The organism is Streptomyces sp. NPDC090741, assembly GCF_044769045.1.
In the GTDB taxonomy this organism is placed as follows: domain Bacteria; phylum Actinomycetota; class Actinomycetes; order Streptomycetales; family Streptomycetaceae; genus Streptomyces.
Genome location: NZ_JBIVXF010000016.1, coordinates 171,948 through 228,757 on the forward strand (window position 1 = coordinate 171,948; position 56,810 = coordinate 228,757).

A 56,810-nucleotide genomic window follows, 5' to 3' on the forward strand; every position below is an offset into this window, starting at 1 on the left:
GCTTCGCCCAGTCGGTCAGCCGGACTGCCGGTGCCTGGGTGGCGCCGTCCGAGATCGCCTCGCTCACGGCTCCCGGCGCGGCCGGCGGCTACCAGATGCTCTACCGCTTCGCCGCGGCGGGCACCGCCGCTCAGATCGAGGCCGACCGTGCCGCGGTGATGGCCGCGACTCCTGCCGGAGCTTTGGCCGGCGTGCAGTCCTGGCTCAACACCAAGGAGGGCACCGACCGGAACACCGCGCTGTTCGTGCCCTTCCTCATTGCCTTCGGCCTGCTCGGCGTACTCATGTCGGTGCTCATCGTCGGCAACGTCGTCGCCGGCGCGGTCGGCACGGGGACACGACGGATCGGCATCCTCAAGGCCCTCGGGTTCACCCCGGCCCAGGTCGTGCGTTCGTACATGGGCCAGGCCCTGATCCCAGCGGCGGTCGGCACCGCGATCGGTGCTCTCGCGGGCAACGCCCTGGCCGTCCCGGTGCTGTCCACGACCGCGCAGGTCTACGGTACGACGACCGCGGGCGTCGCCCCATGGGTCGACCTCGCGGTGATCGCGGGCGCTCTGGGCATGGTGACCGTCACCGCGTGGGCGGCCGCGTTGCGGGCCGGACGGCTGCGCACCGTCGACGCGCTCACCGTCGGGCGCACCCCGCGGACCGGCCGCGGCCGGCGCGCTGCCCGGCTGACGGCGCGGCTCCCGCTGCCGCGGCCGGTCAGCCTCGGCCTGGCCCACCCCTTCGCCCGCCCCGCCCGCACGGCCGGGATGATCGCGGCGATCGTCTTCGGCGGCGCCGCCGCCACCTTCGCCGTCGGCATGGCGGCGTCACTGAGCTGGGTGCAGACCGCCAAGAACCACGACACCGCCGACGTCGTCATCCAAGCCTTCGGCCCTCCGCCTGCACCCGGCCCCGGACGTCCCGGACCTCCGGCCGTGACACCGGCCACGACCGACCCTGCGGCCATCACCGCGGCGGTCAACGCCCAATCCGGAACGCAGGAGTACTACGGCACCGCAAATACGGACGTGACCATCGCGGGGGTGTCCGGATCCACGACCGTCTTCACCTTCACCGGCGACTCCACCTGGGCCGGGTACAAGATGGTCTCGGGAAGCTGGTTCCACGGCCCCGGAGAGGCCGTCGCGCCGTCCACCTTCATGACCGCCACCGCCACCCGAATCGGGGACACCGTCACACTGCACGACCACGGCAAGGCGATCCCGGTCCGGATCGTCGGTGAGGTCTTCGACCCCCACACCCAGACCAATGAGGTCCTCACCGACGCCGCGACGCTCACCGTCGCTGAGACTGACCTGAACCCTGCGAGCTACCACATCAAGGTGAAACCCGGCACGAACGTGGCCGCCTACGTCGACACCCTCAACATCTCGCTGAAGCCGCTGGGTGTCTCGGCCGTGACCGACCAGGCCGAAGGGTCGAGCGACGTGATCCTTGCCCTCGACACGCTGACGGCCGTCCTCACACTGATGCTCGTGACCGTCGCAGGCCTGGGCGTACTCAACACCGTCGTCCTCGAAACCCGCGAACGGGTCCGCGACATCGGCGTCGCCAAGGCGCTGGGCATGACACCCAGCCAGACCATTTCCATGATCCTCGCGGCGGTCGTCGTTGTCGGCCTCGTCGGCGGCGCCATCGGTCTGCCGGCCGGCCTGGCTCTCCATGCGGTGACCGTGCCGGCCATGGGCCGCAGCGCCGGGCTCCACTTCCCCGCCTCGGCCATCAACGTCTACCCGGTGTCAGAACTCATCCTGCTCGGCCTCGGCGGTCTGCTCATCGCCGTCCTCGGCGCGCTCATGCCCGCCACCTGGGCTGCTCGGACCCGTACCGTCACGGCGCTGCGCACCGAGTAGGACAGGGGGCCAACACGCATTGCGCGCCGGTTGCCGTCGCAGAGTGCTTCGCGAGCGACACCCGGCCCGTGGCCTCTCGATCACCGCTTGCCAAGTCGATCGGCATGATGCCGCGCCGGGTGATCGCCATGGTGGTGACGTCCATGGCGGGGCTCGGAGCGGCCGACGGGATCCTCGGCGCCCCCTCGGGCTGCTCGCGCACCGGATCATCATCCCGATGACCGGGCACGGCACCGGGCTCGATCTGCCGGACTCGCTGTCGCAGGTGTGGAACTGGCCGACGGGGTGCTGCTGGCCTTCTCGGGCTCCGTGATTGCCGCTCTGTGTGGTGGCTGTGGCGGAGGGACCGGCTGATCGGGTTCACCCGGCAGGGGCCTGCAGCCTGGGATGGCGGATGGTCATGCAAAAGCACGTTGGCGCTCCAGATCGGCCACAACCGGTCGGCCCGGGGCCTGCAGGGCGTGATCTTCACGCGCGACGACCGCGCGGGCGAGGGCAAGCTCTCCTCGCGCCTCGGCCTGGTGACCGAGGCCGTCGAGGCGCGCCCGGGCATGGACCTGTACGGGTACCTGGTGGGCCAGATGTCGAAGGGCGCCAAGGTCGACTACGTCATCGTGGACGAGGCGCAGTTCCTCGACCCCGACCAGATCGACCAGCTGGCGCGCGTCGTGGACGACCTGGACCTGGACGTCTTCGCCTTCGGCATCACCACGGACTTCCGCACCAAGCTCTTCCCCGGCTCGCAGCGGCTGATCGAGCTGGCGGACCGGATCGAGACCCTCCAGGTGGAGGCGATGTGCTGGTGCGGGGCGCGCGCCACCCACAACGCCCGCACGGTGGGCGGCGAGATGGTCGTGGAGGGCGAGCAGGTCGTCGTCGGCGACGTCAACCGGTCGTCGGAGGAGGTCGGTTACGAGGTGCTGTGCCGCCGCCACCACCGCCGCCGCATGACGAGCGCCGCGGCCCACGCCGGCGTGCTCTCCCCGGACGTCCTCCCGGTCAACCACGCCTGAGCGCCCTGGCGGTCAGCGGCCGTTCGCGGGCCGCGACTCCACGAGCGTGAACACCGCGCCCTCCGGGTCGGTGACCGTGGACACCCTGCCGGTCAGCCCCTCGCGGGGCGGCTGGATGACGCGTCCGCCGAGCCGGTGGACCCGGGCCGCGGCCGTGTCGGCGTCCTCCACCTCGAAGTACGTCATCCAGTGCGGGCCCCGGTCGTGCGGGAGCGAGCGCCCGACCCCGTGCACGGCGGCGACCGGGCGTCCGTCCAGCAGAAGCGTCACGTAGTCGAAGTCGGAGGTGGCCGTGGCGTGCGTCTTCGCCTCGTGGCCGAAGACGTGCTCGTAGAACTTGCCGACGGTCGACGTGTCCTGCGTGACCAGCTCGGCCCAGACCGGGGTGCCGGGGACGCCGGACAGCCGGGTCCCGATGTGCTCCTCGGCCTGCCAGATCCCGAAGATCGCCCCCAGCGGGTCGGAGCAGATCGCCACCCGCCCCTCGCCGCCCGCGTCCAGCGGGCCCACCGCGACCGTGCCGCCGCAGGAGCGGATCGTCTCGGCCGTCGAGTCCGCGTCGTCGGTGGCGAAGTACGTGGTCCAGGCCACCGGAAGATGCCGGTCCGGCGGCATCTCGCCGATGCCGGCCACCTCCTGGCCGTCGAGCAGGGCGCGGACGTACGGGCCGAAGGGCTGGGGACCGGGCTCGTACTCCCAGCGGAACAGGTCGGTGTAGAAGGCCTCGGTGGTCCCGAGACCGTGCACCATCAGGCTCGACCAGCACGGCGTGCCGGGCGGGCGCCGCGTTTCTTCCGGTTCCTCGGTCATGTCAGCCGTCTCCTCCGTCGTCGCTCATCCCGGACCAGATGCTTCCACTACCGCGGGTCCGGCGCGCCTCGACCGGCCGGGTTTCGCCGACGCGGGGAGAGATGACCGAATCGATGCGGCCTGTCGATGTCGGGCTTGTTACACGGGCTGTGGAGCGGAGAGGAAGATGGGCCGCATGACTGCGAACTCTGCGCCCCCTGTGATCATTTCCGCCGCCGAACTGATGGACGAGCTGGCCGGTTCCCGGCCGCCGGCGCTGCTCGACATCCGCTGGCAGCTGGGCGGTCCGAACCTGCGCTCCGCTTACGAGGCGGGCCACCTGCCGGGGGCGGTGTACGTGGACCTCGACCGCGAACTGGCAGGTCCGCTGGGAGCGGGCGGGCGCCACCCGCTGCCGCAGCCCGAGGAGTTCGGGGCGGTGATGCGCCGCGCCGGGGTCTCGGCGGACGCGCCGGTGGTCGTGTACGACGGGGGTCTCGGCTGGGCCGCGGCACGCGCGTGGTGGCTGTTGCGCTGGACGGGTCACACGGACGTACGGGTGCTGGACGGGGGGCTGGCCGCGTGGACGGCGGCGGGCGGGCCGGTGACGGCCGACGCCGTCACCGTTACGGAGGGCGATTTCAAGCCAAACGCGGGGGCGGTGGGGCTGCTGGACGCGGACGCCGCGGCGGCGCTCGCGCGCAGCGGGATCCTGCTGGACGCACGGGCGGAGGAGCGGTACCGGGGAGAGGTCGAGCCGATCGACCCGGTCGCCGGGCACATCCCGGGAGCGGTGTCGGCGCCGACGACGGAGAACGTGGGCGCGGACGGGAAGTTCCTCGCGGCGCAGGCGCTGCGGGCGCGGTTCGCCGGACTGGGTGCCTCGGGCGGGGCGCCGGTCGGGGTGTACTGCGGTTCGGGGGTCTCGGGGGCGCACGAGGTGCTCGCGCTGGCGGTGGCGGGGATTCCGGCCGCCCTGTACGCGGGCAGCTGGTCGGAATGGTCCGCGGACCCGGCCCGGCCCGTGGCCACGGGCCCGGACCCGCAGTAGCGGGGGCTGCGCCCGGGCCGGCCCTGCGGCCCGGGCGGGAGCTGCCGCCCGGGTTACTCCTGTTTCTTGCGGCGGGTACCGAAGACGATCTCGTCCCAGCTCGGGACCGCCGCGCGGCGGCCCGGGCGGACGCCGTCGGCCTCCGCCTGGCGGTCCGTGGTGCCCGTCAGGCGGTCGCGGTGACCCGCCACCGTGCGCGGCATCAGGACGTCCGCGTAAGCGGAGCCGGCTCCGGCGCTCGCCGAGGCCGCCGGGGGCTCCTCCGCCTCCGGCTCCTCCTCCGCCGGGGGCTCGGGGCGTTCCGGAACCACCAGGTCGCCGCGGAAGCTCGGTACGGCCTCCAACAGGCTCGTCAGGGTGTCCCGTTCCTCCTCCGGCTCCGGCGCGGGCGCCGCGTTGTTGGCAGTTCGCTCCAACTGGCGGTCCAGCGCCCGGTCCAGCGGCCGGTCCCGCGGCAGCCGCGCGATCCTCGGCACGAACGGGAAGCTCGGCTCCGGCGTCGCCGGCAGGTCGTCCGCCTCGCCGATCAGCGAGCGGGCCTCGTCGTCCACGGCCACGACCAGCCGGCGCGGCGGGTCGTACGTCCAGCTGGCCGAGTGCGGTTCGCCGGCGACCCGGTAGACCAGCAGGACCTCCCAGGTGCCGTCGTCGCGGCGCCAGGAGTCCCACTGCACGGACTCCTTCTCGGCGCCGCGCAGCGTGAGCCGCTCCTGCACGGCCTCGCCGAGCTGGGGTCCGGTGTTCTCCCCGGGGCGGCGTACGGGAGTCTTGCGGGCGCGCTCCGCCATGAACGCGCGCTCGGCCAGCACCGGGCCCTCGAAGCGGCGTACGCGGTCGACGGGGATGCCGGCGAGTTGAGCGACCTCCTCGGCGGAGGCACCGGCCCGTATACGGGCCTGGATGTCACGGGGGCGGAGGTGGCTCTCCACCTCGATCTCGATCTGGTTCAGGCGCGCGCGGTCGTTGCGCACGGCAGCCCGCAGCCGCTCGTCGATCGGAAGCGTGTACTCCGTGCTGTCCGCAGCCTTGAGCACCAGTCGTGTGCCGTCATTTGAGACGGCCACGACACGCAGTTCGGGCATGGGGACCTCCCGGGTGGTGCCTGCCGACGTCACGTGCGTCGCTGCTTCCGCTAGTCGAGTGTGGCCTGCCCGGGTGCAGCCTGCCACAACCTTGCCGAGTTCAACCGGCGTGTCGGGCATACGCCCTTGATCGCCGTTATGGCACGGTTACCTGTTGGGCACGCACAGTGACCGGACGGTTACTGTGCGCATCAGGAAAGCGTGCAATGCCGCGGCATCACCGGTCTCGAGTGCCGTTTCTCCATCAGTCGGCCCCCTCTCCCGAGTCCGGACATCCGTAAGGAAGGACGGCCCCAGGGCTCGCCACAGTACTCCATTCGGGCCACCTGGGTGGACCGCCGCGCCGCCGAACTTGTCGTGGGCGGCGGGAGTTGGGCTGCCCCGGATCGGGCGGGACCTGTGCCCGCGCCCGATTTCGCGTGTCCTGCTTCACAGAATCCACAGAAACGGAACTATCCGTTTCGCTCAGCGGTCAGTAAGTGCTGAGAGCGGTGAAGCGCGAGAGGTCGCGAGAGGCAGAAACACACAGGGGATGAGGATGGGTCAGAAGACCACGCCAGAGTTCGAACCGGGGTTCCTCATGGACGGGGCGAACGGGGCGAACGGGGCGGAAGGCACGGAAGGCGCCGAGAAGAAGAAGCTCGATCTGAGCATGGCCCAGATCGCGGGCTCCTCCCTCGCCACCGTCGCCGCGGCCCTGCTCGCCTCGAAGCTGGGCGTCTACGGGACCATCCTCGGCGCCGGCGTGGTCAGCGTGGTCGCCACCGCGGGCGGCCCCGTCATCCAGCACCTCTTCAAGCGCACCGGCGACCAGCTGCGCGAGAGCGCCCGGCCCAGGGCCCGTCAGGTCCCGCTGCCCGGCGGGCAGAAGGCGCCCGACGGCACCCTGCTGCTCCGTGCGGTCCCGCCCCCCGAGGAGTTCGGCGCGGCCACCGTCCACGGCACCCGCGTACGGGGCTGGAAGCGGACCGCGGTGGCCTCCGGCGCGGCCTTCGCCATCGCGCTCGGCGGCCTCGGGGCGTACGAGGCCTTCTCCGGCACGGCGATCAGCCAGGGCGGCGGAACCATCTGGTCCGGCGGCACGCGCAAGGTGGGCGACGAGCAGCCGGCCGACCCGGGCAAGGCGCCCGGCACCGGCGGGAAGGGCGGGGCGACGCCGGAGTCCGGTACCTCCCCGAGCCCTTCGGCTCCGCACGGCGGCCGGGGCCCGAGCCCGGGTCCGAGCCCCGACCCGTCGTCCCCGGACCCCTCCGACTCCAGTGGCCCGGCGCCGAGTCCGAGCCCGCCGACGCCGAGCCGAAAGCCCACGCCCACCCCGCCCCCGACGCCCACACCCACGCCGACCCCGAGCGGCAGGGGGCAGCAGCAGGCTCCCTGAGCCGGGGTTACTCGCCCAGGACCCGGCGCAGGTAGTCGTTGCCGAACAGCCGGTCCGGGTCCAGCCGGTCCCGTAGCGCGGTGAATTCGCCGAAGCGGGGGTAGACGCCGGCGAAGTACTCCGCGTCCCGCGTGTGCACCTTGCCCCAGTGCGGCCGCCCGCCGTGCGCGGTGAAGATCCGCTCGGCGGCCGTGAAGTAGGCCTGGTACGGCGTGCCCTTGTACATGTGCACCGCGATGTACGCGGTCTCGCGCCCCGAGGCCGTCGACAGCGCGATGTCGTCCGCCGGAGCCGTCCGCACCTCCACCGGGAAGCTGATGCGCAGCCCGGAGCGGGCGACCATCGACTTGAGCTCCCGCAGCGCCTCGACCACCCGCTCGCGCGGGAGGGCGTACTCCATCTCCACGAACCGCACCCGGCGCGGGCTGGTGAACACCTTGTACGGGATGTCCGTGTAGCTGCGCGCGGACAGGGCGCGGCTGGCGATCCGGGCGATGGAGGGGATGGCCGCCGGGACGGCGCGGCCGAGGGAGTTGACGGCCTGGAAGACGCCGTTGGACAGCAGTTCGTCCTCGACCCAGGCGCTCACGGCTCCGGGCGGGGCGGCGGGGCCCTGGCTTCGGTTGTTGCGCTTGGTGTTGCAGTTGCCGGTGTGCGGGAACCAGTAGAACTCGAAGTGCTCGTTCTCCGCGAAGTGCTGCTCGAACTCGGCGGTCACCCGGTCGAAGCCCATGGGTTCCTCACGGGCGGTCAGGAAGAAGACCGGCTCCACGGCGAGGGTGATCGCGGTGACGATGCCCAGGGCGCCGATGCCGATCCGGGCGGCCGCGAAGACGTCCGGATTCTCCTTCTCGGAGCAGCTCAGCAGCCGGCCGTCCGCCGTGACCAGCTCCAGGCCGCGGATCTGGGCGGCGATGGAGGCCGAGTCCCGGCCGGTGCCGTGGGTTCCGGTGCTGGTGGCGCCGGAGACGGTCTGCTCCATGATGTCGCCCATGTTGGTGAGCGAGAGGCCCTCCCGGGCCAGGGCCACGTTCAGGTCCTTGAGCACCGTGCCCGCGGCCACCGTCACGGTGCCGGCGGTCCGGTCGATCTCCCGGATCCCGGCCAGCGCCTGCGGACGTACGAGCACTCCGTCGGTCGCGGCGGCCGCGGTGAAGGAGTGGCCGGTGCCGACCGCCTTCACCTTCAGCCCGTCCTCGGCGGCCCGGCGCACCGCCTCCTGAAGCTCCCCGACCGTGGCCGGGGTCACCACGCGGGCGGGCGTGGCCGTGACGTTGCCCGCCCAGTTATGCCACGCGGTCGCCCTGCTGTGCTGCCCTGCTGTCGCCGTCCCCATCGGTTGCTGGCTCCTCCCCTTGCGCCGGCCTCGACAGCCGGCGGTATCCCGCGAACGCAACCGCCGCCGCGGCCACTCCCGACGAGATGGAGACGACGTACCCGCTGCGCGCCCCGGACGCGTCGATGACCAGTCCGGTCACCGACGAGCCGACCGCGACGCCGACCGCGAGGCCGGTGCTGATCCAGGTCATGCCCTCGGTCAGCTTCGCGCGTGGTACGTGCGCCTCGATCAGGGCCATCGTGGTGATCATCGTGGGAGCGATGGCGAGGCCCGAGACGAAGAGCGCCACGGCCAGAAACGGAAGGTTCCCGGCCAGTAGGAGGGGGATCATACTCACGGCCATCGCACATACGCCCAGTACCCAACGGCGTTCGCTCTTGCCCTTGAGGTGGAGAAGGCCGAAGACGATGCCCGCGAGGCAGGATCCGAACGCCCAGACGGCCAGGACGAGGCTCGCCGCGGACTTGTGGCCCTGCTCCTCGGCGAAGGCCAGCGTGGACACGTCGATGGAGCCGAAGATCGCGCCGGTCGCCACGAAGGTCGCCGTCAGCACCTGGAGTCCGGGGGAGCGCAGGGCCGAGGTGCGGTCCCCGTGCTGCTCGCGCGGGTGCGGCTCGGGCTCGGTGGAGCGCTGCGCGGTGAGCAGCCAGACCCCGACGAGCAGACAGAGGGCGGCGATCAGCGGGCCGGCCTCGGGGAACCAGGTGGTGGACAGGCCGATGGCGATGATCGGGCCGAAGATGAAGCAGACCTCGTCCACGACGGACTCGAAGGAGTACGCGGTGTGCAGTTCGCGCGGGGAGTCCCGGTAGATCACGGTCCACCGGGCGCGGACCATCGAGCCGACGCTCGGAACGCAGCCCGCCACGGCCGCGCAGACGAAGAGGGTCCAGTCCGGCCACCCGTTGGCGGCGGCCGCCAGCAGGACGGCGACCGAGGCCACGCAGATGAGGGTGGCGGGACGCAGCACGCGCCGCTGCCCGTACTGGTCCACCAGGCGGGAGACCTGGGGACCGATGAACGCGGCGGCCAGGGCGAGGGTGCCGGTGAGGGCGCTCGCCATGGCGTAGCGGCCGGTGATCTCGGAGATCATCGTCAGGATGCCGACGCCGACCATGGATATGGGCAGGCGGCCTATGAGGCCTGCGGCGCTAAACCCCAGGGTGCCGGGGGCCGCGAATATCGCGCGGTAGGGACTGGGCAAGGTGCCCTCCGTAAGGGACGTCATTGGCCCATACAGGTTACGACCGCCGACAAGGCACCCGCACGGGGAGAATCCGGACCGGGACCCGGGCCGGGACCCGGGCCGGGGATCGGGAACTTAGGGTTACCTTACCCGGGTCGCGGCCCGGGCGCGCCGCCGGGCCGGTTCCCGGGCGCGGACGCCGGGTGGCAGGATTCGAACCATGTCAGACCAGCTCCGCGCCGCCGCCTCGTCCCCGGCCGAAGGCCTCGCCGCCCCGTACGACGCCCTCCTGCTGCTCTCCTTCGGCGGTCCCGAAGGACCCGACGACGTCGTGCCGTTCCTGGAGAACGTCACGCGCGGGCGCGGCATCCCGCGCGAGCGGCTCAAGGAGGTCGGGCAGCACTACTTCGGCTTCGGCGGGGTCAGCCCGATCAACGGGCAGAACCGCGAGCTGCTGGACGCCCTGCGCAAGGACTTCGCCGAGCACGGGCTGGACCTGCCCGTGTACTGGGGCAACCGGAACTGGGCCCCGTACCTCACCGACGTGATGCGGGAGATGGCCGCAGACGGGCGCCGCCGCATCGCGGTGCTCGCGACCAGCGCGTACGCCTCGTACTCGGGCTGCCGGCAGTACCGCGAGAACCTCGCGGACGCGCTGGCGGCGCTGGTGGAGGAGGGCGTCGCCGAGCTGCCGAAGGTCGACAAGCTGCGGCACTACTTCAACCACCCCGGATTCGTGCAGCCGATGATCGACGGGGTGCTCGCCGCGCTGGAGACGCTGCCGCAGGGGGTGCGCGCCGGCGCGCACCTGGCCTTCACCACCCATTCGATCCCCACCGCGGCCGCCGACACCTCCGGCCCGGTCGAGGAGCACACCGCCGGCGGCGCGGGCGGGGCGTACGTCAAGCAGCACCTGGACGTCGCGCAGGTGATCGCGGACGCGGTGCGGGCCGAGACGGGCACGGAGCTGCCCTGGGAGCTCGTCTACCAGTCGCGCAGCGGCGCCCCGCACATCCCGTGGCTGGAGCCGGACATCTGCGACCACCTGGAGGCGCTGCACGAAGCCGGGGCGCCGGCGGTGGTGATGGTTCCGATCGGGTTCGTCTCGGACCACATGGAGGTCCTGTACGACCTGGACACGGAGGCCACGGCGAAGGCCGCGGAGCTCGGGCTGCCGATCGCCCGGTCGGCCACCGTCGGGGCCGACCCGCGGTTCGCGGCCGCGGTCCGGGAGCTGGTGCTGGAGCGCGCCGCCGCGGAGCGGGGCGAGCCGGTCGAGCGGTGCGCGCTGGGGCTGCTCGGGCCCGGCCACGATCTGTGCGCGGTGGGCTGCTGCCCGGCGCGCGGGCCCCGGCCGGCGGCCGCGGGCGTCGACAGCCCGTACGCCTAGGAAAGGGCGAGCGTGATCTCCGAAGAGCTGAAGGCCGAACTGCTGGACGTGGGGCTGGACGCCGCCCGGCAGGCCGGGGAGCTGCTGCGCGACGGCCGGCCGGCCGATCTCGCGGTGGCGGCGACGAAGAGCAGCCCGATCGACGTGGTGACCGAGATGGACATCGCGGCGGAGAAGCTGATCACCGGGATCCTCGCGCGGCGGCGGCCCGAGGACGGGCTGCTGGGCGAGGAGGGCGCGGACGTCCCCGGGACCAGCGGGGTGCGGTGGGTCGTGGACCCGCTGGACGGCACCGTCAACTACCTGTACGGGCTGCCGAGCTGGAGCGTGTCGATCGCCGCCGAGTACGAGGGCCGGACCGTGGTCGGGGTCGTGGCGGCGCCGATGCGGCGCGAGACGTACCACGCGGTACGCGGGGGCGGGGCCTGGCTGGGCGGGGTCCGCCTCGCCTGCCGGGCGGCGGCGCCGCTGGACCAGGCGCTGATCGGGACCGGGTTCGCCTACCTCCAGGCGCGCAAGGAGCAGCAGGCGGAGGTGGTCCGGCGGGTGATCCCCCGGGTGCGGGACATCCGGCGGGGCGGCTCGGCGGCGCTGGACCTCAGCGACGTGGCCGCCGGGCGGCTGGACGCGTACTACGAGCGCGGGCTGAACCCCTGGGACCTGGCCGCGGGTGAGCTGATCGCCCGGGAGGCCGGGGCGATCACGGGCGGGCGGCCCGGGCAGCCGGCCTCGGGGGAGCTGGCGCTGGCCGCCACGCCGGCGGTGTTCGCCTCGCTCCAGCCGCTGCTGGAGGAGGCCGGGGCCTGGCACGACTGACGACTGCCCCCTGTACGAGGGAACCCCGGCATGAGGGAACCCCGGCGCCCGCACCGCGGCCGCCGGGGTTCTGGCTGGACTGGAGGTTGTCAGCAGGCGGAGACGGAGACCGGAACGCCGTGTTCGGCGGCGAGGCGCTGGAGATCTTCCAGTTCCGCCTGCTCCACTTCCACGAGGAAGTCGTCGCCCGTCTCACGGGCCTGCTCAAGGTCCGACTGCGTGGCCCGGATGCGCTGCAGGAGACCCGCGGTGAATGCGTCCATGGTGGGTTCGCCCCCTCTTCGTGGGTCGGCGGCGGCACGTGGCAGTCCGCCGTCAGGGAGTGGTTGGGGTGTGCTGTCGTCCTCCCCGGCACCCTGGGCCCAGAAACCTCGGGAGGCGAGGGAATCCTCACTTCCGGCCCTCGCAGGCCCCGGAGGGGCGCCTTACAGCCGGTTTACGGCTGAAACGGGCAGGATGGACGACGCAATACACGTGTGCCCTCAGGGCTCGATGGAAGGAAACGACGTGCGCGTACTCGTCGTCGAGGACGAGCAGCTGCTCGCCGATGCGGTGGCCACCGGGCTGCGCCGGGAGGCCATGGCCGTGGACGTCGTGTACGACGGCGCCGCGGCCCTGGAGCGCGTCGGGGTGAACGACTACGACGTGGTCGTGCTCGACCGGGACCTCCCCCTCGTGCACGGTGACGACGTCTGCCGGAAGATCGTCGAGCTCGGCATGCCCACCCGCGTGCTGATGCTGACGGCGTCCGGTGATGTGAGCGACCGGGTGGAAGGCCTGGAGCTGGGTGCGGACGACTACCTGCCCAAGCCCTTCGCGTTCAGCGAGCTGACCGCCCGCGTGCGCGCCCTGGGGCGGCGTACCACCGTCGCCCTGCCCCCCGTACTGGAGCGGGCCGGGATCAAGCTGGACCCGAACCGGCGCGAGGTGTTCCGTGAGGGCAGGGAGGTGCAGCTGGCGCCCAAGGAGTTCGCGGTGCTGGAGGTTCTCATGCGGAGCGAGGGGACCGTCGTCTCCGCCGAGCAACTGCTGGAGAAGGCATGGGACGAGAACACCGACCCGTTCACGAACGTGGTGCGGGTGACGGTCATGACCCTGCGGCGCAAGCTGGGGGAGCCGCCGGTCATCGTGACCGTGCCTGGCTCCGGCTACCGGATCTGACGCGGGTGGCGGCGACCCCGGCACCGCCAACGGTGCCGCCGAGACCGACCTGGGACCCCGGCCAGCCCGAGGGTCCCTTCCCTTGGCTGCGGCCGACCATCCGCATACGCCTCACGCTGCTGTACGGCGGGATGTTCCTGATCGCCGGCATCCTGTTGCTGTCGATCATCTACCTGCTGGCGGCCCAGGCCCTGCGCGAGGGCAACGGACTGCCGTTCAAGATCGTGGGCGGTACGGACATCCAGGTCACCAGCACCTGCCCGGGTGTGGTGGGCAAGGGGCAGATGTACGACCAGTTCAACAACGCGATCAACACCTGCATCCTGGAGCAGCGCCGGCACGCGCTGGACGACCTGCTCAGCCGGTCGCTGATGGCCCTGCTCGGCCTCAGCATCATCGCCTTCGCCTTCGGCTACGCGATGGCCGGCCGGGTGCTCTCGCCGCTGGGCAAGATCACCCGGACCGCCCGCCGGGTGGTCGGCTCCGACCTGACCCGGCGGATCGAGCTGGACGGGCCGGAGGACGAGCTCAAGGAGCTCGCCGACACCTTCGACGAGATGCTCGACCGGCTGGAGCGGGCCTTCACCGCCCAGCAGCGGTTCGTCGCGAACGCCTCGCACGAGCTGCGCACGCCGCTGGCGATCAACCGGACGCTGCTGGAGGTGCACCTGTCGGACCCGGGTGCTCCGGTGGAGCTCCAGCAGCTGGGCAAGACGCTGCTGGCCACCAACGAGCGCAGCGAGCAGCTGGTCGAAGGCCTGTTGCTGCTGGCCCGCAGCGACAACCAGATAGTCGAGCGCAAACCCGTGGACCTGGCGGAGGTCGCCTCGCGCGCCATCGACCAGGCGCGCGGGGAGGCCGCGGCGAAGGGCGTGGAGATCCGCGGTGGGCGGGCACCGGCCGTGGTCCAGGGCAACGGCGTCCTGCTGGAGCGGATCGCGCTCAACCTGGTGCAGAACGCCGTCCGGTACAACGTGCCGGAGGACGGCTGGGTGGAGGTCACCACCGAGTCCCAGCACGGCCAGGCGATCCTCGTCGTTTCGAACACGGGTCCCGTGGTTCCCGCGTACGAGGTGGACAACCTCTTCGAGCCCTTCAGGCGGCTGCGTACGGAGCGCACGGGCAGTGACAAGGGTGTGGGGCTCGGTCTGTCGATCGCGCGCTCTGTGGCCCGCGCACACGGCGGGCGGATCTCGGCGACGCCGCGCGAGGGCGGTGGCCTCGTGATGCGTGTCACTTTGCCCCTGTGAGTCCCCGACCGATTGTTCGCTCCTGGCTGAATGGTGAGGAGGTGGAGAGGGTGACGTCTGTGTGATCGATCACATTGTCGGGTGTTGGGTCATGTGCGTTCAGTGACCCCAAAGGGGGTCGGAAAGCCCGGGAAGTCCGGGTTTCCCGCCCCTCGAACGGCGGGAAATACACGGGGTGGCGTTTGTGCAAGACGGCCCCCGGACCGTGTACGGTCCCGGTCGTCATCCCAGCCAATCGCTCCTTCAGGTGTGCGGCTGGGTGTCGATTGAGTAACAGACCTTGATGTGAGGCAAAATCTCCGCCTCAGGTCGGGCACAAGTCCGGCCTCTCGCGCGTTACGTGCGCTGAGACACCGCTAAATCCCAGAGGGGGAGAGCGAACAATGGCAACGGACTACGACACCCCACGCAAGACCGACGATGACGTCGACAACGACAGCATTGAAGAGCTGAAGGCCCGGCGCAACGAGAAGTCGTCTTCGAGCGTCGACGTCGACGACTTCGACGCGGCGGAGGGCATGGAGCTCCCCGGCGCAGACCTCTCCAACGAGGAACTGGCCGTTCGGGTGCTGCCCAAGCAGGCCGATGAGTTCACCTGCATGAGCTGCTTCCTGGTGCACCACCGCAGCCAGCTGGCACGCGAGAAGAACGGTCAGCCGATCTGCCGCGACTGCGACTGAGAGGCGTCGGCCGTGACCGGCTCGACACCGTTTCGGAAGCGGCGCTTCCGAAAAGCTGGTGATCCGGCGGAGGCGCAAGAGGCGGCCACGGGCCCGGAAACGGGCCCAGCAGCCTCAGGCGTACCCGCCGTGTCGTCCGGCACCGCCGCGGCGGTGCCGTCGGCCGCAGAGTCCGGCGAGGGAGCCCGGCGCAGGTCCGGGGCTCGCCGGCTGCAAGCCGTCAAGAGCGGTGTGCGCAAGGGCGGCGAACATGTCAGGGCCGCCGTCCAGCACCTCGCGGACCGCATCATCGAGAACGCACCACGCGTTCCGGTTCGGGACCTCGCGACCCTGCGCGCGCAGTTCCCGGGCCTCGGTCCCGATCAGCTTGCCGACAAGCTGATCTCGGGCGCCGCGTACGGCACCTCCACGGTGGGCGCGGGCATCGGAGCCGCGGCCATGCTGCCGGTGCCGCCCGCGATGCCCGCCGAACTGGCCGCGGAGATCACCGGGGTCGCCGCCATCGAGCTGAAGCTCGTCGCGGAGCTCCACGAGGTGTACGGCCAGCGGCCGGCCGGGAACCTCAAGGAACGCAGCCTCGCCTACCTGACCGCGTGGACGGAGGAGCGCGGGGTGGACCTGACCAAGCCGACGACGCTGAACATCGCGCTCGGCGGTCAGATGAAGCGCGAACTGCGCCAACAGATCATGAAGCGGACGTTCCGCAACCTGCCGAACCTGCTGCCGTTCATGGTGGGCGCCACCGTCGGGGCGGTCATGAACCGCCGCGACACCCTCAAACTCGCCGAGAAGGTCCGTGCCGACCTGCGGAGCCGGGCCGTGGCCTGGGACTCGCTGCCGCAGCTCCCGCCCCTTGAGCAGCCCTCCGAGCCCCTTCCCGAGGCCATCAGGGACGCCCTCGAAGGCCAGGCCGGCGACTGGCCCCCTGCCTGACACCCGGCCTGACGCCCGCCGAGCGCGGATGATCAGCCCTTGGCCGCCCGGATCGCCGAGACCAGAGCCTGCGGCTCGCGGGTGGAGACGTACGCGTACGGAGTCGGGTCCTCGGGGTCGGTGATCGGGACGCGCACCGCCGTCGGGACGTAGCTGCGCAGCAGCATGAAGGCGCGCGCGTCCGCCTTGTACGTGCGCCAGGCGCGCGCCTCCTCCGCGTCCAGCACCTCGGGCTCGCCCAGCGCCGCCACCGGGATCCGTGCCTCACCGGCCGCCAGCGCACCGTTCACCACGCGCACGCGCGCGGAGCCGTACGAACTCACCAGCAGCCCCGCCAGCGCGGTGCCCCCGACCAGCCCGGCCAGCAGCGGCAGCGTGCCCAGCGGCAGCAGCATCAGCGCGCACGCCAGCCCGATGAGTACGGCGATGGCCCACCAGGAGCGGGGGGCGGTCAGACGTTCGTCGTGGTGCGCGGGGGAGAGCTGCATAGCGCCAAGCCTGCCACGAGGCGACCGGCGGGTAGCGGCGCGGGTAAGGTCTGCGCCTGTGAGTGGACGAAACACAGCGTTGACGCCCCCGGCCGATGCCGCCGCACCGGTCCGGCACCCCGAGGCCCCGGCACCCGGCGAGCTGCTCGGTGCGCACTACGGGCACTGCTTCGGCTGCGGCGAGGGCCAGCCCCACGGACTCCACCTGGAGGCCCGTGCCGGGGAGGGCGTCCGCGTCAGCGCCGAGTTCACCGTCAAGCCCGCGCACCAGGGTGCCCCCGGCCTCGCCCACGGCGGCGTGCTCGCCACCGCGCTCGACGAGACGCTGGGTTCCCTGAACTGGCTGCTGCGCGTCATCGCGGTGACGGGACGGCTGGAGACCGACTTCGTGCGGCCGGTGCCGGTGGGCACAGTGCTGTACCTGGAGGCCGAGGTGACCGCCGTCGCCGGGCGCAAGATCTACTCCACCGCGGTCGGCCGGATAGGCGGGCCCGAGGGCCCGGTCGCCGTGCGCGCGGACGCGCTCTTCATCGAGGTGAAGGTCGACCACTTCATCGACAACGGTCGGCCCGAGGAGATCCGGGCGGCGATGTCCGACCCGGACCAGGTCAGGCGCACACGCGCCTTCGAGGTGAACCCCTGATGTCTGAGAACAACCACGCCCCGGTCGACGTGCTCATCAAGCGTGTCGACCCCGAGGTGCCCCTGCCCGCGTACGGCCACCCCGGCGACGCCGGCTGCGACCTGGTGACCACCCAGGCGGCCGTGCTGGAGCCCGGCGAGCGCACCGTACTGCCCACGGGGGTGTCCATCGCCCTGCCCGACGGGTACGCGGCGTTCGTGCACCCGCGCTCTGGCCTGGCCGCCCGCTGCGGGCTCGCGCTCGTGAATGCCCCGGGGACGGTGGATGCCGGGTACCGTGGGGAGATCAAGGTGATCGTGGTCAATCTCGACCCGCGCGAGAGCGTCCGGTTCGAGCGCTTCGACCGCATTGCCCAGCTGGTTGTCCAGAGGGTCGAGAAGGTGCGCTTCCACGAGGTGGCGGAACTTCCCGGCTCGGCGCGGGCCGAGGGGGGTTTCGGCTCCACCGGTGGTCATGCGGCCGTGGCCGGATCCGGCGCTGGTCAGCAGGGTGGGAATGGCTACGCTTCGGTCGTATCCGACCGGGAAGGACAGTGACGTGTTCGGACGTCGCAAGAAGAACGACTCCGCCAAGGACGGCGGCGCGGCCGAGCAGGTCGTGGACGGCGCGGCTGCCGATGAGCAGGACGGCGGCGAGGAGCCCGGCTCCGCGCCCCGCAGGGTGAATCTGCCGCCGGCCCCGCGGCCCGACGGCCCCTGGGACGTCTCCGAGGTGCCCGGTGCGCCCGAGGAGGGTCGCGTCGACCTGGGCGGCATTCTCGTACCGGGTGTCGAGGGCATGGAGCTGCGCGTCGAGGTCGCCGGTGACGCGATCGTCGCCGCGACGGTCGTCCTCGGCGACAGCGCCGTACAGCTGCAGGCCTTCGCGGCACCCAAGAAGGAAGGCATCTGGGGCGAGGTCCGCGACGAGATCGCCACGGGCATCACCCAGCAGGGCGGCATCATCGACGAGGTCCAGGGTCCGCTGGGCTGGGAGCTGCGCGCCCAGGTGCCCGTACCGATGCCCGACGGCCAGACCGGCGCCCAGCTGGTGCGCTTCGTCGGCGTCGACGGCCCGCGCTGGTTCCTGCGCGGGGTCATCTCCGGCCAGGGCGCGGTGCGTCCCGAGTCGGCGGGCGTGCTGGAGCAGATCTTCCGCGAGACCGTCATCGTGCGCGGCGACGGCCCGATGGCTCCGCGCGACCCGATCGTGCTGAAGCTGCCGAACGACGCCCAGATGGTGCCGGACGGCGTGCAGACCGAGGACCAGGAGGGCTCCCGCTTCTCCGGTGGCATGGGCCAGCTGGAGCAGGGTCCGACGATCACCGAGGTCCGCTGACCCGGCGGATCCGCGGTTGATGGCCGACTGATCCCCGGCGATGCCTGTCAGGCGACTGTTTTCGGCCGCGGGCCGTACTCCTTCGGGGTACGGCCCGCTGTCGTTCCCGCGGGGTGCCGGTCCCGGGTGTCAGGGATCCGTCAGGGATGGGCGGACGGGCGCCGAAAGTGCGTGATCGGCGGAAACGTCCCGGAGAATGGGCGCATGGGACGCGGCAAGCTACGGATCTACCTCGGCGCGGCACCCGGTGTGGGCAAGACGTACGCGATGCTGTCCGAGGCCCACCGCCGGGTGGAGCGGGGTGCCGATTGCGTCGTCGGCTTCGTCGAACACCACGGGCGGCCGCGCACCGAGGTGATGCTGCACGGGCTGGAACAGGTCCCGCGCAAGGAGCTCTCGTACCGGGGCGCCGGCTTCACGGAGATGGACGTGGACGCCGTACTGGCGCGCCGGCCCGCGATCGCGCTCGTGGACGAGCTCGCGCACACCAACGTGCCGGGCTCGCGCAACGCGAAGCGCTGGCAGGACGTCGAGGAGCTGCTGCGGGCGGGCATCGACGTGGTGTCCACCGTGAACATCCAGCACCTGGAGTCGCTCGGCGACGTGGTGGAGTCGATCACCGGGGTGCGGCAGCGGGAGACCGTGCCGGACGAGGTGGTGCGGCGGGCCGAGCAGATCGAGCTCGTCGACATGTCCCCGCAGGCGCTGCGCCGGCGGATGGCGCACGGGAACATCTACCAGTCCGACAAGGTCGACGCGGCCCTGTCCAACTACTTCCGGCCCGGCAACCTCACCGCCCTGCGCGAGCTGGCGCTGCTGTGGGTGGCCGACCGGGCCGACGAGTACCTCCAGCAGTACCGCGGCGAGCACAACATCCGCTCCACCTGGCAGGCCCGCGAGCGGATCGTCGTCGGGCTCACGGGCGGGCCCGAGGGCCGTACGCTCATCCGCCGCGCGTCCCGGATGGCCGCGAAGGGCTCGGGCAGCGAGATCCTCGCCGTCTACATCGCCCGCAGCGACGGGCTGACCGCGGCCTCGCCGAAGGAGCTCGCGGTCCAGCGGACGCTGGTCGAAGACCTTGGCGGAACGTTTCACCATGTGATCGGCGACAACATCCCCGACGCGCTGCTCGAATTCGCCCGCGGGGTCAACGCCACCCAGATCGTGCTCGGCTCCAGCCGCCGCAAGGCCTGGCAGTACGTCTTCGGCCCCGGCGTCGGCGCCACCGTGGCCCGCGACTCGGGGCCCGACCTCGACGTGCACATCGTCACGCACGAGGAGGTCGCCCGGGGCCGCGGGCTGCCGGTGGTCCGCTCCGCGGCCCGGCTCGGCAGGCCCCGGATCATCGCCGGCTGGATCGTCGGCATCGTCTGCCCCGCCCTGCTGGCCGTCCTGCTCACGCACGTGAACGCCGACCCGGGCCTCGCCAACGAGATGCTGCTGTTCCTCTCGCTGACCGTGGCCGCCGCGCTGCTGGGCGGGCTCTGGCCGGCGCTGGCCTCGGCCGCCTTCGGCTCGCTGCTGCTGAACTACTTCTTCGCCCCGCCCGTCCACCGGTTCACCATCTCCGACCCGAAGAACATCGTGGCCATCGCCGTCTTCTTCGGGGTGGCGGTCTCCGTGGCCTCCGTGGTGGACCTGGCCGCCCGGCGCACCCACCAGGCCGCCCGGCTGCGCGCGGAGTCCGAGATCCTCTCCTTCCTGGCCGGCAGCGTGCTGCGCGGCGAGACGACGCTGGACGCGCTGCTGGAACGGGTGCGCGAAACCTTCGCCATGGAGTCCGTGGCCCTGCTGGAGCGCACGAGCGACGTCGAGCCCTGGAAGCGGGCCGGCAGCGTCGGCCCGCACCCGGTCGACCGCCCCGAGGAAGCCGATGTGGACATGCCCATCGGGGACGACATGGCGCTGGCCCTGTCCGGCCGGGTGCTGCCCGCCGAGGACCGCCGCGTGCTCGGCGCCTTCGCCGCCCAGGCCGCCGTGGTCCTGGACCGGCAGCGGCTGGTCGGGGAGGCCGAGGAGGCCCGCCGGCTGGCGGAGGGCAACCGGATCCGGACCGCGCTGCTGGCCGCCGTAAGCCATGACCTCCGTACGCCGCTGGCCTCCATCAAGGCCTCGGTGTCCTCCCTGCGCTCCGACGACGTGGACTGGTCCGAGGAGGACCGGGCCGAGCTCCTCGAAGGCATCGAGGACGGCGCCGACCGGCTCGACCACCTGGTGGGCAACCTGCTCGACATGTCCCGGCTGCAGACCGGCACCGTGACCCCGCTGATCCGGGAGATCGACCTCGACGAGGTGGTCCCGATGGCGCTGGGCGGCGTACCCGAGGACAGCGTGGTGCTGGACATCCCGGAGACGCTGCCGATGGTGGCGGTGGACCCCGGGCTGCTGGAGCGGACCGTGGCCAACGTGGTGGAGAACGCCGTCAAGTACAGCCCGGCCGACGAGCGGGTGCTGGTCCGGGCGAGCCACCTGGGCGACCGGGTCGAAGTACGCGTCGTGGACCGGGGGCCCGGGGTGCCCGACGAGGCCAAGGACCGGATCTTCGCCCCCTTCCAGCGGCACGGGGACGCCCCGCGCGGCGCCGGGGTGGGCCTCGGCCTCGCGGTGGCCCGGGGCTTCGCCGAGGCCATGGACGGCACCCTGGCGGCCGAGGACACTCCGGGCGGCGGGCTGACCATGGTGCTGACGCTGCGCGCCGCGACGGGCGACAGTGGACCGGAACACGCCACGGTGCACGGCGGCCTCGCCGCCGCCGACGGCACCGACCTCATCGATCTCGACCCCATACGACAGAAAGCAGGACCTCAATGACCCGGGTGCTCGTGGTGGACGACGAGCCGCAGATCGTCCGAGCCCTCGTGATCAACCTGAAGGCGCGCAAGTACGAGGTCGACGCCGCGGCGGACGGGGCCCAGGCCCTGGAGCTCGCTGCGGCCCGCCACCCCGACGTGGTCGTCCTGGACCTGGGCCTGCCCGACATGGACGGCGTCGAGGTGATCAAGGGCCTGCGCGGCTGGACCCGGGTGCCGATCCTGGTCCTCTCGGCCCGGCACAGCTCCGACGAGAAGGTCGAGGCGCTGGACGCCGGGGCCGACGACTACGTCACCAAGCCCTTCGGCATGGACGAGCTGCTCGCGCGGCTGCGCGCGGCCGTCCGCCGGGCCGAGCCGGGCACGGGCTCCGGCGAGGACGAGGTGATCGTGGAGACCGACGGCTTCACGGTGGACCTGGCCGCCAAGAAGGCCGTGCGCGAGGGGCGCGACGTACGGCTCACGCCCACCGAGTGGCACCTGCTGGAGGTGCTGGTCCGCAACGGGGGCAAGCTGGTGAGCCAGAAGCAGCTCCTGCAGGAGGTCTGGGGGCCCTCGTACGGCACCGAGACGAACTACCTGCGGGTCTACATGGCCCAGCTGCGGCGCAAGCTGGAGGCCGACCCTTCGCATCCGCGGCACTTCATCACGGAACCGGGCATGGGATACCGCTTCGAGAGGTAGCGCGGGCGCCGGTACGCTTCCTGTATGAGTGCTGAACCGCGTCCCGAGAAGTCCGCCAAGCCGGTCAGGCCGGCGGGCCGGTTCCGGCGGATGATAGAGCGGCTGTCCACCTCGCAGGAGGAGCTGCATTCGGCGGAACTGCAGGAGGCCGCAGAAGCCGCGGGGTGCACGCGGATCTGCGACTCCCACGACCGCCAGATAGTCAAGGTGACGGGAACCCTGCGTACCGTCACCCTCCGGCCGCGCGCCGGGGTGCCCGCCCTGGAGGCGGAGCTCTTCGACGGCTCGGCGGCGCTGGACGTGGTCTGGCTCGGGCGTCGCTCGATCGTGGGAATCGAACCGGGGCGGCGCATGATCGCCTCCGGGCGGGTCGCGATGAGCCACGGCCGCCGGGTCCTCTTCAATCCGAAGTACGAACTCCGACCGCTCGGACAGGAGCAGTAGCCGGTGACGTCACTCGACAAACCGATCACCCCGGATCCCGCGGGCGAACCGTCCGCGGACCAGAAGGCCGTCACGCAGGCGGCGCTCTTCGACGCCTTCGGAGGCGTGCGGGGCACCGTGGAGACGATGCTCCCCGGCCTGCTCTTCGTGATGATCTACACGATCAACAAGGACGTGAAGATGTCCGCCTTCGCGGCGGGCGCGGTCGCCGTCCTGCTCGTGATCGTGCGGCTGCTGCGCAAGGACACCGTCAAGCACGCGTTCAGCGGGGTCTTCGGCGTGGGCGTCGGCGTGGCCTTCGCCCTGTTCACCGGTACCGCCAAGGGCTTCTACCTGCCCGGCATGATCTACGGCGCCGGGCTGGGCGTGGCCTTCACGCTGTCCGCGCTGGTCGGGTTCCCGCTGCTGGGCGTGATCCTGGGGCCGGTGTTCAAGGAGAACCTGTCCTGGCGGACGCGCAACCCCGGGCGGAAGAAGGCGTACACCAAGGCCAGTCTGGCCTGGGGGCTCATCTTCCTGGCGAAGTACGCGATCCTCTTCCCGCTGTACTGGTGGGGGGACGCGACGCAGCTGGGCTGGGTGCTGATCGCCCTGAAGCTGCCGCCGATGGTGCTCGCGGTGTACTTCACGTGGGTGTTCCTGGCGAAGGCGCCGCCGCCGATCGACGTGATCGCGGAGTGGGAGGCCGAGGAGGCCGCGGAGAAGGCCCGCAAGGCCGGGGCCAAGTAGCGGGACGGGTACACGGGACATGTGAGAGGGCGGGCAGCCGACCGGCTGCCCGCCCTCTCACATGTCCCGTGGGTTGCGGGCCGTCAGTGGCGCGCCTGGAGGAGGTCCTCCAGCTGTTCCTCGCGGGCCTGGGCGGCCACGAAGAGCAGTTCGTCGCCCGGCTCCAGGGTCTCCTCCCCGTGCGGGGTGAGGACCCGGTTGCCGCGGATGATCGTGACCAGCGAGGTGTCCTCGGGCCAGGTGATCTCGCTGATCTGGGTGCCGGCGACCGAGGAGTCGGCGGGCAGGGTCAGCTCGACGAGGTTGGCGTCGCCGTGGCTGAAGCGGAGCAGCCGCACCAGGTCGCCGACGCTGACGGCCTCCTCGACCAGGGCCGACATCAGACGCGGCGTGGAGACCGCGACGTCGACGCCCCAGGACTCGTTGAAGAGCCACTCGTTCTTCGGGTTGTTGACCCGCGCCACGACCCGGGGGACCCCGTACTCGGTCTTGGCGAGCAGGGAGACGACCAGGTTGACCTTGTCGTCGCCCGTGGCCGCGATGACCACGTTGCAGCGCTGCAGCGCGGCCTCGTCGAGCGAGGTGATCTCGCAGGCGTCGGCCAGCAGCCACTCGGCCTGCGGCACGCGCTCCACGGAGATGGCGGTCGGCGCCTTGTCCACGAGGAGCACCTCGTGCCCGTTCTCCAGCAGCTCGCCCGCGATGGAACGGCCCACCGCGCCGGCTCCGGCGATCGCGACCCTCATGCGTGTGCCTCCTCGGGGCCTTCGGCGAAGGACGCCTCGACCTTGTCGATCTCGTCCGTACGCATCATCACGTGGACGAGGTCGCCCTCCTGCAGCACCGTCTGGGACGTCGGCAGCATGGCCTCGCCCAGCCGGGTGAGGAACGCCACGCGGACGCCGGTCTCCTCCTGCAGCTGGCTGACCTTGTGCCCGATCCAGGCGGCGGAGGTGTGCACCTCCGCGAGCTGGACCCCGCCGCTCGGGTCGCGCCACAGCGGCTCGGCCCCGGACGGCAGCAGCCGGCGCAGCATCTGGTCGGCGGTCCACCGTACGGTCGCGACGGTGGGGATGCCCAGGCGCTGGTAGACCTCGGCGCGCTTGGGGTCGTAGATGCGGGCGGCGACGTTTTCGACACCGAACATCTCGCGTGCCACGCGGGCGGCGATGATGTTGGAATTGTCACCACTGCTGACTGCTGCGAAGGCGCCCGCTTCCTCGATCCCGGCCTCGCGCAGCGTGTCCTGGTCGAAGCCGACCCCGGTGACGCGGCGCCCGCCGAATCCGGCTCCCAGCCGGCGGAATGCGGTGGGGTCCTGGTCGACGACAGCGACCGTATGCCCCTGCTGTTCCAAGGTCTGCGCGAGGGCGGAGCCCACTCTTCCGCAGCCCATAATGACGATGTGCACGGCCGTCCTTCCGGCTGTCAGCGCTCGCTGGTTCCCAGCCTCATTGCATGCTCTGGCTTCACAGGGTCTCAGACCATGGCCCAAGCTACACACGGGCGGTCCACCATGTGACCTTTGCAGCGCACACGGGGTCTCAATGCGGGTGTCATTGCCCTGTAATACGGGCGGGGGGTTCGTCAGCCGGATTTCGAACGCTTACGATCCTCTGCGTGTCCAAACTGACCGACGTGCCCAAACGGATCCTGATCGGCCGGGCGCTACGCAGCGACCGCCTCGGGGAAACGCTCCTCCCCAAGCGGATCGCCCTACCCGTGTTCGCATCCGACCCGCTCTCCTCGGTGGCATATGCCCCCGGCGAAGTCCTGCTGGTCCTGTCGATCGCGGGTGTGTCGGCGTACCACTTCAGCCCCTGGATCGCCCTCGCGGTCGTGGTGCTGATGTTCACCGTGGTCGCCTCGTACCGCCAGAACGTCCACGCGTACCCCAGCGGCGGCGGTGACTACGAGGTCGCCAACACCAATCTCGGGCCGAAGGCCGGACTCACCGTCGCGAGCGCGCTGCTCGTCGACTACGTCCTGACCGTCGCCGTGTCGATCTCCTCCGGGGTCGAGAATCTCGGCTCCGCCGTGGATTTCGTCATCGAGCACAAGGTGCTCTCCGCGGTGATCATGATTCTGGTGCTCACGCTGATGAATCTGCGCGGTGTGAAGGAATCCGGGAAGCTCTTCGCCATTCCGACGTACGTGTTCGTCGGCGCCGTCTTCGTGATGATCGCCTGGGGCGCCTGGCGCGGCCTCGTCGCCGGCGACACCATGCAGGCCCCGACGGCCCATCTGGAGATCAAGGCCGAGCACCAGGGGCTGGCCGGCTTCGCGCTGGTCTTCCTGCTGCTGCGGGCCTTCTCCTCCGGATGTGCCGCCCTGACCGGCGTCGAGGCGATCAGCAACGGCGTTCCCGCCTTCCGCAAGCCCAAGAGCAAGAACGCGGCCACCACCCTCGCCCTGATGGGCGGCCTGGCGGTCACCATGTTCTGCGGCATCATCGGCCTGGCCATGGCCACCGACGTGAGGATGGCCGAGGAGCCCGCCACCAACCTGCTGGACAACGGCGTCCCCGTCGGCCCCGAGTTCGTCCAGCACCCGGTGATCTCCCAGGTGGCCGAGGCCGTCTTCGGCAACGGCAGCTTCCTGTTCATCGTCCTGGCGACCGCCACCGCGCTCGTGCTGTTCCTGGCCGCCAACACCGCGTACAACGGCTTCCCGCTGCTCGGCTCGATCCTCGCGCAGGACCGCTACCTGCCGCGCCAGCTGCACACCCGCGGTGACCGGCTCGCCTTCTCGAACGGCATCGTGCTGCTCGCGGGCGCGGCGATCCTCCTCGTGTGGATCTACGACGCCGACTCCACCAAGCTGATCCAGCTCTACATCGTCGGTGTGTTCGTCTCCTTCACGCTGAGTCAGATCGGCATGGTCCGGCACTGGAACCGCCACCTGCGGACCGAGAAGGACCAGGCCGCGCGGCGCCGTATGCACCGCTCCCGGGCGATCAACACCTTCGGCGCGATCTTCACCGGCCTGGTGCTCGTCGTCGTCCTGGCCACCAAGTTCACGCACGGCGCCTGGGTCGCCCTGCTGGGCATGGTGATCTTCTACGGCACGATGACCGCGATCCGGAAGCACTACGACCGGGTCGCCGCCGAGATCGCCGCCGCCGAGGGCCCCAGCGACGACAGCGTGCGGCCCTCCCGGGTCCACTCCATCGTCCTGGTCTCCAAGGTGCACAAGCCCACGCTGCGCGCGCTCGCCTTCGCGAAGCTGACCCGCTCGGACACCCTGGAAGCGCTCAGCATCAGCGTCGACGCGGTCGAGACGAAGGCGCTGAAGGAGGAGTGGGAGCGGCGCGGGATCAACGTACCGCTCAAGATCCTCGACTCCCCGTACCGCGAGATCACCCGCCCGGTGGTCGAGTACGTGAAGGGCCTGCGCAGCGAGAACCCGCGCGACGCCGTCAGCGTGTACATCCCGGAGTACGTCGTCGGCCGCTGGTACGAGCACCTGCTGCACAACCAGAGCGCGCTGCGGCTCAAGGGCCGCCTGCTGTTCACCCCCGGCGTGATGGTCACCTCGGTGCCCTACCAGCTGGAGTCCTCGGAGCTCGCGAAGAGGCGGGCGAAGAAGCGGCAGGAGTGGAACGCCCCGGGCGCGGTGCGCCGCGGACCGGTGGACACCCAGCGCCCGAAGGACCGCGCGGGGAAGTAGCGCCGCTGCTGTCGGTGCTGTCGCTGCTGTCGGTGTGGCGAACGGCCGGACGAGATCCACGTAAACTGGTGGGTCGGTCGTCCGGCCGTTCCCATTTATGTTTTGGAGTCTCCCCACCATGACCGAGCAGAACGAGAAGCAGTCCTTGGTCGGGGAGCAGTACGAGGTCGAGGTCGGCCCCGTCGCACACGGCGGGCACTGCATCGCCCGCACCGCCGAGGGCCGTGTCCTCTTCGTCCGCCACGCCCTCCCGGGGGAGAAGGTGATCGCCAAGGTCACCGAGGGCGAGTCGGACTCCCGCTTCCTGCGCGCCGACGCGATCACCGTCCTCGACGCCTCCAAGGACCGGGTCGAGGCCCCGTGCCCGTACGCCGGCCCCGGCAAGTGCGGCGGCTGCGACTGGCAGCACGCCAAGCCGGGCGCCCAGCGCCGGCTCAAGGGCGAGGTCGTCGCCGAGCAGCTGCTGCGGCTCGCCGGGCTCACCCCGGAGGAGGCCGGCTGGGACGGCACGGTCATGCCGGCCGAGGGCGACAAGCTGCCGGCCGGGCAGGTCCCGCAGTGGCGCACCCGCGTCCAGTACGCGATCGACGAGGACGGGCGCGCGGGTCTGCGCAAGCACCGCTCGCACGACATCGAGCCGGTCGACCACTGCATGATCGCGGCGCCGGGCGTCAGCGAGCTGGGCATCGAGAAGCAGGACTGGCCCCAGATGGCCACGGTCGAGGCGATCGCCGCGACCGGCTCCCAGGACCGCCAGGTCGTCCTGACCCCGCGCCCGGGCGGGCGCCTCCCGCTCGTGGAGCTGGACAAGCCGGTATCGGTCCTGCGGGTCGAGGAGAAGGACGGCGGGGTCCACCGGGTCCACGGCCGCCCCTTCGTACGGGAGCGCGCGGACGGCCGTACGTACCGCGTCGGCATGGGCGGCTTCTGGCAGGTCCACCCGCAGGCCGCCGACACCCTGATCAAGGCGGTCATGCAGGGCCTGATGCCGCGCAAGGGCGAGATGGCCCTCGACCTCTACTGCGGCGTCGGCATCTTCGCGGGCGCCCTGGCCGAACGCCTGGGCGAGACGGGCGCGGTGCTCGGCATCGAGTCCACCAAGCGCGCGGTCGAGGACGCCCGGCACAACCTGGCGGACTTCCCCCGGGTCCGCATCGAGCAGGGCAAGGTCGAGTCGGTCCTCCCGAAGACCGGCATCACCGAGTGCGACCTGGTCGTCCTGGACCCGCCGCGCGCGGGCGCGGGCAAGCAGACGGTCCGCCAGGTGGCCGGCCTCACCCCCCGCCGCATCGCCTACGTCGCCTGCGACCCGGCGGCCCTGGCCCGCGACCTGGGCTACTTCAAGGAGAACGGCTACAAGGTCCGCACCCTGCGCGTCTTCGACCTGTTCCCGATGACCCACCACGTGGAGTGCGTGGCGATCCTGGAGCCCATCCGCGACGACGCCTGATCCGCGGTTTTGGGTGATCGAGAAGGAGGCTGGTCGAAGCCACGGTGACCCACAGGCCGCGCCGTGCCGCGCCGGGCCGCCGTTCCGGGACCGCCGACGTTGACGGGACGGCTGGGCTCGCCGAGGCGCTGCGCAGGCTTCGGCCGTGTGGCACCGGGCGCACCAGCACAGCAGTGCCCTGTCAGGGGCCGGCTCACACCGGGGTCACCCACCGCTCAGGACGGGAGAGAAGGCGCAGCTCCCGGGGTGTACGGGCGGCCTGCGGCCAGGACCAGGCGGACCGAGCGCAGGGCGGCCAGGTCGGTCAGCGGGTCGCCGTCCACGACGAGCAGGTCGGCGCGGTGCCCGGGGGCGAGCCGTCCGGTGTCGCCGGCGAGGCGCATGGCCTCGGCCGCGCCGGCCGTGGCGAGGTCGATGATCTCGGCGGGTGTCATCCCGATGTGCTCGAAGAACTCCAGGCTGGAGACGAAGCCGTCGAACACGGCGCGCGGCACACCGGCATCCGTCCCGGGCAGCAGCCGCACTCCGCTCTCGGCCATCCACCGGATCCGCTGGAACATCTCCTCGGCCCGCTCCGGGCCGAAGCGCGCCGCGAAGCCCTTCCAGTCGGGACTCGCCGCGGGGCAGACCGCTATGCCCCGGCCTGCGATGGCGGCCACCAGGTCCCCGCGTACGTCGAACCCGTCCCTCGCCATCCACGTGCAGTGCTCGATGCTGTCGACCCCGGCCGCCACGGCGGCCGAGATGCCCTCCGTGCCATGTGCGTGGGCGGCCACCGGCAGCCCGGCGCTGTGGGCCTCCTCCACGATGGCGCGCATCTCCCGCGGAGTGAACTGGGACTGCCAGACGGGCGGGCCGCCCTTGGTGATCCCGCCTCCAGTGGCCATCACCTTGATGAGGTCGGCGCCGCTCTCCGCATTGCGGCGCACCATGGCGCGAATCGCGGCTTCGCCTTCGACCTCTCCGCCGAGGAACCAGCAGTGCCCGCCGGGCGCGGTCAGCGGCGTCCCGGCGGCGAGGACGCGCGGACCGGGCAGCCGCCCGTCGGCGATCTCGTCCCGCAGGCGGACGGCCAGCCCTCCCCGGTCGCCGAGATCGCGTACGGTCGTCACGCCTGTGGCGAGGAGTTGCTCCGCGCGCATCGCCATCCCGGCATACAGTTCGGCGTCGGACGAGGTCTGCAGGCTCTCCACGGGATCGGGACCGGCGTCGAGCGCGAGGTGGACGTGGGCGTCGATGAGCCCGGGCAGCATCGTGCCATGGGGAAAGTGAACACGGCGGACTGCGGGTTCGGCCTGTGCCTCGACCTCCTTGCGCGGTCCGGCGGCCACGATCACACCGCGTCGGACGAGCACGGCGGCATCGAGGACGACCCTCCCTCCGGGGCCGGAGACCATCCGTTCTGCCGATACCACAGCGTGCATCATGCGCCTTCCTGCCGGGCCCGTAGCGCGTCCGAGAGCGCCACGAGCTGCCTCACGTCGTCGTCGAGATCGTTTCCTCCGGGCAGGGCCACGGCAATGGCTCGTCCGGGTACTGGGGCTCCCGCCGTGTACGCGGCCAGTGCCTCGTGAAGATGCACCGCCGCCCGTCCGGGTGGAAGCGGGGCCGAGGGCTCCGTCGGAGCCTCCAGCTCTGCGAGATAAGGACTGATGCGTACGAGTCCGTCCCGGCACTCGATCGCGCGCCGGTAGTACCGGCGGTGGATCCTGCGGACGCGCAGCGTGTCGCGCCAGCCTCCTGCCGGAGTGCGATGGAGCGAGTCCTCCGGGAAGGCTTCGTGCAGCGCCGTCCACAAGGGGGTCAGCCGCTGGTACATCCGACGACGATGCGCCCACAGGCGAACGGTCGTCCACCGGGTGGCGGCCGCGGGATAGAGGATTCCCGCGACGAAGAGCGGGATCGCGATGTCCAAGAGCAGCTTCGCTCCCACTATGAGGGCCGCCGGTACGGATTCGCCGGCCCAGCGGGTCACGGTGAGCGCCTCGCGAAGCGACCCCATCAGCACCATGATGGTCAACGCGGCCGCCACCAGCTGCAATCCGGTGCGCAGAGGCTTGTGCGACACCCGTATGTAGCGCAGCGTCCACCACAGTGCCAAGGCCAGCCCGTAGACGAGGTACAGACCCGCCGCGAGGTAGAAGAGCGCGACTCCCGGCTCGCGCATGTTCGCCGTCGCGTACGTATGGGCGCGTTCTGTCTCCGGTGTGATGGCCATGGCCCATGTGGCGATGCCGATGGCGGAGGTCAGGGGTACCAGTTCCCACCCTGCGCGCTTGCTGCCCGCGGTGCGATCCGATGCCGCGTAGAGGAAGACGCACTGCAGGAGGTAGACGAGGACGAGAAGCAGTGCGTTTTGCAGCAGCTTCGCGAGTCCGTCCCCGGTCAGTGAGTCGACGTACCGTGCGCCTGACTTGAGGCCCAGAAGGAATGACAACGCAGCGCAGACGATGCACAGCGTCACCGACCGGAGGACTCTGTCGGAGGGTGCCTTGACCAGCTGACTGATCTTCCAGGCAAGCGCGAGGAGGAGGATTCCTCCCAGGAGTGAGGACAGCGCCATGGCTATAGCCAACCCATCCTGTCACCCAGTGCGGAATTGATTCGCATGGTTGATTGGTCGTCCGTCGTTCTCGGGCTCACGCGGTTCAGTACGGAGGCCCACTCCAGGATTATGGTGGCGACCAGTTCGGCTTCCCGTTCCCGCTCGTCGTCGTACGAGGTTCGCCGGAGCGCTCGCCTGATGACGTCGACGGACAGATCCGGAGCCATCGACTGCCAGAACTCGTCGTCCATTTCGTCACTCTGATGGCCCGCCAGAATGTGACCGACCTCATGCAGGATGATGTGATCCTGATGGGCCTTGCTGGTCTCCCTCTGGTAGAACACGTAGTCCGCCGATTTGCTGGCGATCCACACGCCGTACGGTCCGGGCACGGGCAGGGGGTAGTCGATCAGCCGGATGGCGCGGCCCCGATGCTCTCCCAAAGCCTGGCAAAAGGACGGCACATGGAGTGGCGGCTGGATTCCGAGGGACCGGAGAGTGTGCCTGCATCGGCGCCTTAGCTTTCGCTCTTTCAAGGTGTCTCTCCGCTCGTGGTGCCATGGTGCTGTCTCATCCAGCGCCGCGGTTCTGCGGGCAGCCAGAAGAGAACCAGTCAATCACCCGGCCGCATTGTCCCTTCCGCCTGCTCCAGGCGATAGACGACATCGAGCAGATCCATCACCTGCTTCCGATGCTCCGGCGACAGCTGACCGGCTCGCATGGCCATCAGTTTCACATCGTTGCCCTGGGACGCCTCGTGCAGGCGGGCTTGCTCGGAGGCGAGGAGCTCCAGCTGTTCCGTGATCCGGTCCGCTGCCTCGTCCTCGACGAAGTACGCGGTCGGCACGCCGAAGAACCCGGCCAATGCCTGAAGGTGCATGAGCGTCGGGTTGCTCTTCCGGCCGTTGCGGAGTTGCCAGATGTAGCTCTGGGAGATGGAGACGCCGGCGTCCGAGCGCCGGATCGCCGCGGCGACGTGCTCGTTGCTGTACTCGTGATGGAGATCGGGCCTGACCCTTGCGAAGAGGTGGTTCAGCCTGTCGGCCAGGCTCTGCCCTGCTGTGTCGACCATGGATCCCTCCGACCCTCTCCGATCTCCACCTGTGTCAACAGTGATCGTGCCAGTCTTGTCACATGAGTTGAAGGGGAGACGCCCATCAAGTTATCGTCCCCGCAGACAAGTTTTCCACTGGTGTGTAGATCCGCAGCTCACTGGGTCTTCACCTGAGTCGAGTCGGTTCTGTGCTCTTCGGCTCGCTCGCCGGTGGTCCCTTCCATCCTCAGGCACAGGGGGAGGCGCGTCGTCATGCGACTGGGATCAAGGACGCCCGAGCGGGTGCCGGATCTGCACCGTGTCGTCCAACTCGGTGGCAGAGAACCTCAGGTGTTCCGACCACCCGCCGGCGGCGCCGGTATCGAAGGGGCCGCCCGTGCATCGGCGGTGGCGGAGCGGTCGGTACGCGATCGGGGCGGCTGCGGACGGGTTCGGCCGACTTCGCGGTGGCCGGCTCGTCGGCCGACTGATCCCGAAACCGCGGTGAGGCGGCGCAGGAAGGCGCCCGGCAGCATCTCCACCCTTCCTGGCGGCCCTGGATGCTTGCAGACCGCGCCCTTTGGCGATGGCGGCCGGTGCGCCGCGTGGTGGAGCGACGCCTCACGGGTTCTCATCCGTGGCCTTGTCGGCCGGGTCGGGAGACAGGTGTTCTTTCTCACGAAGGTGCTCGATGGCTGCCGGGAACTGCCCCATGCTCTGCGGCGACAGCTCGGCGGCCCGCGTGGCCGCACGCCGCACCCCGCTTTCGCGCAGCCAATTCGGCGACCAACCTGTTCGAGTACGGGCCGCGGCCTGGTGGATGCACGCTCTCGAAGATCGTGTTCAGTCGATCGCCGAGAGTTTCTGCCGCCAAGCGACCTCCTATGTGTCCAGGATTAACCTCAGTTGACACCCAGTTGTGTGCGTGTAAGGCTCACGGAGATTGGCTGAGATTAGTCGGGCGCGCCAGGCGTGGGCTACGGGGGCCTACGTAGTGTGCCCGGCACCGGCGATGCCTCCATGTGGGCAAGGCGCCCCATGCCGCTCCAGCGCATCCCGCCGGGCAAGCCCGGTATGGCGTCTCCACACCACCATCCCGCTGAGGGCCCTTTGGCTGTCCAGTAGTTACCGTCCCCGGAGCCGTTCGGTGCGGCAACATCCACACAACGCCTATGTATTTTAAGCTGTGTGACGGCGCGTCATAACGTCACGAGCTGCAATCCGAGGTCACCCTGGTTACGGCCGGGTGCCGTTTTCGGGAAGGGGGCTGCCGTCATTAACTGCGGCCGGTGTGATCGTTGGCCGTGAATGCATTCTTGGGATTCAAAAGTCAATAAAAACGGGGATTCAGTTAATGTTGCAAGCAATGACCGCTTTACTGCCGGTCTCGGGGCGTGGGAATGCCGCGGGTCCGCTCTACCCACGGGAACAGGGCGACAACGTCCTGGACGAGGAACACTTCGATTTCCGCGTCCTCGGTCCGCTTGAAGTCTGGGCCGGGTCACGGAGGGTGGAAATCGGCGGACCGAGGCAACGGATCGTTCTGGCGATGCTTCTGCTCGCGCCGGACCGGGTCGTGTCGATCGACCAGCTGGTCGAGGCAGTGTGGAACGGGCGTCCGCCGGCGACCAGTCGCACCCAGATCGCCATATGCGTCGCCAGCCTGCGCAAGGCGTTTCAAGCCGCAGGGTGCACCGAGAAGGTGATCGTCACAGCCGCCCCCGGTTACCTGCTGCGCAGAGGCGGGCACCGGGTCGACTCGGTACGGTTCGCCTCCGGCGTGGAAGCCGCGCAGACGCTTGCCCAGCGCGGGGACACCGGCGCATCGGCCGACCTGCTGGGCCAGGCTCTCGCACTGTGGCGGGGTCCGGTTCTGACGGACATCTCGAGCCCCGTCATCGAGACGGAGGCCGCTCTGCTCGAGCACCGGCGGCTTACCGCGTACGAGCAGTACGCGACCTTGCAGCTGCAGCTCGGCCGGCACCGCGAAATCATTGCTGAACTGACCACCCTTGTGTCTGACCAGCCGCTGTGGGAGCAGGCGCGGGCCGCGCTCATGCTCGCCCACTACCGGTCGGGCCACCGGTCGGAGGCCCTCAGTCTCTTCCGCCAGGCACAGCGGGTCTTCCGCGAGGAGATCGGACTGGAACCCGGCCGCGTCCTCCAGGACCTGCACACGGCCATCCTCCAGGAGACCTCCGGACTGATGCCGGCCTCCGACACTCCCGGGCCGCTGAGCGCCGGCACCGCGCTGCCCGAACTCCCGCCGGGGGCTGTGTCATTCGTCGGGCGGGATCGCGAGCTCAACGCTCTCGACACCTTGCTCCGCCGGGCCCGCGGAGGAGCCTCGGCCATCGGCCTGCTCGTAGGCCGTCCCGGCATCGGCAAGACCGCGCTGGCGCTGCACTGGGCACGCGGGGCCGCCGAAGCGTTTCCCGACGGGCAGCTCTACGTCGATCTCAAACGGACCGACATCGCCGATGCCCCCACCGTTCTCCTGCGGGCCCTGGGCATGTCGGACGCCCAGATTCCCAAGAGTCACCAGGACCGGCTCAAGGAATTCCACCGGCGGGTCGAGGACCGGCGGATGCTGGTGATCCTCGACGGCGTCCCCGACGACACCGCCGCGCACGAGCTGGTGCCCGTGGCGGGAAGCTGCTGCTTCCTCCTGACGAGTTGCCGGGTACTCGCGATCGCAGCGCAGGTCCGGTTGAGGCTGCGTGAGTTGAGGCCCGCAGAGGCCGTGGCGCTGCTCGGCTTCCTGGTGTCCGACGGAACCGTCGAGGAGGGCGGCCTCGCCGCGGCGAACGAGCTTGCCGCACTGTGCGACTACTTGCCGCTCGCCCTGTCCGCAGCCGCTGCCCGGCTCGTCGCCAAACCCCATTGGCGTCTGCCTCATCTGCTGGCCCGTCTCAGCGACCCCCGGCACCGGCTGGAGGAGCTCTACACCGGCGCTCCCACGTTGCGGACGGCCTTGCTCAGCGGCTACGGCGCGCTCCCGCCGGCGGCCGCGGAGCTGTACGTCCGGCTCGGGCTCATCGACGGGGAACGGATACCGGTCTGGGCGGCCCAAGCGCTCCTCGACACCGATCCGATGGACGCCCAGGGGCTTCTCGAGGAGCTCGTGGACGCCACGTTGCTCGAGGTCACGGACGCGGGAACGGACGGTTGGTTCCGTTACCGCCTGCCAAGTCTGCTGGCCCTGCACGCCGAGGAGACCGTCCATGCCGTGGAGGACGCCGCCCAGCGCGGGGCGGCGCTGGAACGGGTGATGGCCGCCTCGGCGGACACGGGCGATAGCGCACCGATACCGGCCCTCCGTAGCGTCTGCTGACGGCACACTGCCGGGCGCGTTCGGATCCTTGTCGCGGCCCAGGCGCACACCACGTGATCAGTGGACGTGTGTCTGGGCCGTGCTCGTTGTCCTCCGGGACGACGGTGGTTCACCACACCGCCGTACGCGCCGCGCAGGCGGGTCGGTCTGCCGCCGACCAAAACGAGAACAAGAACGTGAACGTTCCTACGGAGGAACACCATGACTGCCATTCAGCAGGCTGACCAGTGGTTGAGGCGGTACCGGCCGGTGGAACGGCCCCGGGTCCGCCTGGTGTGCTTCGCGCATGCCGGTGGTGGCCCGAGCGCGTTCCGCACCTGGCCCGCCGGGCTGCCGTCCGATGTGGAGGTGCTCGCAGCACGCTACCCGGGGCGCCAGGACCGGCTGACCGAGCCCTGCATCGACCGGATGGAGCCGATGGTCGAGGCGGTCGTCGAGGCGCTCACCCCGTTGCTCGACCGGCCGCTCGTGCTGTTCGGTCACAGCATGGGCGCGTGGATCGCGTACGAGGTGGCACAGCGGGTGCCGGTGCGCGCACTGCTGGTGTCCGGCCAAGTGCCGCCCGCACGCCGGAATTCGGCGCCGCCGGGATCGGCCCGCCGCGGTGACGGGAACGGCGTGTACAGCGAGGATGCCCTGGTCGCCGAGGTCAAACGGCTCGGTGGGTACGACGCCCAGCTCTTCGAGAACCCCGAGCTGCGCGACCTCGTCCTGCCGCCGATCCAGTCCGACTTCTCGCTGGTGGCGACGTACCGGCCCGGCCCGCCGAGGATGCTTGACTGCCCGGTGCACGCGTTCTACGGCGAGGACGACGCCGATGCCCGCCCGGAGGACGTCGCTGCCTGGGCCGAGGCCACCACGGGCCCGTTCACGCGCAACGTCTTCCCGGGTGGCCACTTCTACCTGACCGACCACGAGGCCGCACTGCTGCGCGAGCTCTCCTTCCTGCCGGCGGTGTCACGTGTTTGATCCGACCGAAGCGACCCTGGCACAGCTGCGGGAGGCGCTCGCCGACGGGCGGGTCACCGCCCTCCAGCTGACCCGCTGGTACCTGGACCGGATCGAGCGCTGCAACGGGGAACTGCGCGCGGTCATCGAAGTGAACCCGGACGCGGAGGCGGAGGCCGCACGGCTGGACGCCGGTCCGGTCCGGGGGCCGCTGCACGGCATCCCCGTGCTCCTCAAGGACAACCTGGACACCGCCGACCGGATGCACACGACGAGCGGCTCCACGGTGATGCTCGGCTCCCGGCCGGAGCGCGACGCCACGGTCGCCGCCCGGCTGCGGGCCGCCGGTGCCGTGCTGCTCGGCAAGGCGAACAAGACTTCGTGGATCCTCGGGCCGGCGGGGTGGAGCGCCCGGGGCGGCCAGACGCGCAATCCCTACGACACGGAGCGGTCGCCGCACGGATCGAGCTCGGGCTCGGCGGTCGGCGTCTCGGCGAACCTGTGCGCGGTGGCGCTCGGCACCGAGACCATCGGGTCGATCCTGGGCCCGGCCGCCGCGAACTGCCTCGTCGGGGTGAAACCGACGACCGGCCTCACCAGCCGTGCGGGAATGATCCCGGGCATCCCCAGCTTCGACTCGATCGGCCCCCTGGCCCGGACCGTCGCCGACGCCGCGGAAGTCCTTTCCGTGATCGCCGGACCCGACCCTCTGGACGCGGCGACGCAGGGGGCGCCCACGCTGGACTACCGGCAGTTCCTCGACGCGCAGGGGCTGCGCGGAGCGCGCATCGGCGTGCCCCGCAAGGAGTTCTTCGGCTACAGCGAAGCGGCGGACGAGGTCACCGAGCGCGCCCTGGAGACCATGAGCCGGGCCGGCGCGGTGATCGTCGAAGGCACGGACATACCTTCGGCGGACCGGTTCACTTCCGATCCGGCCTTCGGCACCGTCGTGATGAACGAGACCGCGTACGCACTGGGCCAGTACCTCGCCCGGACGCCGGGCGATCATCCGCGCTCCATCGCCGCCCTGGTCGCGGCGAACCGGGAGAACGCGGCGATCGAACTGGAGCACTTCGAGCAGGACATCCTGGAGATGCTGGCCGCCTTCACCCCCGACCTGGACGATGCGGGGTACCGCGAGGCGCTGGCGACCGTGCGGCGGCTGGCGGGTGCGGAGGGCATCGACGCCGTCATGGACGAGCACCGGCTCGACGCGCTGGTCATGCCGACCTGCCCGCCCCCGTGGCCGATCGACATGGTCGAGGGCGACCCCGAGCCGCACGGCGCCGCACTCGCGCCCGGTATGGCCGGCTACCCCGCGATCAGCATGCCGGCCGGCTGGTCGGACGGACTGCCCGTCGGCATCACCTTCACCGGCAGGGCGTTCAGCGAGCCGGTACTGCTCCGGCTCGCCCACGCCTTCGAACGGACGGGGCCGGTCCGCCGCCCGCCCGCCTGGTGACCCGTCCCGCCCGGGGCCCTACAGGGCCCCGAGGCTCCACTCCAGAACGGCCGCGGCGCTGTGCATTTTCGCCTCGGCCTGGGTGAAGGCGATCGAACGCGGCCCGTCCAGCACCGCGGCGGTGACTTCCTCGCCGCGGTGCGCGGGCAGGTCGTGCATGAAGACCGCGTCCGGGCTGGTCCGCATGACGTCCTCATCGACCCGGAACGGGACGAAGGCATTGCGCCAGTCCGGGTCGGCCTTCGACGTCCCGGTGGTCTGCCAGCGGGTTGTGTACACGACATCGAGGCCCGTGGGGAGGTCGACGGCGTCGTGCCGCTCGGTGACGGTCGAACCGTGCCGAGCGGCATACTCCTTGGCCCGCACCAGGATGTCCGGGTCGACGCCGTAGCCCTCCGGGGTCCGCAGGTGCAGCTCCGTGCCCGGATAGCGCGGAAGGGCGAGCGCCAGTGCGGCAGCGGTGTTGTTGCCCTCACCCATGTAGAGCACGCGGCGCCCCGCCAGATCGCCGAAGTGTCCGGCCATCGCGGTCAGGTCGGTCAGTGCCTGGGTGGGGTGCTCCTGCGCCCCCATCGCGTTCACCACGGCCATCCGGTCCTGGTCGGCCAGGGCGCGCAGCTCCTCGACGCTGCCCGCCGTACGGGCGACCAGGGCGTCCAGCATGCCGCTCAGGACCCGCCCGGTGTCCTCCGTGGTCTCGCCCGTGTTGAGCTGGAGGTCGTGGGGGCCGTACGTGATGAGGCGTGCGCCCAGGCGCAGGGCTGCCGCGGAGAACGCCGTGCGGGTACGCGTCGAAGTCGCCCGGAAGTACACGCCGACCACGGCGCCGCCCAGAGTCTCGCCCGGCCGCGCCCCGGAGGCGAACTGGCCTCCTCTGTCCACGATCCGGTACAGGTCGGCATCGGTGATGTCGGCCAACGAGATGAGGTGGTTGCGGACCATTGCGCGACTCCTGTGCTCAGCGGGCTTCGCAGCGTAGAGGCGCCGTTTATCAGGGCGGTATCGACTCCGGCCCGGGCCGGATGGGCTCGCGATAAGACGCTGAAAATGCCGATCCGTACCGTCTGGCAGCGTGTCGGACGTGCGTGTGCGTCCCGGCCGTTACGAGTTGTCGACGAAGTACAGGAGCCAGCAGCGTGGACCGTCGTGCGACGCGCAATCCGATCGGGTCGAGCCTGGACGGTGATGCGGCGACGATGCCGCTGCCCGCACTGGTCGAGGCACAGGCACGCCGAGCCCCCGAGCACCCTGCCGTGGTCTTCGGCTCGACGGCGCTCAGCTACGCCGAGCTCGACAGCCGGGCCAACAGGCTGGCGCGACGGCTCATCGGCCTCGGAGCCGGCCCCGAGCAGGTCGTGGCACTGGCGCTGCCGAGGTCGGCGGACGCGGTGGTCGCGATGCTGGCCGTGCTGAAGACCGGGGCGGCCTACCTGCCGGTCGACCCGCGCTACCCCGCCCGGCGGATCGCCTTCATGCTGGCCGACGGCCGGCCGTCGGTCGTGGTCACCACTACCGCCGCGCGTGCCACGCTGCCCGAAACCACGGCCCCCGTCGTACTCCTCGACGACATCGACCTGACGTCGGGCGAGGACGCCGCGCCCGACGTCACCGTCAGCACCGCGAACGCCGCCTACGTCATCTACACGTCCGGCTCGACGGGTCTGCCCAAGGGAGTGGTCGTACCGCACCTGGGCGTCGTGAACCACATGCTGTGGCAGGCCGGCGAGTGGGCCATCGACGCGTCCGACGTGGTGCTCGCCCGGACCGCGTTCAGCTTCGACGCGTCCGGCTCGGAGATCTGGCTGCCGCTGATCGCCGGCGCGACGATCTGCATGGCACCCGACGACGTGCTGGGCCTGCCGCACCTGCTGCTCGGATACGCCGCCGAACACGGAGTCACGGTGGCCCAGTTCGTCCCGTCGCTGCTGGCCGTCGCGGTGCCCGCGATGCGGGATACCCCCGGTCTCGCCCTGCGACTGCTCTTCGTTGCGGGCGAGGTGCTGCCGCCCTCCCTGGCGGACGAGGTCGTCACCAAGCTGGGTGTGCGACTCGGCCACCACTACGGCCCGACCGAGGCCTCGATCGACGTCACGGCGTACGAGGTACTGGCCGGCGAGAGCCACCGCAACGTCCCCATCGGAACCCCGGTCGCGAACACGCAGGTCCACATCCTCGACAGCGCCCTGCGCCCGGTGGAGCCGGGCGCGGAGGGCGAGCTCTACGTGTCGGGCGTCCAGCTCGCCCGCGGCTATCTGGGCCGCGCGGACCTGACCGCACAGCGGTTCGTCGCCTCCCCCTTCGCCGAGGGCGAGCGGATGTACCGGACCGGTGACCTGGCCAGGTGGAACGCGGACGGCCTCGTCGAGTTCGCGGGCCGTGCCGACGACCAGGTGAAGGTCCGCGGTTTCCGGATCGAGCTGGGCGAGATCGAAGCGGCGATCACCGAACTGGCCGAGGTGTCCCAGGCCGTCGTGACCGTGCGCGAGGACCGGCCCGGACAGCAGCGCCTCGTCGGGTACTACGTCGGGACGGCGGAGACCGCCACGGTGCAGGACCGGCTGGCCGCCCGTCTGCCCGAGCACATGGTCCCGTCGGCGTACGTGGTGCTCGACGTGCTTCCGCTCACCCCGAACGGCAAGCTGGACCGCGCCGCGCTGCCCGCGCCGCAGCTCACCGGCGGAGCCGGCCGCGCGCCCCGCACGCCTGCCGAGGAGATCCTCTGCGGGCTCTTCGCCGACGTCCTGGGCACCGACCGGGTCGGCGTGGACGACGGCTTCTTCGACCTCGGCGGCGACTCGCTCATCGCCGCCCGCCTGATCAGCCGCATCCGTACCGCCTTCGACCGCGAGGTGTCGGTCCGCGCCCTCTTCGAGTCGCCGACCGCCGCCGGACTGGCGGCCCGCCTCGACGAGGCCGGCGCCGCACGGCCGCCGCTGGTCCGCGGCGAGCACCCGGACCCCATGCCGCTGTCGGACGCCCAGCGCGGGCTGTGGTTCCTGCACCGGCTGGAGGGCGCGAGTGCGACCTACAACATCCCCCTCGTCCTGCGCCTGGCCGGTGACCTGGACACCGAGGCGCTGCGCGCCGCCGTCCGCGACGTCGCCCGGCGGCACGAGACCCTGCGGACGGTGTTCCCGGAGACCGACGGCGTAGCCCGGCAGGTCGTCCTCGACGCGCCCGCCGAGCTCACCGTCGTCACCACCCCGGCCGTCGAGGACGCCGTGGCCGAAGCGGCCCGGTACCCCTTCGACCTGGACACCGAGGCTCCGCTGCGGGCCACCTTGTTCTCCCGGACCGGCACGGACGAGCACACCCTCCTGCTGCTGATGCACCACATCGCGGCCGACGGCTGGTCCGAGCGGCCGCTGATCGAGGACCTGTCCCTGGCCTACGCGGCCCGCCGCGCCGGACAGGAACCGCAGTGGGACGAACTGCCGGTGACGTACGCCGACTACACCCTGTGGAAGGGCGAGGCCGACGGCATCGAGTTCTGGCGGACCGCGCTCGACGGGCTGCCGCAGCTCGTCGAACTTCCCAGCGACCGCCCCCGGCCCCCGGCCGCGAGCTTCCGCGGCGGCGAACTGCGCACCCGCCTCGACGCCGACCTGCACCGGGAGGTGACCGCGCTCGCCCGGTCCACCGGCCGCACCGTCTTCATGGTGGTCCAGGCCGCGCTCGCTGCGCTCATGACCCGGCTCGGCGCCGGCACCGACATCCCCCTCGGCACGCCGTCCGCGGGGCGTTCCGACGAACAGCTCGACGGACTCGTCGGCTACTTCGTCAACACGCTCGTCCTGCGCACGGACACCTCGGGCGACCCGACCTTCCTGGAGCTCCTGGACCGGGTGCGCAACACGGCCGCGGCCGCCTACCCGCACCAGGACGTTCCGTTCGACCGGCTGGTCGAGGCACTCAACCCGGCGCGGTCCCTCGCGCACCACCCGCTGTTCCAGGTGATGCTGACCTTCGAGAACCTCGGCCTGGCCGGGGTCGACATGCCCGGCCTTACCGTCGAGGTGGACGAGGCCGCCACAGGGGTCGCCAAGTTCGACCTCGACCTGCGCCTGCAGGAACGTTTCGCGGCCGATGGCACTCCGGCCGGCGTGGACGTGGTCGCCGAATACGCCACCGACCTCTTCGACGGTTCCACCGTCGACGCACTGGTCTCCCGCCTGGGTCGGCTGCTGCGCGCCGCGGTGGCCGACCCGGGACGCCGGATCGCCACGATCGACCTGCTCACCGACGGCGAACGCCGTGCGCTCTCCGGCCGCTCCCACCGCGTCGTCGACGAGAACGGCGAGCCGGTGCCCGACGGCGTGGCCGGAACGCTCGACGGTGCCCCGGCCCGGTACACCACCGACGGCCGCCTCGAACTCCTCGCCACGCCGGTCGTCGTGGGCGGCGCGCCGCTCGACGTCTCCCGCACGGTCACCGCCCTGCTCGCCCACCCCGCGCTCGTCGAGGCGGCGGTGGCGGACGGCCTCGTCGCCTACGTCGTGACCGCGCCCGGGCACTCCGTGCGCTCCGTCGACCTGCGTGACCACCTCGCCCGCGTGCTCCCCGACCACCTCGTCCCGAACACCTACGTCACGCTCGCCGAGCTGCCGCGCACCGAGGACGGCCGCCTCGACACCGGCGCGCTGCCCTCTCCCGGGATCGAGGACCACCCCGAGGCGGCGGGCACTCCCGAGGAAGAGCTGCTGGCCTCGCTCTTCGCCGAGCTGCTCGGCCTGGCGCACGTCGGCCCGAACCAGGGCTTCTTCGACCTCGGCGGCGACAGCATCGTCTCCATCAAGCTGGTCAGCCGCGCCCGCAAGGCAGGGCTGCGCATCACCCCGCGGGACGTCTTCGAGCACAAGACCGTCGCCCGCATCGCGGCGGCCGCCCGCACGGCGGCGCCCGCCGCCCCGGTCGTCCAGGACGTCGCGACCGGCACCCTGCTGCCCACGCCGGTCATGGCGGACCTGCGCGACCTCGGCGGTCCCGTCGCCGGATACCACCAGTCGATGCTGCTCGTCGTGCCCGCCGAACTCGGCACCGAGCGGCTGACCGCCGCACTGCAGGCGGTCGTCGACCGGCACGACGCGCTGCGGCTGACCCTGGACGAGGACTGGCAGCTCTCCGTCCCCGCTCCGGGCTCCGTCACCGCCGCCGTACGGCGCGCGGACGTCGCCGGCCTCGACGCCGAGGCGCTGGGCCGGGCCGTCGAGGAGCACAGCAGGGCCGCACAGGCCGAACTGGACCCGAGCAAGGGCGACCTGGTGCGCGCGGTGTGGTTCGACGCCGGAGCGGAATCCGGGCGGCTGCTGCTGCTCGTGCACCACTTGGCCGTGGACGGCGTTTCCTGGCAGCCCCTGCTCGGCGACCTGCAGGCCGCCTGGGAGGGCGAGACCCTCGAAGCCGTCGGCACCTCGTTCCGGCGGTGGAGCGCACTCCTCGACGAGGAGGCGGACCGCCGCACCGGTGAACTGGCCCTGTGGCGATCGGTGCTGGACACGCCCGACCCGCTGTTCGGCGGCCGGCCGCTCGACCCCGCCACCGACGTCCGGGCCGCGGCCGGGACGCTGACGCTCACCCTGCCGGCCGACGTCACCGGGCCGCTGCTCACCACGGTCCCCGCCGCCGTGCGCGCCGGCGTGCGCGACGTACTGGTCACCGGTCTCGCGCTGGCCGTCGCCGACTGGCGCGGCCGCCGCGGGGTCGACGCCTCCGCGCTGCTCCTGGAGCTGGAGGGCCACGGCCGCGAGGACATCGTGCCCGGCCTCGACCTCACCCGTACCGTCGGCTGGTTCACCAGCGCCTACCCCGTCCGGGTCGACCCGGGCAGCGCGGACGGCGTCCGTGCCCTGAAGCTCGTCAAGGAGCAGCTGCTCGCGGTGCCGGACAACGGCATCGGCTACGGCGTGCTGCGCCACCGCAACGCGCGGACCGCCGCGGAACTGGCCGGGTACGCCCGCCCCCAGCTGGGCTTCAACTACCTGGGCCGGTTCGACGCCCCCGGAGCGGCCGACTGGGCGCCCGCTCCGGAGGCCCCGGCGCTCGGTGCGGGCTTCGACGACGCGGCGCCGCTCGGCCTCGGCATCGAGCTGGACGCCGTGACCGTCGACCACGCCGACGGGTCGCGCCTCGTCGCGACCTGGACGTGGGCGCAGGGCCTGCTGACCGAGAACGAGGTACGTGACCTGGCCGAGGCCTGGTTCGCCTCGCTCACCGCGCTGGCGGCCGTGGCCACCGGCGGTATGACCCCGTCCGACCTGCCGCTCGTGGAGCTCTCGCAGGGCGACATCGAGGAGCTGGAGGGGGCCCTGCCCGGCCTCGTCGACGTGCTGCCGCTCGCCCCGCTCCAGGAGGGCCTGCTCTTCCACGCCCTCTACGACTCCGACGGCGCCGACGTCTACGCCGTCCAGGAGGTCTTCGCGCTGAGCGGCCCGCTGGACGCCGGCGCCCTGCGCGCCGCGGCGGCCGGCGTCCTCGACCGCTACCCGAACCTGCGGGCCGGCTTCCACCACGAAGGTCTGTCGCAGCCCGTGCAGGTGATCGTCGACGGCCTCGAACTGCCGTGGCGGGAAGTCGACCTCTCCGGGCTCGCCGAGGCCGAGCGCGAGCCCGCGCTCGCCCGCGTCGTGGCCGAGGCGCGCGCCGAGCGCTTCGACCTGGGCCGGCCGCCGCTGCTGCGGTTCACCCTGGTCCGGCTCGCCGAGGACGAGCACCGGCTGGTCCTCGTCAACCACCACATCCTCTTCGACGGCTGGTCCATGCAGCTGGTGCTGGACGAGCTGTTCGCGCTCTACCGCGGCGAGACCCTGACCGGGCCCGCCGCCTTCCGCGACCACCTGGCCTGGCTGGCGGAGCAGGACCGTACGGCCGCGCACGACGTCTGGCGCGGGGCGCTCGCCGGGCTCGACGCACCGACCCTGCTCGCCGAGCCGGGCACGGCGGCGCCCGCACGCCCCCTCCAGGTCTACTGCGACCTGCCCGACGCCGTGTCCGGGCGGCTCCAGGACCGGCTGCGCGAGTACGGGATCACCCTCAACACCGCCGTCCAGGGCCTGTGGAGCCTGCTGCTCGGAGCCCGCACCGGGCGCCGGGACGTGGTGTTCGGTTCCACGTACTCCGGACGCTCCGCAGAGCTCGCCGGCAGCGAGGCGATGGTCGGCATGTTCATCAACACGCTGCCCGTCCGCGTCCGGCTCGACGCGGACGAGTCCCTGCGGCAGCTGATGGAGCGCATCCAGGACGAGCAGTCACGGCTCATCGCGCACCAGTACCTCGGGCTGAACGACGTCCAGCGGATCGCGGGGCTGGGCGAGCTCTTCGACACGCTGACCGTCGTCGAGAACTACCCGCACGACGACGATGACGTGTGGCAGCCCGCGCCGGGCCTGCGGGCGAGCGTGCTGGAGGACCACGACGCCACCCACTACCCGCTGACCCTCTCCGTGCTCCCCGGCAAGCAGCTCAAGCTGCGCCTGGAGTACCGGCCGGACCTGCTGGACGCGGCGCAGATCGACGTGCTCGCCGCCGATCTCGTCCGCCTGCTCACCGCCTTCGTGAACGACGCCTCCGCGGCCGTCGGCGAGCTCGTCGAGGCGGGCGCGGCAGCCGTCGCGACCGTGCCGGCCGCCGCACCGGCCGCCGCGCCGGCGATCGAGCGGGCCCCCGCGGCCGACGCCGCCGTTCCGCTCTCCTACCGTGCGCCGCGGACCCCGGAGCAGGAGATCCTCTGCGGTCTCTTCTCGGCCGTGCTCGGCGTGCCGACCGTCGGCATCGACGACAGCTTCTTCGACCTGGGCGGGCACTCGCTCACCGCGATCCGGCTGCTCAGCCGCATCCGTTCGATGTTCAGCGTGGAGCTGGCCATCCGGCACCTGTTCGAGGCACCCACCGTCGCCGAACTCGCGGAACGGATGAAGGGCGCCGAGCAGTCCAGGCTGACCCTCGCCCCGATGCCGCGGCCGGAGTACGTCCCGGTCTCGGCGGCGCAGTGGCGCCTGTGGTTCCTGTACCGGCTCGAAGGCCGCAGCGCCACCTACACCGTGCCGCTGCTGCTGCGGATGTCCGGGGCCCTCGACCGGGCCGCCCTGGAAGCCGCCTTCGGCGACATCGTGGCGCGGCACGAGAGCCTGCGCACCCGCTTCCCCGAAGTGGACGGGCAGCCCTACCAGCTGATCACCGACGCCGAACAGCCGGAGGTCACCCTGGTCGAGACCGACGAGGCAGGCCTCGCCGAGCAGCTCGCCGTCGCCACCCGGTACGGCTTCGACCTCGCCACCGAACTGCCGCTGCGGATCACCCTGTTCCGCCTGTCGGAGACCGAGCACGTCCTGCTCTTCCTCCTGCACCACATCGCCAGTGACGGCTGGTCGGACGCACCGTTCGCCCGGGACCTCTCCGTCGCGTACGGCGCCCGGCTGGAGGGACACGCGCCGGCCTGGCCCGCGCTGCCGGTCCAGTACGCCGACTACACGCTGTGGCAGCAGGAACTGCTCGGCTCGGAGAACGACCCGAAGAGCCTGCTGTCGCAGCAGCTCGCCTACTGGCAGGAGAACCTCACCGGCCTTCCGGAGCAGCTGGAGCTGCCGACCGACCGGCCCCGGCCGGCCGCGGCGAGCTTCCGCGGCGACGAGGTCCGCTTCGAGCTCGACGCCGAGCTGCACACCCAGCTGCTGGAACTCGCCCGCCACACCAACACCACGCTCTTCATGGTGTTCCAGGCCGCCGTGGCGGGACTGCTCACCCGGCTCGGCGCCGGCGACGACATCCCGCTCGGCGGTGTCATCGCCGGACGGACCGACGAGGCGCTCGACGAGCTGATCGGCTTCTTCGTCAACACCCTGGTGCTGCGCACCGACACCTCCGGGAACCCGACCTTCCGGGAGCTGCTCGCCCGGGTCCGGGAGACCGACCTGGCGGCTTACGCGCACCAGGAGGTGCCGTTCGAGCGACTGGTCGAGGTGCTGAACCCGACCCGCTCCCTCGCGCACCACCCGCTCTTCCAGGTCATGATCCTCTTCCAGAACAACGCCGAGGCGGACCTGGGCCTGCCCGGTCTGCGGGCCGGTCTGGAGGACGTCGGCTCCGGCGTCGCCAAGTTCGACCTCGACTTCGACATGGAGGAGAACCACGGCCCCGACGGTGAGCCCGCCGGGCTGTCGGGCCTGGTCGAGTACGCCACCGACCTGTTCGACCGGTCCACCGTGCAGGTGATCGTCGACCGGCTGGCCCGACTGCTCCGGTCCGTCGTGGCCGACCCGGACCAGGGGCTGTGGCAGACGGACATCCTGGCCCCGGCGGAACGCCGGGAGCTGCTGGAGCAGTGGACCGCGCCCGCCCCGACGGCGTCGGAGCGGACGACCGTCCCCGCGCTGTTCGAAGCCGCCGCCGCCGCGCACCCCGCAGCGACCGCGCTCGTCGACGGCGCGGAGCGCCTGACGTACGCGCAGCTGAACGCACGGGCGAACCGACTCGCCCACACCCTCGTCGCGCAGGGCGTGGGCCCGGAGTCCGTGGTCGCGCTGGCCCTGCCGCGCGGCGCGGACCTCGTGGTGGGCGTCCTCGGCGTGCTCAAGGCCGGCGGCGTCTACCTGCCGCTCGACCCGAACTACCCGGCCGAGCGGATCACGTTCGTCGTGGAGGACGCCCGTCCGGCCGCCGTGGTGACCAGCTCCGCCGTGGACGTGGCACTGCCCGAGGGCATCACCCGCGTCGTCATCGAGGAGCTGGCCGACGGCCCCGTCACCGACCCGGCCCGCCCGACGCTGCGCCCGGACAACGGCGCGTACATCATCTACACCTCCGGCTCCACGGGTCGGCCCAAGGGCGTGGTGATCCCCCACCAGAACGTCGTGCGGCTCTTCACGCAGACGGAGCAGTGGTTCGGCTTCGACGAGTCCGACGTGTGGACGCTGTTCCACTCCTACGCCTTCGACTTCTCCGTCTGGGAGCTGTGGGGACCGCTGCTGTGCGGCGGCACGCTCGTCGTCGTGCCGCAGGACGTCAGCCGGTCGCCCCTCGACTTCCTGGGGATGCTCCGGGACGAGCGCGTCACGGTGCTCAACCAGACCCCGTCCGCCTTCTACCAACTCATGCAGGCCGATGAGGAGAATCCCGGCACGGACCTGGCCCTGAGGTACGTGATCTTCGGCGGTGAGGCGCTCGACCTGGGACGGCTCTCGTCCTGGTACGACCGGCACGCCGACGACTCTCCCGTACTGGTCAACATGTACGGCATCACCGAGACCACGGTGCACGTCACCCACCACGCGCTCGACCGCGTCTCGGCGGCCGCCACCGCCAACAGCGTCGTCGGCGTCGGCATCCCCGACCTGCACGTGTACGTCCTCGACCAGGGTCTGCAGCCCGTCCCGGCAGGCACCACCGGCGAGCTGTACGTCGCCGGCGCCGGCCTGGCCCGCGGCTATCTGGGCCGCCCCGGCCTCAGCGCGCAGCGCTTCGTCGCCGACCCGTACGGCGCGCCCGGAACCCGTATGTACCGCACCGGCGACCTGGCCCGCCGGGCCGCCGACGGCACGCTGTCCTACTTCGGCCGGGCCGACGACCAGGTGAAGATCCGCGGCTTCCGGATCGAGCTCGGCGAGATCGAGTCCGCCGTCCTCGGGGCGCCGGACGTCAGCCAGGCCGCCGTGATCGTCCGCGAGGACCAGCCCGGTGACCCGCGGCTCACCGCGTACCTCGTCGGCGGTGACACCGCCCGCGTCCGCGACCACGTCGCGGCGGCACTGCCCGCGCACATGGTCCCCGCCGCCTTCGTCACGCTGGACCGGCTGCCGCTCACCCCGAACGGCAAGCTCGACCGCAAGGCCCTGCCCGCGCCCACGCTGGCCGGTGCCGCGGAGGGCCGGCGCCCCCGCAACCCGCGCGAGGAACTGCTCGCGGTCCTCTTCGCCGACGTGCTGAGCGTGGACCGGGTCGGGATCGACGACAACTTCTTCGAACTGGGCGGACACTCGCTCCTCGCCACCCGGCTGATCAGCCGCATCCGGTCCGCGATGGGCGTGGAAGTGCCCGTCCGGGCACTGTTCGAGACGCCGACCGTCGCCGGGCTCGCCGGCTGGACGGACCAGGCGGGCGAGGCCAGGCGCGCCCTGGAGCCCATGCAGCGCCCGGAGCGGGTGCCGCTCTCCTTCGGCCAGCGCGGACTGTGGTTCCTCAACCGGCTCGAAGGCCCCAGCTCGACGTACAACGTGCCGCTCGTCATGCGGTTCTCGGGACCGCTCGACGTTCAGGCGCTGCGGGCCGCCCTGCACGACGTGGTCGCCCGGCACGAGGGGCTGCGCACCCTGTTCCGCGAGGCCGACGGTACGCCGTACCAGCACATCGTCCCCGCGGACGAAGCAGTGGTGGACCTGATCGTCGCCGACGCCGACGACGAGCAGCACCTGGAGTCGGCGCTCGCCGAGGCCGCGCAGTACCACTTCGATCTCGTCGACGAACTGCCCATCCGGTGCACCCTGTTCCGCCTCGGCGAGCACGAGCACGCCCTGCTGCCGCTCATGCACCACATCGCCAGCGACGGCTGGTCGGAGACGCTGCTCGGCGACGACCTCTCCGTCGCCTACGCGGCACGGGCCGAGGGACGCGCCCCTGACTGGGCGCCGCTGGCCGTGCAGTACGCCGACTACACCCTCTGGCAGCGTGACCTGCTCGGACGCGAGGACGATCCCGAGAGCGCGATCTCGCGGCAGCTCGCCTACTGGACCGAGACCCTGCGCGGCCTGCCCGAGCTCGTGAACCTGCCCACCGACCGGCCCCGGCCGCCGGTGGCCACGTACGGCGGCGCCGAGGCGCCGCTGCGTCTGGACGCCGCACTGCACGACGCCCTGCTGCGGCTGGCCCGACAGGGCAACACCACTCTCTTCATGACGATCCAGGCCGGCCTGGCCGCCCTGATGAGCAGGCTCAGCGGCGACACCGACATCGCCATCGGCACCCCCGTCGCCGGGCGGACCGACGAGGCTCTGGAAGACCTGTTCGGCTACTTCGTCAACACGCTCGTGCTGCGCACCGATGTCTCCGGCGACCCCACGTTCGCCGAGCTGCTGGACCGCGTCCGCGAGACCGACCTGGCCGCGTTCGCGCACCAGGACGTGCCGTTCGAGCGCCTCGTCGAGGTGGCCAACCCCGTCCGGTCGCTCTCCAGGCACCCGCTCTACCAGGTCATGCTGACGTTCGAGAACTTCGACGAGGTCTCGCTGACCATGCCCGGCCTGGAAACCCGGCTGGAGGACGTGGTCGGCGACGCCTCCAAGTTCGACATGGACGTCCGTCTGCAGGAGAGGTACGGACCGGACGGCGAGCCCGCCGGGATCGTCGGCGAGATCGAGTACGCCACCGACCTGTTCGACCGGTCGACGATGGACGCGTTCGGCGACCGCCTGATCCGGCTGCTCACCGCGGCCGCCGCCGACCCCGCCGCGCCGGTCTCCGGACTCGACCTGCTCGCCGAGGACGAGCGGGACACCGCGCTCGTCGACGCCGAAGGACGGCTCGTGCCCCCGGGCGTGGTGGCCACGCTCGCCTCCGGAGAGCTGGCCCGCCGTACCGCGGACGGCGTCACCGAGCCGCTCGGACGCCCCGAGGACGTACGCGTGGTGCGCGGTTTCCGCGTCAACCCCGCGGAGGTCGCGGCCCGGCTGCGCGAGGTCTTCGCGGACGCCGCCGTCGTCGCCGGTTCCGCCCGGGTCGTCGCGTACGTCGTCCACGACGGCGACGCGACGGCCGCACGGCGCCTCGCCGAGTCCGTGCTGCCCGACTACCTGGTCCCCGCCAAGTTCGTCGTCGTCACGGAGGTACCCGCCGAACTCCCGGCCGAGGACGCCGCAGTCGTCGCCGGGCGGCGCAGCCCGCGCACCCTCGCCGAGGAGATCATCGCCGGTCTCTTCGCCGAGACCCTGGGCGTCGAGGCCGTCGGCATCGACGACAACTTCTTCGACCTGGGCGGCCACTCGCTGTCCTCGATCCGCCTGCTCAGCCGGATCCGGTCCCAGCTCGGGACGGAGCTGTCGGTCCGGTCGCTGTTCGCCGAGCCGACGGTGGCGGGACTCGCCACCCGGATCGACGGCGCGGCCGCAGACCGGCCCGCGCTGGCCCGCAGGGAGCGTCCCGCCCGCGTGCCCCTGTCCTTCGCCCAGCAGCGGCTCTGGTTCCTGCACCGGCTCGAAGGCCCGAGCACGACCTACAACGTGCCGCTGCTGATCCGGCTCACCGGAGACCTCGACGTCGTGGCCCTCGAAGCGTCGCTGGGCGACGTCGTGGCCCGGCACGAGACGCTGCGGACGGTGTTCCCGTCCGACGCCGACGGCACCCCGTACCAGCGGGTGCTCGGTGTCGACGAGGCCAGGCCCGTCCTGGCCACCGACGTGGCAGAGACCGCCGACGCGGCCCGGCACACCTTCGACCTCGAAACCGAACCCCCGCTGCGCGCCACGCTGTTCAGCGACGGACCGGACGAGCACCGGCTGCTCCTGCTGGTCCACCACATCGCCAGTGACGGCTGGTCGACCGGGGCACTCGCACGCGACCTGTCGACCGCCTACGCGGCCCGGAAGGCCGGCCGGGCGCCGCGCTGGCCCGGACTGCCGGTTCAGTACGCCGACTACACGCTGTGGCAGGCCGAACTGCTCGGTGCCGAGGACGACCCGGAGAGCCTCGTCAGCCGGCAACTGGCGTGGTGGAAGGGAGCCCTGGACGGCATCCCCGAGCTGCTGCCCCTGCCGACGGACCGGCTGCGGCCCGCCGAGGCCACCCACCGCGGCGCCGAGGTCGCCATCCGCATCCCGGTCGAGCTGCACGGCCGTCTCCAGGCCGTTGCGCGCGAGACCAACACGACCCTGTTCATGGTGGTGCAGTCGGCCCTCGCCCTCATGCTGTCCAAGCTGGGCGCCGGAACCGACATCCCGATCGGCACCCCGATCGCGGGCCGGACGGACGACACCCTCCAGGACCTCGTCGGGTTCTTCGTCAACACCCTGGTGCTGCGCACCGACGTGTCCGGGTCCCCGTCCTTCCGGGAGCTGCTGGGCAGGGTCCGCGACGCGGACCTGGCCGCGTTCGCCCACCAGGACGTGCCGTTCGAGCGCCTGGTCGACGTGGTCCGCCCCGGGCGTTCGCTGGGCCACCACCCGCTCTTCCAGGTGATGCTCGTCTTCGAGAACGACGACGAGGGCGACTTCGCGCTGGCCGGTCTGAACGCCTCGTTCGACGAGGACGTAGAGATGGGAGCGGCCCGCTTCGACCTGACCCTGCACGTGCAGGAGGCGGTCGGCGCGGACGGCGCTGCGGAGGGCATCGGCATCGACCTGGAGTACGCCGAGGACCTCTTCGACGCGGGCACGGCGCAGCGGATGGCCGCGCAGTTCGTCCACCTGCTGGAGACGGTGAGCGCCGACGCGGACGTCGTCGTGGACCGGATCGCACTGCCGCAGGCCGTGCCCGGCCGCGACGCGGGGGCTCCGGCGCAGACGCCCACCCTGCTCGAACTGATCGGCGCCCGGCCGGCCGACGCCGTCGCGATCATCGACGGCGACGTCGAAACGACGTACGGGCAGCTGCTGGCGCAGCCGCCCGCCGGCATCCTGACCGCGCTCGTCAGCGGAGAACCGTTCGTCCTGCGCACCCGCACCGGTACGCCCGTGCACGTCCCGCAGGACGTCGTCGCGGCCCGGATCGCGGCCCGCCAGGGCGTCCACGGCCTGGACGCCTCAGACCGTGTCCGGGCGGCTGCCGCCCCCGGGACGGTGGGCGAGATCGACGAGGTGCTCTGGCCGCTGACAGCCGGTGCGACCGTCGTACGCGCCGGACGCACCTGCGCCCCGTACGACACGAGCTCCCTGCACGGTGCCACCACGCTGCACGTCACGCCCTCCGAGCTGGCCGAGCTCCTCCGTGACCCGGCGCTGCCCGCGGCCGGACTGCGGCGGGTGTTCTGCTCCGGCGAGGCCCTGGCCGAGCCGCTGCAGCGCGCCTGGTTCGACGCCGTCGACGTGCCGCTGTGGCACGGCTACACGCTGACCGAGGCGGCGGGCCCCGTCACGGAGCGCGCCTGCGACCCGGACGACTGGGACACCGTGGTGCCGCTCGGCACCCCGCTGCCCGGCAGCGTCCTGTACGTGCTCGACTCCGGCCTGTGCCCGGTTCCGCCCGGCGTCGTCGGCGAGTTGTACGTCGGCGGGCCGCTGCTCGGCTCCGCCCCGTCGGTGGTCGCCGATCCGTTCGGCGCCGAGGGCTCGCGGATGGTCCGTACCGGCGACCTGGTCCGCTGGACCGCGGACGGCGAGCTGGAGTTCGTCGGGGCGCCGCTGCCGCTGCCGGGCTTCACCGCCCACCCGACGCAGCTGGAGGCGGCCCTGACCGAGCACGGCGACGTCTCCCGTGCCGTCGTGGCGGTACGGGACGGCTCCCTCCTCGCGTACCTGGTACCGGCACCCGGCGCCACCGTCACGACCGGCGCCGTGGCCGCCTTCGCACGCGCCGCCCTGCCCGACCACCTGGTCCCGGCAGCCCTGGTGGTCCTGGACCGGCTGCCGCTCACCGCGGACGGCCGGGTCGACCGCGAGGCGCTTCCGGCGGCCGGCCCCGCCGGCACCGGTGCGGACCGGGCCCCCCGGACCCCGGCGGAGGAGATCCTCCAGGGGCTCTTCGCCGAGATCCTCGGCGTCGACCGGGTCGGCATCGACGACGGATTCTTCGAGCTCGGCGGGCACTCGCTGCGCGCCACCCGGCTGATCAGCCGTATCCGTACCGCGTTCGGCGTCGAACTCCCCGTGCGTGCGGTGTTCGAGTCGCCGACGGTTGCGGGTCTGGCGTTGCGTCTGGTGGGTGCGGACGAGGCGCGGGCTGCTTTGGTGGTGCGGGAGCGTCCGGGGCGGGTGCCGTTGTCGGCGGCGCAGCGTCGGCTGTGGTTCCTGCATGCGTTGGAGGGGCCGTCGGCGACGTACAACGTTCCGTTGGTGTTGCGGCTCGAGGGTGAGCTGGACGCGGGTGCGTTGGAGCTGGCTCTGGGTGATGTGGTGGGTCGGCACGAGAGTCTGCGGACGGTGTTCGCGTCGGTGGACGGTGTGCCGTATCAGCGGGTGCTGGCGGTGGCGGATGCGGGTGTGGTGCTGGAGGTGGTGGAGGTCTCCGAGGAGGGGCTTGCTGCTGCTGTGGATGGTGCTGCGGGGTATGCGTTCGATCTGTCGGCGGAGTTGCCGTTGCGGGTGACGTTGGTGCGGGTGGGTGAGCGGTCGTCGGTGCTGGTGGTGTTGATGCATCACATTGCGAGTGATGGCTGGTCGTTGGCTCCGCTGGCGGATGATCTTTCGGTCGCGTATGCGGCTCGGGTGGACGGTGGGGTGCCCGGCTGGGCTCCGTTGCCGGTGCAGTATGCGGATTACGCGCTGTGGCAGGCGGAGGTTCTCGGTGACGAGAGCGATCCGTCGAGCCCGGTCGGCCGCCAGATCGACTACTGGCGCACCACGCTCGGTGGTGCACCCGAACTGCTTGAGGTGCCGACCGACCGGCCGCGCCCGGCGGTTGCCTCCTACCGGGGCGGAGCCGTCGACATCGCTCTCGACACCGCGTTGCACGGCCGTCTGCTGGCCGTGGCCCGCGAGTGCGGGGTGACACCGTTCATGGTGGTGCAGGCCGCGGTCGCGGTGCTGCTCTCGCGTGTCGGTGCGGGCACGGACGTTCCGCTGGGCACGGTCGTGGCGGGGCGCTCGGACGAGGCCCTGGACGGTCTGATCGGGTTCTTCGTGAACACGCTCGTGCTGCGCACGGACGTGTCGGGCGACCCGTCGGTACGTGAGCTGCTGGCCCGGGTGCGGGAGACCGACCTGGCCGCCTACGCGCACCAGGACGTGCCGTTCGAGCGCCTGGTCGAGGTCCTGAGCCCGCAGCGCTCGCTCGCCCATCACCCGCTGTTCCAGGTGATGGTCGTCTTCGACAACAACACCGAGGCTTCGCTCGCGCTGCCCGGTCTCCAGGTCTCCGAGGGCGACTCCACCACGACGGTCTCGCAGTTCGACCTGTCGTTCGCCCTGTTCGAGCACCATGACGCCGACGGCAAGCCCGCCGGGGTCAGCGGCGAGATCGAATTCGCCGCAGACCTGTTCGACGAGGCGAGTGCCGGTGTCCTGGGCGAGCGGTTCCTGCGGGTGCTGGAGGGGCTGGTCGCCGATGTGGACGGCCCGGTCTCGGCGGTGGACGTGCTGTCGGCCGCCGAGCGCGGCCTGGTACTGGAGGAGTGGGCCGCTTCGGCCGGTGTGGTGGAGGAGGACTGGCAGTCCTTCCCGGAGCTGTTCGCGGCCCGGGTGGCTGCCGACCCCTCGGCGCCCGCGCTGGCGTTCGAAGGTGTCGAGCTGACGTACGGCGAGCTGGCGGCGCGCGTGGACGCGTTCGCCGGACACCTCGCCTCGCACGGTGTGGGGCCGGAGTCCGTGGTGGCCGTGGCGCTGCCGCGGTCGGTGGACCTGGTGGTGTCGCTGCTGGCGGTGCTGCGGGCGGGCGGTGCGTACGTGCCGGTCGACCCGAACTACCCGGCGGACCGGGTGGCGTACATGCTCTCGGACTCCCGGCCACTGCTGCTGATCACCGACAGCGCGACGCTGCCGGGGCTCGGCGAGCGCACCGTGCCGGTGGTGCTCGTGGACGAGCTGGACGAGAGGGAACTGTCCGGTGCGCTGCCTGCGGAGGTGCGGCTGAGCCCTGACCACCCGGCCTACGTGATCTACACGTCGGGTTCGACGGGCCGGCCCAAGGGCGTGATGGTGCCGCATCGCGGCATCGCCTCCCTGGCGCGGGCCCAGCAGGACGCCTTCGGCGTGGGCCCGGGCAGCCGGGTACTGCAGTTCGCGGCACTGAGCTTCGACGTGTCCGTCTGGGACAACGTGATGGGTCTGCTGTCGGGGGCGACCCTGGTCGCCGCTCCCGCGGAGCGGCTGATGCCCGGTCCCGACCTGGCAGCCCTCTGCGCCGAACAGGCGGTGACGCACCTGACCATGCCGCCTGCCGCACTGGCTGTGCTCGCGCAGGACGCCCTGCCCGCCGGCGCGACGCTCGTCGTGGCGGGCGAGGCGTGCGCGCCGGAGCTCGCGGCCCGCTGGTCGGTCGGACGCCGGATGGTCAACGCCTACGGCCCGACCGAGACGACCGTCATCTCCACGATGAGCGCGCCGCTCTCGGGCGGGAGCGTGGTGCCGATCGGCCGTCCGATCGTGGGGACGAGGGCGTACGTGCTGGACGCGGCCCTGCGTCCGGTGGCCCCCGGCGTCACCGGCGAGCTGTACGTGGCCGGTGCGGGCTTGGCCCGCGGATATCTCGGCCGTCCGTCGCTGACGGGCGAGCGGTTCCTCGCGGACCCGTTCGGCCCCGCCGGCTCGCGGATGTACCGCACCGGCGACCTGGTCCGCTGGAGCGCCGACGGTGAACTGTCCTATCTGGGCCGGGCGGACTCGCAGGTCAAGCTGCGCGGCTTCCGCATCGAGCTCGGTGAGGTGGAGACCGCCCTGAACGCCGTGGACGGCGTGGCACGGACCACCGCCGTGGTGCGTGAGGACCGTCCGGGTGACCGGCGTCTGGTGGCCTACTACGTAGGTGACGCGGACCCGGTCGCGGTGCGCGAGCAGGTGGCTTCCGGTCTGCCGGAGTACATGGTCCCGGCAGCCCTGGTGGTCCTGGACGAGATCCCGCTCATGCCCAACGGCAAGGTCGACCGGGCGGCGCTCCCCGCACCCCGGTGGAGTGCCACCGCCGCAGGCGGCGGCCGCCGGCCCGCCGACGCCCGCGAGGAACTGCTCTGCCAGATCTTCGCCGACGTCCTCGGCCTGCCCGCTGCCGTCGGTCCTGACGACAACTTCTTCGACCTCGGCGGGCACTCGCTGCTCGCCACCCGCCTCGTGAGCCGGATCCGCGCGTCCTTCGGGCGGGAGATCGCCATCCGTGCGGTGTTCGAGTCGCCGACGGTTGCGGGTCTGGCGTTGCGTCTGGTGGGTGCGGACGAGGCGCGGGCTGCTTTGGTGGCGCGGGAGCGTCCGGGGCGGGTGCCGTTGTCGGCGGCGCAGCGTCGGCTGTGGTTCCTGCATGCGTTGGAGGGGCCGTCGGCGACGTACAACGTTCCGTTGGTGTTGCGGCTTGAGGGTGAGCTGGACGCGGGTGCGTTGGAGCTGGCTCTGGGTGATGTGGTGGGTCGGCACGAGAGTCTGCGGACGGTGTTCGCGTCGGTGGATGGTGTGCCGTATCAGCGGGTGCTGGCGGTGGCGGATGCGGGTGTGGTGCTGGAGGTGGTGGAGGTCTCCGAGGAGGGGCTTGCTGCTGCTGTGGA

The 56,810-nt window shown here is 71.6% G+C and carries 36 protein-coding genes (1 of these 36 only partly in view); 23 read left to right on the plus strand and 13 right to left on the minus strand.

Annotation, left to right across the window (positions count from 1 at the left end; genetic code table 11):
* Together ACIQU4_RS33730 and ACIQU4_RS33735 are read left to right on the plus strand one after the other, a co-directional pair.
* Nucleotides 1-1,865: the 3' portion of an FtsX-like permease family protein gene (locus ACIQU4_RS33730; RefSeq protein WP_403738931.1), read on the plus strand. Its footprint begins 520 nt before the window's first position; 1,865 of the gene's 2,385 nt are visible here — the last part of the coding sequence; the start codon falls outside the window, past its left edge; its stop codon occupies nt 1,863-1,865.
* Between the two features lie 353 nt (nt 1,866-2,218).
* Entirely contained in the window at nt 2,219-2,878 is a 660-nt protein-coding gene (locus ACIQU4_RS33735; RefSeq protein ID WP_403739037.1) for a thymidine kinase, read from the plus strand.
* Between the two features lie 12 nt (nt 2,879-2,890).
* Here the strand turns inward: ACIQU4_RS33735 and ACIQU4_RS33740 are convergent, their stop codons facing one another.
* Entirely contained in the window at nt 2,891-3,688 is a 798-nt protein-coding gene (locus ACIQU4_RS33740; protein WP_403738933.1) for a VOC family protein, read from the minus strand.
* Between the two features lie 175 nt (nt 3,689-3,863).
* On the opposite strand from ACIQU4_RS33740, the gene ACIQU4_RS33745 reads away from it, so the two are divergent.
* Nucleotides 3,864-4,718: a sulfurtransferase gene (locus tag ACIQU4_RS33745; protein ID WP_403738936.1), complete on the plus strand. Its 855-nt coding sequence runs from the start codon at nt 3,864-3,866 to the stop codon at nt 4,716-4,718.
* Nucleotides 4,719-4,771: 53 nt separating this feature from the next.
* On the opposite strand, the gene sepH is transcribed toward ACIQU4_RS33745, so the two are convergent.
* Nucleotides 4,772-5,800, minus strand: coding sequence for a septation protein SepH (gene sepH / locus ACIQU4_RS33750; RefSeq protein WP_403738938.1), 1,029 nt, complete (start codon nt 5,798-5,800; stop codon nt 4,772-4,774).
* Between the two features lie 538 nt (nt 5,801-6,338).
* On the opposite strand from sepH, the gene ACIQU4_RS33755 reads away from it, so the two are divergent.
* On the plus strand, nt 6,339-7,178 hold the full coding sequence (locus ACIQU4_RS33755; RefSeq protein ID WP_403738941.1) for a hypothetical protein: 840 nt from the start codon (nt 6,339-6,341) through the stop codon (nt 7,176-7,178).
* A 7-nt stretch (nt 7,179-7,185) separates the two neighbouring features.
* Here the strand turns inward: ACIQU4_RS33755 and ACIQU4_RS33760 are convergent, their stop codons facing one another.
* Entirely contained in the window at nt 7,186-8,514 is a 1,329-nt protein-coding gene (locus ACIQU4_RS33760; RefSeq protein WP_403738944.1) for a D-arabinono-1,4-lactone oxidase, read from the minus strand.
* Nucleotides 8,465-9,721, minus strand: a complete 1,257-nt coding sequence (locus ACIQU4_RS33765) for an MFS transporter (protein WP_403738946.1) — start codon at nt 9,719-9,721, stop codon at nt 8,465-8,467. The genes ACIQU4_RS33760 and ACIQU4_RS33765 overlap by 50 nt, the downstream gene beginning before the upstream one ends.
* Nucleotides 9,722-9,923: 202 nt before the next feature.
* Between ACIQU4_RS33765 and ACIQU4_RS33770 the strand changes: the two genes are divergently transcribed.
* Both ACIQU4_RS33770 and ACIQU4_RS33775 read left to right on the plus strand, forming a co-directional pair.
* The gene (locus ACIQU4_RS33770) at nt 9,924-11,093 is read left to right on the plus strand and encodes a ferrochelatase (RefSeq protein ID WP_403738948.1); all 1,170 of its coding nucleotides are present in this window, start codon (nt 9,924-9,926) and stop codon (nt 11,091-11,093) included.
* Nucleotides 11,094-11,105: 12 nt separating this feature from the next.
* The gene (locus ACIQU4_RS33775) at nt 11,106-11,909 is read left to right on the plus strand and encodes an inositol monophosphatase family protein (protein WP_403738951.1); all 804 of its coding nucleotides are present in this window, start codon (nt 11,106-11,108) and stop codon (nt 11,907-11,909) included.
* An 89-nt stretch (nt 11,910-11,998) separates the two neighbouring features.
* Here the strand turns inward: ACIQU4_RS33775 and ACIQU4_RS33780 are convergent, their stop codons facing one another.
* Nucleotides 11,999-12,172: a hypothetical protein gene (locus tag ACIQU4_RS33780; RefSeq protein ID WP_199809186.1), complete on the minus strand. Its 174-nt coding sequence runs from the start codon at nt 12,170-12,172 to the stop codon at nt 11,999-12,001.
* A 244-nt stretch (nt 12,173-12,416) separates the two neighbouring features.
* On the opposite strand from ACIQU4_RS33780, the gene ACIQU4_RS33785 reads away from it, so the two are divergent.
* From ACIQU4_RS33785 to ACIQU4_RS33800, 4 genes are all read left to right on the plus strand, one after another.
* On the plus strand, nt 12,417-13,070 hold the full coding sequence (locus tag ACIQU4_RS33785) for a response regulator transcription factor (protein WP_030154340.1): 654 nt from the start codon (nt 12,417-12,419) through the stop codon (nt 13,068-13,070).
* Between the two features lie 5 nt (nt 13,071-13,075).
* Nucleotides 13,076-14,320, plus strand: coding sequence for a sensor histidine kinase (locus ACIQU4_RS33790; protein ID WP_403738955.1), 1,245 nt, complete (start codon nt 13,076-13,078; stop codon nt 14,318-14,320).
* Between the two features lie 383 nt (nt 14,321-14,703).
* Entirely contained in the window at nt 14,704-15,000 is a 297-nt protein-coding gene (locus ACIQU4_RS33795; protein ID WP_030154344.1) for a DUF4193 domain-containing protein, read from the plus strand.
* A gap of 12 nt (nt 15,001-15,012) precedes the next feature.
* Nucleotides 15,013-15,933: a hypothetical protein gene (locus ACIQU4_RS33800; RefSeq protein ID WP_403738958.1), complete on the plus strand. Its 921-nt coding sequence runs from the start codon at nt 15,013-15,015 to the stop codon at nt 15,931-15,933.
* A 32-nt stretch (nt 15,934-15,965) separates the two neighbouring features.
* On the opposite strand, the gene ACIQU4_RS33805 is transcribed toward ACIQU4_RS33800, so the two are convergent.
* Nucleotides 15,966-16,421: a DUF3093 domain-containing protein gene (locus ACIQU4_RS33805; RefSeq protein ID WP_403738961.1), complete on the minus strand. Its 456-nt coding sequence runs from the start codon at nt 16,419-16,421 to the stop codon at nt 15,966-15,968.
* A gap of 58 nt (nt 16,422-16,479) precedes the next feature.
* Between ACIQU4_RS33805 and ACIQU4_RS33810 the strand changes: the two genes are divergently transcribed.
* The 7 genes from ACIQU4_RS33810 to ACIQU4_RS33840 all read left to right on the plus strand — a co-directional run bounded on the left by ACIQU4_RS33810 (nt 16,480) and on the right by ACIQU4_RS33840 (nt 23,048).
* The gene (locus ACIQU4_RS33810) at nt 16,480-17,064 is read left to right on the plus strand and encodes a PaaI family thioesterase (protein WP_403738964.1); all 585 of its coding nucleotides are present in this window, start codon (nt 16,480-16,482) and stop codon (nt 17,062-17,064) included.
* Nucleotides 17,064-17,600, plus strand: a complete 537-nt coding sequence (dut, locus tag ACIQU4_RS33815) for a dUTP diphosphatase (RefSeq protein WP_403738966.1) — start codon at nt 17,064-17,066, stop codon at nt 17,598-17,600. The genes ACIQU4_RS33810 and dut overlap by 1 nt, the downstream gene beginning before the upstream one ends.
* Before the next feature lies 1 nt (nt 17,601).
* The gene (locus ACIQU4_RS33820) at nt 17,602-18,381 is read left to right on the plus strand and encodes a DUF3710 domain-containing protein (protein WP_403738969.1); all 780 of its coding nucleotides are present in this window, start codon (nt 17,602-17,604) and stop codon (nt 18,379-18,381) included.
* Between the two features lie 204 nt (nt 18,382-18,585).
* Complete coding sequence (locus ACIQU4_RS33825) at nt 18,586-21,192, plus strand: DUF4118 domain-containing protein (protein ID WP_403738972.1); 2,607 nt, start codon at nt 18,586-18,588, stop codon at nt 21,190-21,192.
* Complete coding sequence (locus tag ACIQU4_RS33830) at nt 21,189-21,875, plus strand: response regulator (protein ID WP_376018152.1); 687 nt, start codon at nt 21,189-21,191, stop codon at nt 21,873-21,875. Before ACIQU4_RS33825 ends, ACIQU4_RS33830 begins: the two co-directional genes overlap by 4 nt.
* A 24-nt stretch (nt 21,876-21,899) precedes the next feature.
* Entirely contained in the window at nt 21,900-22,319 is a 420-nt protein-coding gene (locus ACIQU4_RS33835) for an OB-fold nucleic acid binding domain-containing protein (RefSeq protein WP_403738975.1), read from the plus strand.
* 3 nt (nt 22,320-22,322) lie between these two features.
* Nucleotides 22,323-23,048 carry a DUF3159 domain-containing protein gene (locus ACIQU4_RS33840; RefSeq protein ID WP_030154362.1) on the plus strand — a complete coding sequence of 242 codons (726 nt, stop codon included), beginning with the start codon at nt 22,323-22,325 and terminating at the stop codon, nt 23,046-23,048.
* A gap of 83 nt (nt 23,049-23,131) precedes the next feature.
* Here ACIQU4_RS33840 and ACIQU4_RS33845 read toward each other — a convergent pair whose 3' ends face one another.
* Both ACIQU4_RS33845 and ACIQU4_RS33850 read right to left on the minus strand, forming a co-directional pair.
* Nucleotides 23,132-23,794 carry a TrkA family potassium uptake protein gene (locus ACIQU4_RS33845; RefSeq protein ID WP_030859497.1) on the minus strand — a complete coding sequence of 221 codons (663 nt, stop codon included), beginning with the start codon at nt 23,792-23,794 and terminating at the stop codon, nt 23,132-23,134.
* Nucleotides 23,791-24,459 (minus strand): potassium channel family protein, encoded by a 669-nt coding sequence (locus ACIQU4_RS33850; RefSeq protein ID WP_385582280.1) that lies wholly within the window; start codon nt 24,457-24,459, stop codon nt 23,791-23,793. Before ACIQU4_RS33850 ends, ACIQU4_RS33845 begins: the two co-directional genes overlap by 4 nt.
* 209 nt (nt 24,460-24,668) lie before the next feature.
* Between ACIQU4_RS33850 and ACIQU4_RS33855 the strand changes: the two genes are divergently transcribed.
* Together ACIQU4_RS33855 and ACIQU4_RS33860 are read left to right on the plus strand one after the other, a co-directional pair.
* Nucleotides 24,669-26,717 carry an APC family permease gene (locus tag ACIQU4_RS33855; protein ID WP_403738979.1) on the plus strand — a complete coding sequence of 683 codons (2,049 nt, stop codon included), beginning with the start codon at nt 24,669-24,671 and terminating at the stop codon, nt 26,715-26,717.
* Between the two features lie 118 nt (nt 26,718-26,835).
* Nucleotides 26,836-28,167 carry a class I SAM-dependent RNA methyltransferase gene (locus tag ACIQU4_RS33860; protein ID WP_403738982.1) on the plus strand — a complete coding sequence of 444 codons (1,332 nt, stop codon included), beginning with the start codon at nt 26,836-26,838 and terminating at the stop codon, nt 28,165-28,167.
* Between the two features lie 215 nt (nt 28,168-28,382).
* Here ACIQU4_RS33860 and ACIQU4_RS33865 read toward each other — a convergent pair whose 3' ends face one another.
* The 4 genes from ACIQU4_RS33865 to ACIQU4_RS33880 form a co-directional block, all read right to left on the minus strand.
* On the minus strand, nt 28,383-29,594 hold the full coding sequence (locus tag ACIQU4_RS33865) for an amidohydrolase family protein (protein ID WP_403738985.1): 1,212 nt from the start codon (nt 29,592-29,594) through the stop codon (nt 28,383-28,385).
* Nucleotides 29,591-30,730, minus strand: a complete 1,140-nt coding sequence (locus tag ACIQU4_RS33870; RefSeq protein ID WP_403738988.1) for an MAB_1171c family putative transporter — start codon at nt 30,728-30,730, stop codon at nt 29,591-29,593. Before ACIQU4_RS33870 ends, ACIQU4_RS33865 begins: the two co-directional genes overlap by 4 nt.
* 2 nt (nt 30,731-30,732) lie before the next feature.
* Nucleotides 30,733-31,104 carry a hypothetical protein gene (locus ACIQU4_RS33875; RefSeq protein WP_403738991.1) on the minus strand — a complete coding sequence of 124 codons (372 nt, stop codon included), beginning with the start codon at nt 31,102-31,104 and terminating at the stop codon, nt 30,733-30,735.
* A 221-nt stretch (nt 31,105-31,325) separates the two neighbouring features.
* Nucleotides 31,326-31,784, minus strand: coding sequence for a helix-turn-helix domain-containing protein (locus ACIQU4_RS33880; protein ID WP_403738993.1), 459 nt, complete (start codon nt 31,782-31,784; stop codon nt 31,326-31,328).
* Nucleotides 31,785-33,099: 1,315 nt separating this feature from the next.
* On the opposite strand from ACIQU4_RS33880, the gene ACIQU4_RS33885 reads away from it, so the two are divergent.
* The 3 genes from ACIQU4_RS33885 to ACIQU4_RS33895 all read left to right on the plus strand — a co-directional run bounded on the left by ACIQU4_RS33885 (nt 33,100) and on the right by ACIQU4_RS33895 (nt 37,489).
* Nucleotides 33,100-35,079: a BTAD domain-containing putative transcriptional regulator gene (locus ACIQU4_RS33885; RefSeq protein WP_403738995.1), complete on the plus strand. Its 1,980-nt coding sequence runs from the start codon at nt 33,100-33,102 to the stop codon at nt 35,077-35,079.
* Nucleotides 35,080-35,280: 201 nt separating this feature from the next.
* Nucleotides 35,281-36,048, plus strand: coding sequence for a thioesterase II family protein (locus ACIQU4_RS33890; protein ID WP_403738998.1), 768 nt, complete (start codon nt 35,281-35,283; stop codon nt 36,046-36,048).
* The gene (locus ACIQU4_RS33895; RefSeq protein WP_403739000.1) at nt 36,041-37,489 is read left to right on the plus strand and encodes an amidase family protein; all 1,449 of its coding nucleotides are present in this window, start codon (nt 36,041-36,043) and stop codon (nt 37,487-37,489) included. Before ACIQU4_RS33890 ends, ACIQU4_RS33895 begins: the two co-directional genes overlap by 8 nt.
* An 18-nt stretch (nt 37,490-37,507) precedes the next feature.
* Here the strand turns inward: ACIQU4_RS33895 and ACIQU4_RS33900 are convergent, their stop codons facing one another.
* A complete protein-coding gene (locus ACIQU4_RS33900; RefSeq protein WP_403739002.1) occupies nt 37,508-38,431 on the minus strand; it encodes an ornithine carbamoyltransferase in 924 nt (307 codons plus the stop codon).
* Nucleotides 38,432-38,625: 194 nt separating this feature from the next.
* Between ACIQU4_RS33900 and ACIQU4_RS33905 the strand changes: the two genes are divergently transcribed.
* The coding region (locus ACIQU4_RS33905; RefSeq protein ID WP_403739004.1) for a non-ribosomal peptide synthase/polyketide synthase at nt 38,626-56,810 on the plus strand (18,185 nt) is incomplete at its 3' end.

Coding starts and splice junctions, on each gene's coding strand:
- ACIQU4_RS33745 (WP_403738936.1), top strand. CDS start 3,864: ATGACTGCGAACTCTGCGCCCCCTGTGATCATTTCCGCCGCCGAACTG.
- ACIQU4_RS33825 (WP_403738972.1), top strand. CDS start 18,586: ATGGGACGCGGCAAGCTACGGATCTACCTCGGCGCGGCACCCGGTGTG.
- ACIQU4_RS33805 (WP_403738961.1), bottom strand. CDS start 16,421: ATGCAGCTCTCCCCCGCGCACCACGACGAACGTCTGACCGCCCCCCGC.
- ACIQU4_RS33760 (WP_403738944.1), bottom strand. CDS start 8,514: ATGGGGACGGCGACAGCAGGGCAGCACAGCAGGGCGACCGCGTGGCAT.
- ACIQU4_RS33795 (WP_030154344.1), top strand. CDS start 14,704: ATGGCAACGGACTACGACACCCCACGCAAGACCGACGATGACGTCGAC.
- ACIQU4_RS33900 (WP_403739002.1), bottom strand. CDS start 38,431: ATGGTCCGCAACCACCTCATCTCGTTGGCCGACATCACCGATGCCGAC.
- ACIQU4_RS33880 (WP_403738993.1), bottom strand. CDS start 31,784: ATGGTCGACACAGCAGGGCAGAGCCTGGCCGACAGGCTGAACCACCTC.
- ACIQU4_RS33740 (WP_403738933.1), bottom strand. CDS start 3,688: ATGACCGAGGAACCGGAAGAAACGCGGCGCCCGCCCGGCACGCCGTGC.
- dut (WP_403738966.1), top strand. CDS start 17,064: ATGTCTGAGAACAACCACGCCCCGGTCGACGTGCTCATCAAGCGTGTC.
- ACIQU4_RS33830 (WP_376018152.1), top strand. CDS start 21,189: ATGACCCGGGTGCTCGTGGTGGACGACGAGCCGCAGATCGTCCGAGCC.
- ACIQU4_RS33870 (WP_403738988.1), bottom strand. CDS start 30,730: ATGGCGCTGTCCTCACTCCTGGGAGGAATCCTCCTCCTCGCGCTTGCC.
- ACIQU4_RS33835 (WP_403738975.1), top strand. CDS start 21,900: ATGAGTGCTGAACCGCGTCCCGAGAAGTCCGCCAAGCCGGTCAGGCCG.
- ACIQU4_RS33860 (WP_403738982.1), top strand. CDS start 26,836: ATGACCGAGCAGAACGAGAAGCAGTCCTTGGTCGGGGAGCAGTACGAG.
- ACIQU4_RS33780 (WP_199809186.1), bottom strand. CDS start 12,172: ATGGACGCATTCACCGCGGGTCTCCTGCAGCGCATCCGGGCCACGCAG.
- ACIQU4_RS33890 (WP_403738998.1), top strand. CDS start 35,281: ATGACTGCCATTCAGCAGGCTGACCAGTGGTTGAGGCGGTACCGGCCG.
- ACIQU4_RS33865 (WP_403738985.1), bottom strand. CDS start 29,594: ATGATGCACGCTGTGGTATCGGCAGAACGGATGGTCTCCGGCCCCGGA.
- ACIQU4_RS33885 (WP_403738995.1), top strand. CDS start 33,100: ATGTTGCAAGCAATGACCGCTTTACTGCCGGTCTCGGGGCGTGGGAAT.
- sepH (WP_403738938.1), bottom strand. CDS start 5,800: ATGCCCGAACTGCGTGTCGTGGCCGTCTCAAATGACGGCACACGACTG.
- ACIQU4_RS33845 (WP_030859497.1), bottom strand. CDS start 23,794: ATGAGGGTCGCGATCGCCGGAGCCGGCGCGGTGGGCCGTTCCATCGCG.
- ACIQU4_RS33755 (WP_403738941.1), top strand. CDS start 6,339: ATGGGTCAGAAGACCACGCCAGAGTTCGAACCGGGGTTCCTCATGGAC.
- ACIQU4_RS33770 (WP_403738948.1), top strand. CDS start 9,924: ATGTCAGACCAGCTCCGCGCCGCCGCCTCGTCCCCGGCCGAAGGCCTC.